General features: G+C 72.3%; 51 protein-coding genes and 2 pseudogenes (2 of these 53 only partly in view). 27 read left to right on the forward strand and 26 right to left on the reverse strand.

Annotation, left to right across the window (positions count from 1 at the left end; translation table 11 throughout):
- Positions 1–452: the beginning of an LLM class flavin-dependent oxidoreductase gene (locus ABGB21_RS16435; RefSeq protein ID WP_347678409.1), read on the reverse strand. It extends 1852 nt beyond the left edge of the window; only the first 452 of its 2304 coding nucleotides appear in the window; the start codon lies at positions 450–452; its stop codon lies off the left edge, out of view.
- Positions 453–738: 286 nt separating this feature from the next.
- Between ABGB21_RS16435 and ABGB21_RS16440 the strand changes: the two genes are divergently transcribed.
- Positions 739–1284, forward strand: coding sequence for a phospholipase (locus ABGB21_RS16440; RefSeq protein WP_347651800.1), 546 nt, complete (start codon positions 739–741; stop codon positions 1282–1284).
- Between the two features lie 156 nt (positions 1285–1440).
- Here ABGB21_RS16440 and ABGB21_RS16445 read toward each other — a convergent pair whose 3' ends face one another.
- Together ABGB21_RS16445 and ABGB21_RS16450 are read right to left on the reverse strand one after the other, a co-directional pair.
- On the reverse strand, positions 1441–4263 hold the full coding sequence (locus ABGB21_RS16445) for an adenylate/guanylate cyclase domain-containing protein (protein ID WP_347651801.1): 2823 nt from the start codon (positions 4261–4263) through the stop codon (positions 1441–1443).
- Positions 4264–4462: 199 nt separating this feature from the next.
- Positions 4463–4678 carry a zinc ribbon domain-containing protein gene (locus tag ABGB21_RS16450; protein WP_347651802.1) on the reverse strand — a complete coding sequence of 72 codons (216 nt, stop codon included), beginning with the start codon at positions 4676–4678 and terminating at the stop codon, positions 4463–4465.
- A 56-nt stretch (positions 4679–4734) separates the two neighbouring features.
- Between ABGB21_RS16450 and ABGB21_RS16455 the strand changes: the two genes are divergently transcribed.
- The 4 genes from ABGB21_RS16455 (at position 4735) to ABGB21_RS16470 (ending at position 9118) form a co-directional block, all read left to right on the forward strand.
- Positions 4735–6177 (forward strand): lytic murein transglycosylase, encoded by a 1443-nt coding sequence (locus ABGB21_RS16455; protein WP_347678411.1) that lies wholly within the window; start codon positions 4735–4737, stop codon positions 6175–6177.
- A gap of 72 nt (positions 6178–6249) precedes the next feature.
- Positions 6250–7287, forward strand: a complete 1038-nt coding sequence (locus ABGB21_RS16460) for a GNAT family N-acetyltransferase (protein WP_347651970.1) — start codon at positions 6250–6252, stop codon at positions 7285–7287.
- 85 nt (positions 7288–7372) lie between these two features.
- Positions 7373–7936: a sigma factor-like helix-turn-helix DNA-binding protein gene (locus tag ABGB21_RS16465; RefSeq protein ID WP_347651804.1), complete on the forward strand. Its 564-nt coding sequence runs from the start codon at positions 7373–7375 to the stop codon at positions 7934–7936.
- 6 nt (positions 7937–7942) lie between these two features.
- Positions 7943–9118 (forward strand): hypothetical protein, encoded by a 1176-nt coding sequence (locus ABGB21_RS16470; protein ID WP_347651805.1) that lies wholly within the window; start codon positions 7943–7945, stop codon positions 9116–9118.
- Positions 9119–9129: 11 nt separating this feature from the next.
- On the opposite strand, the gene hemB is transcribed toward ABGB21_RS16470, so the two are convergent.
- The 5 genes and pseudogenes from hemB to ABGB21_RS16495 all read right to left on the reverse strand — a co-directional run bounded on the left by hemB (position 9130) and on the right by ABGB21_RS16495 (position 15073).
- Positions 9130–10116 (reverse strand): porphobilinogen synthase, encoded by a 987-nt coding sequence (hemB, locus tag ABGB21_RS16475; RefSeq protein WP_347651806.1) that lies wholly within the window; start codon positions 10114–10116, stop codon positions 9130–9132.
- Between the two features lie 25 nt (positions 10117–10141).
- On the reverse strand, positions 10142–11722 hold the full coding sequence (locus tag ABGB21_RS16480) for a uroporphyrinogen-III synthase (RefSeq protein ID WP_347651807.1): 1581 nt from the start codon (positions 11720–11722) through the stop codon (positions 10142–10144).
- Entirely contained in the window at positions 11719–12705 is a 987-nt protein-coding gene (gene hemC, locus ABGB21_RS16485) for a hydroxymethylbilane synthase (RefSeq protein ID WP_347651808.1), read from the reverse strand. Before hemC ends, ABGB21_RS16480 begins: the two co-directional genes overlap by 4 nt.
- Before the next feature lie 203 nt (positions 12706–12908).
- Positions 12909–14213, reverse strand: a pseudogene (locus ABGB21_RS16490) (glutamyl-tRNA reductase); the annotation flags it as partial.
- Complete coding sequence (locus tag ABGB21_RS16495; protein WP_347651809.1) at positions 14210–15073, reverse strand: redox-sensing transcriptional repressor Rex; 864 nt, start codon at positions 15071–15073, stop codon at positions 14210–14212. The gene ABGB21_RS16495 and the pseudogene ABGB21_RS16490, both read right to left, overlap by 4 nt.
- Positions 15074–15731: 658 nt before the next feature.
- Between ABGB21_RS16495 and ABGB21_RS16500 the strand changes: the two genes are divergently transcribed.
- Entirely contained in the window at positions 15732–17036 is a 1305-nt protein-coding gene (locus tag ABGB21_RS16500; RefSeq protein ID WP_347651810.1) for a sensor domain-containing protein, read from the forward strand.
- Positions 17037–17110: 74 nt separating this feature from the next.
- Positions 17111–17776, forward strand: coding sequence for a response regulator transcription factor (locus tag ABGB21_RS16505; protein ID WP_347651811.1), 666 nt, complete (start codon positions 17111–17113; stop codon positions 17774–17776).
- A gap of 31 nt (positions 17777–17807) precedes the next feature.
- Here ABGB21_RS16505 and ABGB21_RS16510 read toward each other — a convergent pair whose 3' ends face one another.
- The 3 genes from ABGB21_RS16510 to ABGB21_RS16520 form a co-directional block, all read right to left on the reverse strand.
- The gene (locus ABGB21_RS16510) at positions 17808–18458 is read right to left on the reverse strand and encodes an HAD hydrolase-like protein (RefSeq protein ID WP_347651812.1); all 651 of its coding nucleotides are present in this window, start codon (positions 18456–18458) and stop codon (positions 17808–17810) included.
- 122 nt (positions 18459–18580) lie between these two features.
- Positions 18581–18838 (reverse strand): glutaredoxin family protein, encoded by a 258-nt coding sequence (locus ABGB21_RS16515; RefSeq protein ID WP_347651813.1) that lies wholly within the window; start codon positions 18836–18838, stop codon positions 18581–18583.
- Positions 18825–20540: an AMP-binding protein gene (locus ABGB21_RS16520; protein ID WP_347678413.1), complete on the reverse strand. Its 1716-nt coding sequence runs from the start codon at positions 20538–20540 to the stop codon at positions 18825–18827. The genes ABGB21_RS16515 and ABGB21_RS16520 overlap by 14 nt, the downstream gene beginning before the upstream one ends.
- 737 nt (positions 20541–21277) lie before the next feature.
- Here ABGB21_RS16520 and ABGB21_RS16525 point away from each other — a divergent pair.
- The 3 genes and pseudogenes from ABGB21_RS16525 to ABGB21_RS16535 all read left to right on the forward strand — a co-directional run bounded on the left by ABGB21_RS16525 (position 21278) and on the right by ABGB21_RS16535 (position 24553).
- Positions 21278–22201, forward strand: coding sequence for an ECF subfamily RNA polymerase sigma factor, BldN family (locus tag ABGB21_RS16525; RefSeq protein ID WP_347651971.1), 924 nt, complete (start codon positions 21278–21280; stop codon positions 22199–22201).
- 259 nt (positions 22202–22460) lie between these two features.
- Positions 22461–23333, forward strand: a pseudogene (locus tag ABGB21_RS16530) (DUF5667 domain-containing protein); the annotation flags it as partial.
- 365 nt (positions 23334–23698) lie between these two features.
- Positions 23699–24553 (forward strand): HAD-IB family hydrolase, encoded by an 855-nt coding sequence (locus ABGB21_RS16535; protein ID WP_347651815.1) that lies wholly within the window; start codon positions 23699–23701, stop codon positions 24551–24553.
- A 9-nt stretch (positions 24554–24562) separates the two neighbouring features.
- On the opposite strand, the gene ABGB21_RS16540 is transcribed toward ABGB21_RS16535, so the two are convergent.
- The 6 genes from ABGB21_RS16540 to ABGB21_RS16565 form a co-directional block, all read right to left on the reverse strand.
- Entirely contained in the window at positions 24563–25612 is a 1050-nt protein-coding gene (locus tag ABGB21_RS16540; protein ID WP_347678415.1) for a lysophospholipid acyltransferase family protein, read from the reverse strand.
- Positions 25605–26717 carry an NAD-dependent epimerase/dehydratase family protein gene (locus ABGB21_RS16545; RefSeq protein ID WP_347651972.1) on the reverse strand — a complete coding sequence of 371 codons (1113 nt, stop codon included), beginning with the start codon at positions 26715–26717 and terminating at the stop codon, positions 25605–25607. The genes ABGB21_RS16540 and ABGB21_RS16545 overlap by 8 nt, the downstream gene beginning before the upstream one ends.
- Positions 26718–26837: 120 nt before the next feature.
- Positions 26838–26939, reverse strand: coding sequence for an AURKAIP1/COX24 domain-containing protein (locus ABGB21_RS16550; protein WP_007465623.1), 102 nt, complete (start codon positions 26937–26939; stop codon positions 26838–26840).
- A 342-nt stretch (positions 26940–27281) separates the two neighbouring features.
- A complete protein-coding gene (locus ABGB21_RS16555) occupies positions 27282–27494 on the reverse strand; it encodes a helix-turn-helix domain-containing protein (RefSeq protein ID WP_331214529.1) in 213 nt (70 codons plus the stop codon).
- 511 nt (positions 27495–28005) lie between these two features.
- On the reverse strand, positions 28006–29547 hold the full coding sequence (locus tag ABGB21_RS16560) for a hypothetical protein (RefSeq protein ID WP_347678417.1): 1542 nt from the start codon (positions 29545–29547) through the stop codon (positions 28006–28008).
- Between the two features lie 73 nt (positions 29548–29620).
- Positions 29621–30355: a permease prefix domain 1-containing protein gene (locus tag ABGB21_RS16565; RefSeq protein ID WP_347678419.1), complete on the reverse strand. Its 735-nt coding sequence runs from the start codon at positions 30353–30355 to the stop codon at positions 29621–29623.
- A 415-nt stretch (positions 30356–30770) separates the two neighbouring features.
- Here ABGB21_RS16565 and ABGB21_RS16570 point away from each other — a divergent pair, with 415 nt between their 5' ends.
- Positions 30771–32990, forward strand: coding sequence for a right-handed parallel beta-helix repeat-containing protein (locus ABGB21_RS16570; protein WP_347678421.1), 2220 nt, complete (start codon positions 30771–30773; stop codon positions 32988–32990).
- Positions 32991–33180: 190 nt separating this feature from the next.
- Here the strand turns inward: ABGB21_RS16570 and ABGB21_RS16575 are convergent, their stop codons facing one another.
- Positions 33181–33717 carry a DUF1697 domain-containing protein gene (locus ABGB21_RS16575; protein WP_347678423.1) on the reverse strand — a complete coding sequence of 179 codons (537 nt, stop codon included), beginning with the start codon at positions 33715–33717 and terminating at the stop codon, positions 33181–33183.
- 33 nt (positions 33718–33750) lie between these two features.
- Entirely contained in the window at positions 33751–34671 is a 921-nt protein-coding gene (locus tag ABGB21_RS16580; RefSeq protein WP_347678425.1) for a proline dehydrogenase family protein, read from the reverse strand.
- Positions 34672–34862: 191 nt separating this feature from the next.
- On the opposite strand from ABGB21_RS16580, the gene ABGB21_RS16585 reads away from it, so the two are divergent.
- Genes ABGB21_RS16585 through ABGB21_RS16595 form a run of 3 tightly spaced genes read left to right on the forward strand, consistent with a single transcriptional unit; the run spans position 34863 to position 36929 of the window.
- Positions 34863–35126: a hypothetical protein gene (locus tag ABGB21_RS16585; protein ID WP_347651822.1), complete on the forward strand. Its 264-nt coding sequence runs from the start codon at positions 34863–34865 to the stop codon at positions 35124–35126.
- Positions 35127–35129: 3 nt separating this feature from the next.
- Positions 35130–36314, forward strand: coding sequence for a glutathionylspermidine synthase family protein (locus tag ABGB21_RS16590; RefSeq protein WP_347651823.1), 1185 nt, complete (start codon positions 35130–35132; stop codon positions 36312–36314).
- Between the two features lie 18 nt (positions 36315–36332).
- Entirely contained in the window at positions 36333–36929 is a 597-nt protein-coding gene (locus tag ABGB21_RS16595) for a CGNR zinc finger domain-containing protein (protein WP_347678427.1), read from the forward strand.
- A 340-nt stretch (positions 36930–37269) separates the two neighbouring features.
- Here ABGB21_RS16595 and ABGB21_RS16600 read toward each other — a convergent pair whose 3' ends face one another.
- A complete protein-coding gene (locus tag ABGB21_RS16600; protein ID WP_347651825.1) occupies positions 37270–38238 on the reverse strand; it encodes a LysR family transcriptional regulator in 969 nt (322 codons plus the stop codon).
- 59 nt (positions 38239–38297) lie between these two features.
- On the opposite strand from ABGB21_RS16600, the gene ABGB21_RS16605 reads away from it, so the two are divergent.
- The 10 genes from ABGB21_RS16605 to ABGB21_RS16650 all read left to right on the forward strand — a co-directional run bounded on the left by ABGB21_RS16605 (position 38298) and on the right by ABGB21_RS16650 (position 47973).
- Positions 38298–39179: a serine hydrolase gene (locus ABGB21_RS16605; RefSeq protein ID WP_347651826.1), complete on the forward strand. Its 882-nt coding sequence runs from the start codon at positions 38298–38300 to the stop codon at positions 39177–39179.
- Positions 39180–39519: 340 nt separating this feature from the next.
- Positions 39520–40533, forward strand: a complete 1014-nt coding sequence (locus tag ABGB21_RS16610; protein ID WP_347651827.1) for an MBL fold metallo-hydrolase — start codon at positions 39520–39522, stop codon at positions 40531–40533.
- Positions 40534–40568: 35 nt separating this feature from the next.
- On the forward strand, positions 40569–41132 hold the full coding sequence (locus tag ABGB21_RS16615; protein ID WP_347651828.1) for a DUF4232 domain-containing protein: 564 nt from the start codon (positions 40569–40571) through the stop codon (positions 41130–41132).
- A 111-nt stretch (positions 41133–41243) separates the two neighbouring features.
- Entirely contained in the window at positions 41244–42113 is an 870-nt protein-coding gene (locus ABGB21_RS16620; protein ID WP_347651829.1) for an alpha/beta hydrolase, read from the forward strand.
- Between the two features lie 57 nt (positions 42114–42170).
- Positions 42171–43505, forward strand: coding sequence for a DUF1800 domain-containing protein (locus tag ABGB21_RS16625; protein ID WP_347651830.1), 1335 nt, complete (start codon positions 42171–42173; stop codon positions 43503–43505).
- Positions 43506–43521: 16 nt separating this feature from the next.
- Complete coding sequence (locus tag ABGB21_RS16630; RefSeq protein ID WP_347651831.1) at positions 43522–44769, forward strand: DUF1501 domain-containing protein; 1248 nt, start codon at positions 43522–43524, stop codon at positions 44767–44769.
- Positions 44770–44830: 61 nt separating this feature from the next.
- Complete coding sequence (locus ABGB21_RS16635; RefSeq protein ID WP_347651832.1) at positions 44831–45346, forward strand: SigE family RNA polymerase sigma factor; 516 nt, start codon at positions 44831–44833, stop codon at positions 45344–45346.
- Positions 45343–46299 (forward strand): hypothetical protein, encoded by a 957-nt coding sequence (locus tag ABGB21_RS16640; protein ID WP_347678429.1) that lies wholly within the window; start codon positions 45343–45345, stop codon positions 46297–46299. Before ABGB21_RS16635 ends, ABGB21_RS16640 begins: the two co-directional genes overlap by 4 nt.
- 36 nt (positions 46300–46335) lie before the next feature.
- On the forward strand, positions 46336–46986 hold the full coding sequence (locus tag ABGB21_RS16645; protein ID WP_347651834.1) for a class I SAM-dependent methyltransferase: 651 nt from the start codon (positions 46336–46338) through the stop codon (positions 46984–46986).
- Positions 46987–47664: 678 nt separating this feature from the next.
- A complete protein-coding gene (locus tag ABGB21_RS16650) occupies positions 47665–47973 on the forward strand; it encodes a MerR family transcriptional regulator (RefSeq protein ID WP_347651835.1) in 309 nt (102 codons plus the stop codon).
- A gap of 162 nt (positions 47974–48135) precedes the next feature.
- Here the strand turns inward: ABGB21_RS16650 and ABGB21_RS16655 are convergent, their stop codons facing one another.
- Positions 48136–49215, reverse strand: coding sequence for a putative sulfate exporter family transporter (locus tag ABGB21_RS16655; protein WP_347651836.1), 1080 nt, complete (start codon positions 49213–49215; stop codon positions 48136–48138).
- A gap of 94 nt (positions 49216–49309) precedes the next feature.
- Between ABGB21_RS16655 and ABGB21_RS16660 the strand changes: the two genes are divergently transcribed.
- Positions 49310–50245, forward strand: coding sequence for a LysR substrate-binding domain-containing protein (locus ABGB21_RS16660; protein WP_347651837.1), 936 nt, complete (start codon positions 49310–49312; stop codon positions 50243–50245).
- A gap of 44 nt (positions 50246–50289) precedes the next feature.
- On the opposite strand, the gene ABGB21_RS16665 is transcribed toward ABGB21_RS16660, so the two are convergent.
- Together ABGB21_RS16665 and ABGB21_RS16670 are read right to left on the reverse strand one after the other, a co-directional pair.
- Positions 50290–51021, reverse strand: a complete 732-nt coding sequence (locus ABGB21_RS16665; RefSeq protein ID WP_347651838.1) for a response regulator transcription factor — start codon at positions 51019–51021, stop codon at positions 50290–50292.
- Positions 51018–52337 (reverse strand): histidine kinase, encoded by a 1320-nt coding sequence (locus ABGB21_RS16670; RefSeq protein ID WP_347651839.1) that lies wholly within the window; start codon positions 52335–52337, stop codon positions 51018–51020. Before ABGB21_RS16670 ends, ABGB21_RS16665 begins: the two co-directional genes overlap by 4 nt.
- A 276-nt stretch (positions 52338–52613) precedes the next feature.
- On the opposite strand from ABGB21_RS16670, the gene ABGB21_RS16675 reads away from it, so the two are divergent.
- Both ABGB21_RS16675 and ABGB21_RS16680 read left to right on the forward strand, forming a co-directional pair.
- Positions 52614–53501, forward strand: coding sequence for an ABC transporter ATP-binding protein (locus tag ABGB21_RS16675; protein WP_347651840.1), 888 nt, complete (start codon positions 52614–52616; stop codon positions 53499–53501).
- Positions 53501–54493, forward strand: coding sequence for a hypothetical protein (locus ABGB21_RS16680; RefSeq protein ID WP_347651841.1), 993 nt, complete (start codon positions 53501–53503; stop codon positions 54491–54493). The genes ABGB21_RS16675 and ABGB21_RS16680 overlap by 1 nt, the downstream gene beginning before the upstream one ends.
- On the opposite strand, the gene ABGB21_RS16685 is transcribed toward ABGB21_RS16680, so the two are convergent.
- The 3 genes from ABGB21_RS16685 to ABGB21_RS16695 all read right to left on the reverse strand — a co-directional run.
- Entirely contained in the window at positions 54490–55623 is a 1134-nt protein-coding gene (locus ABGB21_RS16685; protein ID WP_347678431.1) for a hypothetical protein, read from the reverse strand. The two genes, ABGB21_RS16680 and ABGB21_RS16685, sit on opposite strands and share 4 nt — an antisense overlap.
- Positions 55623–55943 carry a helix-turn-helix transcriptional regulator gene (locus tag ABGB21_RS16690; RefSeq protein WP_347651973.1) on the reverse strand — a complete coding sequence of 107 codons (321 nt, stop codon included), beginning with the start codon at positions 55941–55943 and terminating at the stop codon, positions 55623–55625. The genes ABGB21_RS16685 and ABGB21_RS16690 overlap by 1 nt, the downstream gene beginning before the upstream one ends.
- 101 nt (positions 55944–56044) lie before the next feature.
- Positions 56045–56730, reverse strand: the 3' portion of a protein-coding gene (locus tag ABGB21_RS16695; RefSeq protein WP_347651843.1) for a hypothetical protein. The gene runs 316 nt beyond the window's last position; 686 of the gene's 1002 nt are visible here — the last part of the coding sequence; its start codon lies beyond the right edge, outside the window; its stop codon occupies positions 56045–56047.

Consider the following 56730-nt stretch of genomic DNA (forward strand, 5'->3'; position numbering starts at 1 on the left):
TCCCGGCGCAGCGGTCCCGAGGCGGTCTCGTCCCAGACGCCGCGCAGGATGCCGATCGCCTCGCGCAGCGCCGCGACGCCCTGCCCCGCGGTCAGTCGACGTCCACCCATGCCCTCGACCCCGTCCCAGAACGCGCCGGCGCCGAGCCCGAGCTCGAACCGGCCGTGGGAGAGCCGGTCCAGGCTCGCCGCGGCCCGGGCCAGCACGGCCGGCGGGCGCAGTGGCAGGTTCAGCACGTTCGCGGAGACCCGCAGCCGCTCCGTACGGGCGGCGACCCAGCTCAGCAGCGTCCAGGTGTCGAGGAACCCGGAGTTGTACGGATGGTCCTGGAAGGTGGCGAGGTCCAGGCCCGCCGCCTCGGTCAGTTCAGCCAACGCCACCACCCGGTCGGGGTCGTGGGCGTCCGGCGTGAGGAATGTCCCGAACAGGAGCTCGTGGCCGTAATCGGGCATTTCTTGCACTCCACCTCGTGATCGTTGATCGAACAGCAAGTCTAGTTAGCAGAACTTTTGTAGGCCAACATATCTTCCCGCCGATCCACGGCGCCCGACGACGGCCATCGGCATCCCGGAGATTTCGCCTGTTTTCACGCCAGTCAACGAAAATAAAGGTCGGGTAGAGATCGCCGGGCGACGATTCCCCGAGACTGTTGCCACCTGGATCACCTGACCGGTGACAGCTCCGTCCCCCGCTCCAGGCACCCCCACGAGGGCTGCCCCTGCACCCGGAGGTACCCCCATGCCCCGTCGCCTGCTCACCACCCTGGCGGCCAGCGCGATCGCCGTACTCGCGGTGGTCGGCGTCTCCACACCCGCCGCCGCCGTCACCCAACAGCAGAAGCTCTCCGTCCTGTCCAGCTGGACCCAGACCAGCGCCAGCAGCTACAACGCCTGGAACGCGGCCCGCACCAACCAGGCACCCTGGGCCGAGTACGCCTTCAACTGGACCACCGACTACTGCTCGTCGAGCCCGGACAACCCCCTCGGCTTCACCTTCGAACTCTCCTGCTACCGGCACGACTTCGGCTACCGCAACTACAAGGCGATGAGCCAGTTCGAGGCCAACAAGAACCGGCTGGACGACGCCTTCTACGAGGACCTGAAGCGGGTCTGCGCGACGTACAACTCGTTCGTCCGACCGGCCTGCCTCGCCCTGGCCTGGACCTACTACCAGGCGGTCCGGCAGTTCGGCTCGGTGGTCATCAGCCAGGCGGACCTGGACCGGGCCGCGAAGCTCAAGGCCGACGGCGAGCGCCGGGCCGCGGCGGCGGCCGCCGCCCGCTGATCCGGCGCACACCCCACGCCCACCACGAAGCACCTCCGGCTCGGGGTCGACGTCGTCCGGCGTCGACCCCGAGCCGCCTGCCGGCGACGGAGACCGTCCAGCGGTCAGTGGACGAGATGGGTCAACCGGGGTGCCCCGGTCGCGGAACCGACCGTCCTACACCTCGTCGTCGACGCTCTCCCGGGGACGGAGCCGCTGTCGGGGCGGATCGACGGCGGAGAACCGGGTCGAGTTGGCGGAGAGATCCGGGTGCTCGACCTCCAGGGCGATCGCCGCCGCCTCCTCCAGGGACAGGTCGGCCCCGGCCGCGTACGCGGCGTCGAACGCCGCGTCCCCCATGATCGACCGCAGCGCGGCCTGCTCCTGCAGCCAGTACGCCCCGAAGGTGCCCGGCCCGCAGTGCATCACCGACCGGGTCAACTGGGCGGCGCCGAACAACCGGGCCGCGGCACGGTGTTCCCCGCCCCCGGCACAGCGGACCGCGATCGCGTTGACCGTGTCGCAGGCCCGCGCCAGATAGCCGTAGCTCATCCGGGACCGCAACGCGACCACCAGGTGGTCGTGCGCGGCGACCAGGTCACCCCGGGCCAACGCCACCATGCCGAGCAGCATGTCGACCTGACGTTTGCCGCGCTCGGTCGGCTGGGCCGCCTCGATCGGCCGGGCCGCCCCGAGCAGTTCGGCCGCCTCGTCCAGGGCCCGCCGACGCCAGAGCAGCTCGGCCAGGCTGTAGACGGCGAGCAGCGCGTCGCCGGGCACCCCCTCCGCCTCGGCCTGCGCGATCACCTCCCGGCAGACCCGTTCGGCCTCGGCGAGCTGCCCCATGTCGATCAGCGGGGCGGCCCGGCCGGCGAGTACCCGGACCAGCAGGCCGGCGTCGCCGGCCTGCCGGGCGGCCGACTCGGCCCGCTGGGAGAACCGCAGCTCCTCGGCGAACTCACCGTCCGCGCCGGCATGCTGCGAGTGCATGTGGTACGCCGCCGCCAGCTCCGCCTCCGGGAGCTGCTCACCGGTCTCGGCGATCCGGCCGTAGAGCCGGAACAGCCAGAGCCGACCCTCCCGGGCCAGCCCGCGTTCCCGCCACCACTCGTCCAGCCCACTGGCCAGTTGCAGCCCCTGCCCGGCGCTGCCGCCGGTGACCGTCCAGCGCAGTGCGGCCCGCAACTCGTCCGCGAGCGGGTCGAGCGCGTACAGCGAGAGGGTCACCGGTCGCTCGTCCGGGCCGAGGTACGCCCGCTGCAACGCGTGCAGCGACCACTCGACGTGCCGGTCCCGGGCGGTCTGCTCCTCCCCCGCGTCGACCAGCCGACGGGCGGCGTACGCCCGGATCGGGTCCAGCATCCGGTAGGTGCTGCCGGAGACGTTCGGCTCCGCCTGGATCATCGACTTGTCGACCAGGACCGAGAGCGGGTCGAGCGGGTCGTCGTCGAGCAGCCACTCCACGGTGGCCAGGTCGACCGGTCCGGCGAAGACCGCCAGCCACCGCAGCAGCCGGGCCGCCCGGGGCCCGAGCGTCCGGTACGACCAGGTGACCGTCGCCTGCATCGTGACGTGCCGCTGGGTCGCCGTACGCTGCGCGGCGCGGGCCGCCGCCGGTGGCGCGGCGCCGAGGGCGGCGGCGGCCAGGTCCACGGTGTCCGCCTGGTTGGCGACCCAGCGGCCGTTGCCGGCCGGTACCGCCTCCACGTCGTCCCGCCCGGCGTCCAGCGCCCCGAGTACGTCGTCCAGCCGTTCGGCGAGCTGGCTGGCGCTCAGCACCCGCAGTCGGGCGGCGGCGAGTTCGATCGCCAGCGGCAGGCCGTCCAGCCGGGTGACCACCCGTTGCAGGTCGGCCGACTCGGCGGGGCCGGCCCGCCGACCGCCCCGGGCCGCCGTGGTCCGGTCGAGCAGCAGGGTGACCGCCTCACTCGGGCCGCCGCCGGGGGCCGGGTCGACCGAGAGCGGCGGGATCCGCCAGACGACCTCGCCGGGCAGCCCCAGCGACTCGCGGCTGGTGGCGAGGACGCGTACCCCGCTGCCGCCGGCGAGCAGCCGTGAGATCACCTCGGCGCAGGCGCTGGGCTGGGCGTCGCAGGTGTCCAGAACGACCAGCATCCGTCGGGAGGCGGCGAACTCGACCAGGGTCTCCAGCATCGGCCGACCCGGTTCGGGGCGCAGCCCGAGCACGGCGGCGACCGCGAACGCGACCAGGCCCGGGTCGGTGACCGTGGCGATGTCGACGAACCAGACCCCGTCCGGGTGGGACTCGACCACGCCGGCGGCCAGTTCGACGGCGAGCCGGGTCTTGCCGGCGCCGCCCGCCCCGACCACGGTGACCAGCCGGTGGTCGCTGATCAGCCGGTCCAGTTCGGCCCGTTCCGCCTTCCGGCCGACAAACGAGGTGACCTGGGTCGGCAGGTTGTGCGGGATCGCGTCGGCGGTACGCGGGCGGGGGAACTGCCGTTCCAGCCCGGGGGCGACCAGTTGGAAGAGCCGCTCCCGGTCGTCGAAGCCCCGCAGCCGGTGCAGCCCGAGGTCGAGCAGGGAGGCGCCGGGCGGCAGCGGTGCGGCGTGCCGGGCGGTCGCTCCGGAGCAGAGCACCTGGCCGCCGTGGGCGGCGGCGGCGATCCGGGCCGCCCGGTGCACCTCGGCGCTGGCGTACTCACCGGCGAGAGGTTCGGCGTGTCCGGTGTGCAGTCCCATCCGTACCCGGGGGGTGGCCTCCGGGGTCGGCCAGTCGTGGCTGTTCAGGGCACGTTGGGCGGCGAGCGAGGCGTCGAGGGCGGCCGAGGCGTCGGCGAAGGCGACAAAAAACGAGTCGCCCTCGGTGAACAGTTCGGTCCCGTCGCTGGCCGCCAGCGTCGCCCGGAGCAGACGCCGGTGCTCGCTGAGCACGGGGCGATAGCCGGCGCCGAGCATCTGGGCCAGCCGGGTGGAGCCCTCGATGTCGGTGAACATGAACGTCACCAGCCCACTCGGCAGGTGGATCCGTGCTGACATGCCTGGAACCTCCCGCCCCCTGGAAGTCGCGTTCATGCTTCCGCATATTTACGCCTCGGCCCATCGTAGGAACGGACGGGCGACGCCGTACCAAGGTGCCAACCGCCAACTGCGCCACGAAACCGACATCACGGTCGCGAGGAACACTCATCGTCCGGTGGGGAGGGGGCCCGACCCGGACCGTCGGCGGCCGGCGCGCTCAGCAGCCGCAGGCTCCGCCGCAGCAGCCACCACCAGCGGGTACGGCCGGTGCCGCAGCCGAACCGCCACGGCCGGTGATCGCGACCGTCGACAGTAGCTTGACCGTGTCGTCGTGGCCCTGCGGACAGGACGCGGGTGCCGAGGACTCGACCATCGGCCGGTTCATCTCGAACGTGTCGCCGCAGGCGCGGCAGCGGAACTCGTACCGGGGCATGTCACCAGGGTACGACCAGAACTGACGTTCGTCGGTCGATGGGTAATACTCGACGGGTGGCGGACCCTGCGGAGACCTCGACCACCCGACCCCTACGCCCCGCCGCGCCCGCGATGGCCGGGCCGCTGGCCAGTTCGGGTGCCGCTCCGGACTCGGCGTTCGAGCTGGAGCCCCGGGTTCTGCCCCGCCCCCGGAGCGCGCCGGAGGAGACCACCGTCGTCGCTGCCCCGGGCGCCGCCGTGACCGACACCGAACCGGCGGCCGCCCCCGAACTCCCGGCCGACCCGGAGACGAAGGCCGACACCGAACCGGAAGCCGACCCGGAGACGAAGGCCGACACCGAACCGGAAACCGACCCGGAGACGAAGGCCGCGACCGAACCGGAAACCGACGGCGGCCCGACGGCCGCCCCGGAGGCGAAGCCCGAGACGGCCGCCACGGAGACGAAGCCCGAGACGGAGACGAAGGACGGCGACCGGGACGACAAGAGCGCTGGCGGGTCGAACGGAGGTGGCTCCGGATCGGCGACCACCCAGACCGTCATCGACCTCGACACCCCGGCGGTCGGCCGGGCCGGGGGCAACCGGCGGATCCGGGTGCCGTTCGCCCACGCCGTACGCCGGTGGCCGTCCCCGCGCGCGGCGGCGGTCGGCGGCGCACGGGCGGTACGGGCCTGGTCCCGGCGCCCCAGTGGCCGGCTGACCCTGCCCGCCCTGCTGCTGCTCGCCCTGGTCGCGGGAACCGGCACGGCGGGGGCGCTGCTGGTACCGGCCGCCGGAGGTGCTCCGCAGGCGGCGGACCCGACGGCCGAACCCGCGTCCGCCACGCCATCGGTCACCGCGACGACCGTCGCGCCCGGAGGCGGCCTGCCGGTGGCTCCGTCCACCCCACCGCCGACCCTGCAGGTCCCCTGGGTCGGTGACGGCGGCTCGACCCAGCTGTTGAGCGGGTGGGCCGCCCAGGTGGGCAGCCGGGTGGGCATTCCGGCCGTGGCGATGCAGGCGTACGGTGCCGCCGAACTGCGGCTCAACCAGTCGAACCCGGGTTGCCAGCTGCGCTGGACCACGCTGGCCGCGATCGGTTTCGTGGAGTCCGCGCACGGCCGGGTCAACGGGTCCGAACTCGACGCCAACGGCGTGGCCCAGCCGAAGATCATCGGACTTCCGCTGGACGGCGGCCCCGGTCGCCAACGGATCACGGACACCGACGACGGCGAGCTCGACGACGACAAGACCTACGACCGGGCGGTCGGCCCGATGCAGTTCATCCCGACCACCTGGGCCGAGGACGGGGCGGACGGCGACAACGACAACACCCGGAACCCTCAGGACATCGACGACGCGGCCCTGGCGGCCGGTAACTATCTGTGCAAGAACGGCCGCAACCTGTCCCTTCCGACGGACTGGTGGAACGCCATCCTTTCCTACAATGACGTGCGGCCATATGCCCAATCGGTGTTCGACAAAGCCAACGAGTACGGCCTGGCCAGCAAAACTTAGCGTAATGGCCCCCGTACATTGAAGAACTGGGCACTTTCGCCGGGCTGCGGTTGACGGCAAGCTAGACGGGTGATGGTGCGCGAGTGGGATCCCCGGACCGCTCCAACCGCGGAGATCGAGTCGTTCCTGGACGCGATCAACGCGGTTTTCGCGGCCGACCTACCAGACGACCCGCTGTGGGAAAACGGCATGCTCCGGGAGTACCTCAGCGAGGTGATGCCCGGTGAACGCCGGATCTCCTGGATCATTCAGGAGGATCCGACGGAGGACGGTCGCCCCGGCCGCATCATCGGTCACACCCACGTGCTGCTACTGGGTGACATCGGCGTGCTGGAGGTGCTGGTCCACCCGGCCGCCCGGCGCGGCGGCCTGGGCCGCAAACTGATCGCCACCGCGGCCCGCCGTACCTATCAGGAGGGTTTCCGCTTCATGGGGGTCGAGGTCGTCGGCGGCACCCCGGCGGTCGGCTTCTACGAGGCGCTCGGCTTCGGCCAGGAGTACGCCGAGACCCGCAGTGTGCTCCGACTCAACACGGTGGACTGGAACGCGCTGGCCCGGATGTCGCAGGGCATCGACCCCGGCTACCGCCTGGAGTTCTGCCCGGGCGGCCCACCGGAGGAGCTGATCGAGGCGTACGCGATGGCCAAGGCCGAGGCCCGGGTCGACGACGGTGACCTGGAGCTGCGGCCGAGCTCGTACGACCCGCAGCGGCTGCGGGACAGTCTGGGCTGCCTGCACCGGCGCGGCATGAAGCCGTACATCGTGCTGGCGATCGAGGAGAAGACCGGCGTGGTGGCCGGGTTGACCGAGGTGGTCGTGCCGGCCCAGCACCCGACCCGGGCCGACCAGTACGACACCATCGTCGGCCAGGCCCACCACGGTCGCGGCATCGACCGGGCGATGAAGGCCCGGATGCTCTTCGAGCTGCGGTCCGCCGAGCCGAAGCTCGCCGAGGTGCAGACCTGGAACGCGCAGAGCAACGAGACGATGCGGGCGGTCAACGCCGATCTGGGCTTCCAGGCCGACCGGCAGTGGCTCGAGTACGGCGTCGACGTGGCCGAGCTGGTGCACCGGCTGGACGCCGCCAACCAGGCGAGGTCGACCGACTGACCCGCACCCGGCCACACCGCGGCCCGTCCTCGGGTGCCCCGGACGGGTGATCGCGGCAGAGGTGCCGGAACCGTCGACCGGTCCGGTGCGTGTACCGGACATGGAGTCGACGGCCGCTCGGCGGCGTTTCACGGTGCCGGAGCCGGTGGAGGCCGATCCGGCCGGCGCCGGTCCGGACCCGGGCGACGGGTTCGAGACGTTCTACCCGGCGTACGTCGACCGCGTGCACCGGGCGTTGGCGCTCAGTCTCGGTGACGACGACCTGGCCCGGGAAGCCACCGACGAGGCGATGCTGCGGGCGTACGCCCGGTGGGGGCGGGTGCGGCGGCTGGACAATCCGGCCGGCTGGGTCTACCGGGTCGGGCTCAACTGGGCCACCTCCTGGTGGCGCAAACTTCGGCGGGAACGGCCGGCGATCACCGACGACCAGCACCCCGGCACACCCGGGGTGGATCCGAGCGCGCTGGCCGCCCGGACCGCGCTCGACCGGCTGCCGCTCGCCCAGCGGACCGTGGTGGTCTGCCGGGTGCTGCTCGACCTCTCCACCGCCGAGACCGCGGCCGTACTGGACCTGCCCACCGGAACCGTCAAGAGTCGGCTCGCCCGGGCTCTGGAGGCGCTCCGGGCCGATCTACGTGATGAGGGGTGAGGCGTGATGTCCGGCGTACCCACGTCCGGGTCCGTACCCGACGAACTGGCCTCGGCGGTGCGCCGGGCCGCGACGACCGTACCCGACCACGGGGGCGAACTGGCGACGGTGCGGCGCCGCTGGCGGACCCGGCGCCGCCGCCAGGCCGCGCTGACCGCCGGGTCGCTGGCCTGCCTGGTCGCGGCGACCGCGCTCGGCGTGCCGGCGCTGACCGCCCGTCCCGCCGGGGACCGGATCGTCGACGACACCGCGGTTCCGTTGGTCGTACCGCCCCAGCGGCTGCTGCTGCCGAGCATCACCGGCATCAACGAGGCGTACGGGAACGGCACGGTCGGGCTGGATCCGGGCGTCGGGGTGGCGGAGGTACGGCGGGACGGCAGCCTGGTCCGGCACCCGGTGCCGGCCGGCTGGTTCGACTCCGCCGCCCTGCCCGACGGCCGGCTCGTCGGTCTGCGCGCGGTCGCCCCCGAACCCGCCGGCACACCGGAGAGCGGGCCGGGCGCCGCAACGACGGACGGTCCGGACGGCGCGGGATTGCCGATCATGCTCGTGGTGCTCCGGCCGGACGGTGCCGTCGCGGTCAGCCGGGAGGTACGGACGTCCGGTGGGAGCCCCACCCTGCTCGGCGCGGACGACCGGGACGCCTACCTGTTCCGGGACGACCGGATCGTCCGGCACGAGCTGGCGACCGGGCGGGAGACGCCGGTGCTCTCCGTGGAGGGGGCCGGCGGTGACCTGTCCCGGGCCGCCGACGCCGACCTCTCCGGCCGGTTCCTCGCCCTTCCCTACGGCTCCCAAGAGTGCGGCGTACGGATCCTCGACCTCGACGACGGCCGGCTGGTCGGCACGGTGACCGGCGAGGGCATCTGTTACGGCCTCCTCCGGCTCTCCCCGGACGGGCAGTTCCTGGCCGTCGCCGCGCTGCCGCCGACCGGCCCGGCGATCAGGACGCGGCCCCCCCGGGTGACCGTCTACGAGACCTCGACCGGAACCGTGCGGGTGGACCAGCTGATCGAGCACGTCGGGTCGGGTCCGGTCAACGTCAGGAGCGGCGCCGGCGGCCTCGCCTGGCTCGGTGACAACGAGGTACGGGTCGCCCGGGTCGTCTTCCCGGCCGGCGCCGACCGGATCTACCGGCTCGACGAGGTGCTGCACGTGGTGACCGTGCCGGTGGGCCGGTAGGTGCCGCCGGGTCAGTAGCGTTCGCGGAGCATCCGGGCGGCCTCGACCGCCCAGTAGGTGAGGATGACCTGGGCGCCGGCCCGACGGATCGAGGTGAGCGTCTCCAGGATCGCCCGCTCCCGGTCGATCCAGCCGTTGGCGGCGGCGGCCTCGACCATCGAGTACTCGCCGGAGATCTGGTACGCCGCCACCGGCACGTCCACCTCGTCCCGGACCGCGGCGATCACGTCGAGGTAGGGCAGGCCCGGCTTGACCATCACCAGGTCGGCCCCCTCGGCGACGTCGAGGCGTACCTCCCGCAGCGAATCCCGGAGGTTCGCGGAATCCTGCTGGTAGGTACGCCGGTCGCCCTGCAGCGCCGACTCCACCGCCTCCCGGAACGGGCCGTAGAACGCCGAGGCGTACTTCACCGCGTACGCCAGGATGCCGGCGTCGGTGTGGCCGGCGGCGTCCAGCGCCCGTCGGATCACCCCGACCTGGCCGTCCATCATCCCGGACGGGCCGAGCAGGTGGGCACCGGCGTCGGCCTGGGCGACCGCCATCTCGGCGTACGCGGCCAGGGTGGCGTCGTTGTCGACGGTGCCGTCCGGGGCGAGCAGCCCGCAGTGCCCGTGCGAGGTGAACTCGTCCAGGCAGACGTCGCTCATCACCACGGTGGCGTCGCCGACCTCGGCAACCACGTCCCGGATCGCCACGTTGAGGATGCCGTCCGGGTCGAGCCCGCCGGAGCCGGTCTCGTCCTTGTGCTCCGGCACCCCGAAGAGCATGATCCCGCCGATGCCCGCGTGCACCGCCTCGGCCGCCGCCTTGCGCAGCGACTCCCGGGAGTGCTGCAGCACTCCCGGCATCGAGGCGATCGGACGCGGCTCCGTCAGCCCTTCCTTGACAAACATCGGCAGCACGAGTTCCGCCGGGGCGACCCGGGTCTCCTCGACAAGCCGACGGATCGCCGGGGAACGCCGCAGCCGGCGCGGACGGACGTCCGGGAAGGACGACATCACAGCTCCTGGTGAGAGGTCGGGGTCAGCGGAACCGCAGCGCCGTCGGGCCCTGGACCTTCGAGCCACGACGCTGCTTGGCCGGCATGGCGGCCAGTTTCTCCCGCAACTCCACAGCGTACGCCGCGAGCGCCTCCACGAGGTCCGGGACGGAGGCGTGCGCCGGCTGGGCGTCCACCCGCAGGCCGAACTCGGTCGCCGTCTCGGCCGTCTTCGGGCCGATCACCGCGACCACGGTCCGGGCGTGCGGCTTGCCGGCGATGCCGACCAGGTTCCGTACCGTCGAGGAGGAGGTGAAGAGCACCGCGTCGAAGCCGCCCGACTTGATCGCGTCGCGGATCTCGGCCGGCGGCGGCGCCGCCCGGACGGTCCGGTACGCGGTCACGTCGTCGACCTCCCAGCCGCGTTCGGTGAGCCCGGCGGCGAGCGTCTCGGTGGCGATGTCGGCGCGCGGCAGCAGCACCCGGCCGACCGGGTCGAGGATCTCGTCGTGCGGCGAGAACTCGGCCAGCAGCCCCTCCGAGGACTGCTCCCCGGACGGGATCAGTTCCGGCTGGATGCCGAAGGCGCGGACCGCCTCGGCGGTCGCCTCACCGATACACGCGATCTTGACGCCGCCGAAGTGCCGGGCGTCCAGCCCGTGCTCGGCGAACTTCTCCCAGACCGCCCGGACCGCGTTCACCGAGGTGAAGATCACCCAGGCGTAGCGGCCGTCGACAAGACCCTTGACCGCCCGCTCCATCTGGGCCGGGGTACGCGGCGGCTCGACCGCGATGGTCGGCACCTCGCACGGGATGGCGCCGTACTCGCGCAGCCGGGCGCTCATCACCCCGGCCTGCTCCTTGGTCCGCGGCACCAGCACCTTCCAGCCGTACAGCGGACGGTTCTCCCACCAGCTCAGCTTGTCCCGGTGGGTGACGCCGGCGCCGAGGGTGAGGACCACCCGGCCGGTGAAGCCGAGGGCGGCCGCGACGAAGCTGTCCACCGTCGAGGTGGTGGTGTACTGCGTCTCGCCGGTGCCGTCACCGGTCACCGCGACCGCGGTGGTGCCGTCGACCCCGACCGCGAGCAGCCCGTCCCGGACGGCCGCCAGGTCACCGGCGTCGACCGCCAGGGCCAGCGAGCCCCGGTTGACCGCCGCGGCGAGCGCCTCGAAGTCCATCGCGGTGACGTCGTCGACGTCGGCGGCGGTCCGGACCCCGTGCAGCGGGACGCCGGCGTAGGTGGCCACCCCCTCGGCCTGCCCGACGCCCGGCACCACCTCGAAATGCACGGCGTTACGGGCGACCGCCTGCACCTCCTTGACCACGGACTCGTGGCCGAACGGGTCGCCGGCCACCAGGTGCACCGCGTTCAGCCCGGAGCGGACCGCCGACAGCAGCACCTTCGCCACGTCGCCGGGGGCGCCCTCGGCCGGGCTGAACTGCGCGTCCTCCTTCGCTTCCGCCTTCACCGCGGTGAGCAGGGCCTCGGGGACGCTGCGGTCGTAGACCACCTGGTCGGCGTTGACCAACGCGTCGTGCGCCCGCCGGGTCAGCAGACCCGGGTCGCCGGGTCCAGCCCCGACGAACGCGATGCGGCCTGCGGGCTTACGGGTGCCGATCATGTCTGTGCTCCAAAATGCTGGGTCCCCGGCCCGGAATCGGTAGGCGTGCCGAGGATCGAGTCGGCGCCGAGGTCGAAGAGATCGGCGGCGAGTGCCTTACCGATCTCGGCCGCCTCGGCGGGCGTACCGGTGCGGGACAGCCGGAGGTCTCGGGTGCCGTCCGGGCTGATCACCGCCCCGCGCAGATAGATCTCGTCGCCGCTGGCACCGGACGCGTCCGGTTCGCCTTCGGCGACGACCGCGAACGCGGCGACCGGGGCGCTGCACCCGGCCTCCAGGGTGGCGAGCAGCGCCCGTTCCGCGGTCACCGCGGCCCGGGTCGGGGCATGGTCGAGCACGGCGAGCAGCTCGACCAGGTCCGGGTCGTCGGCCCGGCACTCCACCGCCAGCGCACCCTGGGCGGGGGCTGGCAGCATCAGCATCGGGTCGAGCGTCTCGGTGATCTCCTCGGTGCGACCGAGCCGGACGAGTCCGGCCCGGGCCAGCACCACGGCGTCCAGGTCCGCCTCGGGACCGAGGACCCGGCGCAGGCGGGTGTCGACGTTGCCCCGGATCGGCACCACGTTCAGCTGCAGGCCGAGCGCGTGCAGCTGGGCGATCCGGCGCAGTGCCCCGGTGCCGACGGTCGCACCCGGCGGCAGTTCGGCCAGGGTACGGCCGTCCCGGGCGACCAACGCGTCACGCGGATCCTCCCGGGTCGGTACGGCGGCGATGTGCAACCCGTCCGCTGGCGCGGTGGGCAGGTCCTTGTACGAGTGGACCGCGAAGTCGATCTCCTTGGCGGTCAACGCGTCCCGCAGCGCGGAGACGAAGACCCCGACGCCGAGCCGGTGTACCGGGGCGCTCGACCGGTCGCCGGCCGTCTCCACCTCGACCAGTTCGACCGGGCGTCCGGTGGCCGCCCGTAGCGCGTCGGCGACCTTCCGGGACTGGGCCATCGCCAGCGCGCTGCCCCGGGTGCCGAGCCGCAGTGGCTGGGTCATCGCACTCACCGTTCTCCTCCGGACGACTGGCGCGGCACGGTCGGCCGGGGACCGGCACCGGGCTCGGTGGCCGGTAGTCCTCGGCCGGGCAGGTCCGTGGCCGGGCCGCCCAGTCCGGCGCCGAGCCCGGGCAGACCGACCAACCCGGCGACCAGCTGCCCATCGGGAACGTCGGAGGAGCGCTGTCCTCCCGGCCCCCCGGTCAGGTCCGGCACGGTGTCCGCCTGCGAGGTGACCGGCACCTCGAGGTCGAAGAGCTCCCGCAGCAGCGCCGCGTACTGGTCACCGCCGGGTTCGGCGGCGAGCTGGCGGACCCGTACGGTCGGCGAGTGCAGCAGGCGCTGCACCACCCGGTGCACGGTGTGGCTCACCTCGGCACGCTGGTCGTCGGTCAGATCCGGGCGACGGTGGGCGAGCCGGCGCAGTTCGGCGGTGACCACCTCGTCGGCGCGGGCCCGCAGGGCGGCCACCGTCGGCGCCACGTCGGCGCCACGCAGCCAGGTGAGGAAGGACTCCACCTCGGTGGTGACGATCCGGGTGACGGCCGCGGTGTCGGCGGCGGCCGGGCCGATCGGCTGGGCCGCGGCCAGGGCGTCGATGTCGATCACCACCACGCCGGGCAGCTCGGCGATCCCCGGCTCGATGTCGCGGGGCACCGCGAGGTCGAGCAGGACCAGGGGGTCGGGCCGGTGGGCGGCACGTACGGCCAGCGCCCGGGCGACCGTCTCCTGGGTGAGGACCGGTTCGATCGACGCCGTGGCGGCCACTACTATGTCCACTGTGGAGAGGGCGTCGGCGAGTTCGGCGATCGGCACCGCCGTGGCGCCGTACGCCTCGGCGAGCCGGCGTGCCCGGTCGGCGCCCCGGTTGCTGACCGCCACCGGACCGGCTCCCCGCCGGGAGAGGGTGGCGACGGAGAGCGCCCCCATCGACCCCGCCCCGACGACCAGCGCCGGACGTCCCTCGATGCCGCCCGGGAGGTGGGTCGCGGCCAGGTCGAGCGCGGCGGTGACCACGCTCTGCCCGGCCCGGTCGATCTCGGTCTCGGCGTGTGCCCGCTTCCCCACCCGCAGGGCCTGCTGCATCAGCTCGTGCAGCAGTCGCCCGGGTGCGTCGGCCTCGCCCGCGACGTGGTAGGCGTCACGGAGTTGGCCGAGGATCTGCGCCTCGCCGACCACCATCGAGTCGAGCCCGGCGGCCACCCGGAAGACGTGCTCGACCGCGGCGCCGTCGTAGTGGACGTACAGGTGGTTGGCGAGCTCGGCCGGGGCGGAGCCGGCGTGCGCGCCGAGCACCGCGCAGATGTCGCCCAGGCCGCCGTGGAAGCCGGTGACCGCGGCGTAGACCTCGACCCGGTTGCAGGTCGAGACGACCACCGCCTCGCCGACGTACGGCAGCTGCAGCAGCCGGTCGAGGATCTCCGGCAGCTCGGTGGCGGCGACGGCCAGCTTCTCCAGGGTGGCGACCGGCGCGGTGCGGTGCGACGCTCCGACGACAAGCAGGTTCATGAGCCGATCGCCTCCGCGTTCGAGGACCGGAGCGGTCCGGTGGGCGTGGCCTCGGTGGTGCCGGTCGCGGCGAGTCCGCCGGGCAGTGCGGTGAGTCCGGCGGCGGGGCCGGTCAGCGCCGTACCGACACCCGACGCGCCCGGGCCGTTCGCCACCGCGTCGGCGGCCGGCAGCCCGGTCAGCGCCGACTTGCGGTGCTCGTGGAAGGAGAGGATCTGCAGCTCGATGGCAAGATCGACCTTGCGGACGTCGACTCCCTCGGGCACCGACAGCACACAGGGCGCGAAGTTCAGGATGCTGGTCACCCCGGCGGCGACGAGCTGGTCGGCGACGGTCTGCGCGGCGGCCGCGGGGGTGGCGATCACCCCGATCGCGATCGACTCCTCGGCGGCAATCCGGGGCAGGTCGTCGATGTGCTGGACGACCAGATCGTTGATCTCCTCACCGACCTGGGCCGGGTCCGCGTCGAAGAGCGCGGCGATCCGGAACCCACGGCTGGCGAACCCCGCGTAACCGGCCAGCGCGTGACCGAGATTACCGACTCCGACCAGGGCGACCGCCCGGCGCTGGGTCAGTCCGAGGACGAACTCGATCTGGTCGATCAGCAGCGCGACGTCGTAGCCGACGCCCCGGGTGCCGTACGAGCCGAGTTGAGAAAGATCCTTCCGGAGCTTCGCGGAATTCACTCCGGCCGCCGTCGCCAACTCCTCGCTGGACACCGTGTCGTTACCGGTTTCGGCGAGATTGTGCAGGGCACGGAGGTATTCGGGGAGCCGGGCGACCGTCGCCTCAGGGAGGTCCGGGAGTGCCGGCACCCCACCGGCGCGGCCGGGCGTGCCTGCTGGGCGGTGCTGACTCATGCGACTCCGTGCCATGCGATCTTCGACCGGCCGGAGCGACCGGTCGTTTCGGGGCACCCACTGGCGACCGCTGTGACCGGTTGTGCTAGCAGGGCTCGTCGGAGTAACAGAGTAGGCGCTTGTGAAGACACGCACAAATCGCGATCTTGATAGACCGCGATAACGCGTCACCTGGGCCTCCATTTACAAGATCAGGTCAGCGGTGCCAGCTGGCCCGCTCGGCGATTATTGCCTAAGTCCGACTTATCTGCCCAACTCGCCGCCACGCCCACGGCAACACGCCGTCACACCCACGCCCCCACACCGCCGCGCCGCCAGCGATCAGCCCCCGACATCTCCCGGATTCCATTCGACCGGAAAATCTCCGACCGCCGACACTGTCGTCGCTCCGGTTCACGCGATGTCCGATTCCGCGTCGACGGTTGATCGATTCCGCGTCCGCCGTCGTCCGATTTCCACCCGGGCCGTGTCCGGTTCCGGAGTGCGGCCGGCCGGTTCGCACCGCCGTCGTCCGATTTCCGGCAGGGCCCCGTCCGGTTCCGGAACGCACCGGAACGGCCCCCACCCCGTCGGCGGGCAGGTGGTGGGGGCAGCCCTACCGTGGATAGGCCAGCCGATGGGATGGGGGCCGAGCACGCCGATGCCTAGCGTCGACAACATGACCACTACCGCCGCCGTCGGCGCCGACGCCGAGCCGACCGCCGGGCGCGGCGTACTACGCCAACTCGCCGTGGACTCCGGATACGTACTGCTCGGCTTCCCACTCGCCCTGGCCAGCCTCATCGTGCTCGCCATCGGTACCGCTGTCGGTGCCGGGCTGGTGGTGACGGTGATCGGTCTGCCCATCCTCGCCGGCACCCTCTACGTCGCCCGAGGTCTCGCCGACATCGAGCGGCTCCGGATGCCGATGGTGCTCCGGCAGCCACGGGTACGGCCGCACTACCGCGTCGCCGAACCCGGCGGCGGCGCCTGGCGGCGGATCATGACGCCGATCACCGACGCCCAGTCCTGGCTCGACCTGGCACACGGCATCTTCAAGCTGCTCGTCGCCGGACCGGCGTTCGCGATCACGGTCGGCTGGTGGCTCGGCGCCGTCGGCGGCTCCCTCTACTGGGCGTACGACTGGGCGATCCCGCAGAGCCCCGACGACGAGGGACTCGCCTACCTGCTCGGGTTGGGCAACTCCGTCGCCTCCCGGGTCCTGATGAACACCGCACTCGGCCTCTTCTTCCTGATCACCCTGCCACTGGTGGTACGCGGCTGCGCGATGATGCAGGCGAGCTTCGGTCGGGCGATGCTCACCGGCGTCGCCGAGATGCGTAACCGGATCACCGTGCTGGAGGAGCAGAAACGGGCCGCCGCCTCCGCCGAGGCGACCGCCTTGCGCCGGCTGGAACGGGACATCCACGACGGGCCGCAACAGCGGCTGGTCCGGCTCGCGATGGACCTCAGCCGGGCCCGGCAACAGCTCGCCGCCGACCCGGAAGCGGCCCGGCAGACCCTCGACGAGGCGCTGGCCCAGACCCGGGACACCCTCGCCGAACTGCGGGCACTGTCCCGGGGCATCGCACCGCCGATCCTGGTCGACCGGGGTCTGCCCAGCGCACTCGCCGCCCTGGCCGGCCGGGGCGTCATCCCGATCGACCTCACCGTCGACCCCCAGCTCGGCACCCCGGCGGGCCGCCCCGACCCGGCGGTCGAGTCGACCGCGTACTTCGTGGTCGCGGAGGCGCTCGCCAACGTCGCGAAGCACAGTCGGGCCGCCGAGTGCTGGCTCACCGTCTCCCGGGTCGGCCAGACGCTACGGATCACCGTGATCGACGACGGCGAGGGTGGCGCGCACATGTCCAAGGGCCACGGCCTGGCCGGGCTCGCCGACCGGGTACACGCCAACGACGGCACGCTGACCGTGCTCAGCCCGGCCGGCGGGCCGACCGAGATCCGGGCCGAGCTGCCGTGCTGACCGCCCCGCAGCCAAACACCGGTGGAGCCGGGGCGCGGCCGGAGACCGACGACGACGTGGTGGTAGACAACAGTATGCGTGTGGTGATCGCCGACGACGCCGTCCTGCTCCGGGAAGGGCTGGTCCGACTGCTGACCGAGCACGGCCACCAGGTGGTCGCGGCGGTCGGTGACGGGGAGGCACTGGTCGAGGCGATCGTGACGCACCGCCCCGACGTCTCGATCGTCGACGTACGGATGCCGCCCTCCCACACCGACGAGGGCCTACGGGCGGCGGTGGAGGCCCGGCAGCGGGTGCCCCGTACCCCGATCCTGGTGCTGTCGCAGTACGTCGAGGTGTCGTACGCCGACGACCTGCTCGCCACGGTCCGCCCGTCCGGCGGGGCCAGCGGCGGCGGCATCGGGTACCTGCTGAAGGACCGGGTCGCCGCGATCGACGACTTCCTCGACGCGCTGCGGCGGGTCGCCACCGGCGGCACCGTGCTCGACCCCGAGGTCGTCGGCCAGCTGCTGGTCCGCCGCCGCCGTGACGACCCGCTACGCCAGTTGACCCCGCGCGAGCGGGAGGTGCTCGGGCTGATGGCCGAGGGCCGGTCCAACACCGCCATCGCCCGGACCCTGGTGGTCAGCGACGGCGCCGTCGAGAAGCACGTCCGGAACATCTTCACCAAGCTGCAGTTGCCGCCCGACGAGGAGCAGCACCGACGGGTCCTGGCGGTCCTCGCCTACCTGCGGGCCTGACCAACCCGCCGGGACCGGCCGGTCGGAGCGCTCAGTCCAGGTCGGCGGCGAGTTTGACGGCTTCGCTGAGCGAGTCCGCCACCGGTCGGCCGGAGGCACGCAACCGGGCCGGGTCGGTGACCCCGCCGGTGTAGAGCACACAGCGGGCGCCGACGTGGTCGGCCGCCTCGGCGTCGTCGATCGAGTCGCCGATCAGCACGGTCGACCGACCGTCGACCCCGAAGGCGGCCAGGTGCCGGGCCAGGTGTGCCGCCTTCCGCTCCCCGCCGACCCCGGCCCGCAGCCCGTCGACCCGGGCGAAGAGCATGGTCAGACCGTACCGGTCGATGGTCGGCACGAGCTCGTCGTGAAACCACATGGAGAGCAGGGACTGGGTGCCGTGCCAGGCGCGCAGCGCCGTGGTCGCGTCCGCCGCCAGGGCACATTCGAGCAGCCCCAGCCGGTACGTCTCGTGGAACAGCCTGTCCACCCGCTGGTACTCCTCGGCGTCGAGGATCCGACCGAGCACCTCGGCGTAGTAGTCCGGCACCGGGCGTCGGAACTGCGTCCGGTGCTCCTCGGCGGTAACCACCGGCCCCCCGACGGTGGCCAGCGCGGCGTTGGTGGCGGCGACGACCAGGTGCAGGTCGTCGAGGAGCGTACCGTTCCAGTCCCATACCAGATGGTCACGTCTGCGGGGCATCCGAGCACGATACGCGGCACGGGGCGGTCGGATCGACAGCCGAAGACCGCACTATGCGGCGGATCACGTCGCGCCGGCTCGGAGGTCCGATCCGGCCCGAAGAATCAGCGGCGGCCGGTCCCTCAGGCCCGACCCGCGCCGAGATCCCGCAGCAGCCGCTCCTCCTCGACCCGCCAGTAGCCGTGTTCCCGGCCGTCGAGCAGCACCACCGGAACCCGGTCGCCGTAGTCGCGCTCCAGCTCCAGGTCGCTGGTCACGTCCAGCTCGGTCCACCGGTCGCCGGTCACGGTCACCACCCGGGCCATCGCCTCCCGGGCCACCTCGCAGAGGTGACAGCCGGGTCGGGTGATCAGGGTCAGTCGTGGCTCAGCCGTCCCCACTGCCCGTCACCTCCCGGAATGTCGACCGACGTACCCTGCCGATCGCCGAGTACGGCAGGGACTCGACGAACTCTATCCTGCCCGGGCGTTTGAACCGGGCCAGGCTGCCGGCGCAGTGGGCGGCGAGCTCGGCGGCGGTGACCTCGCCCCGGGGCGCCGGTACGACGTACGCGACGACGGTCTCCCCGGCCAGCGGGTCCGGCGCCCCGAGCACCAGCGACCCCGACACTCCGGGGTGGGCGTTCAGCACCCGTTCGACCTCCTGCGGGTAGACGTTGAAGCCGTGCACCAGGATCAGCTCGCCGAGCCGGTCCACCAGGAAGAGATCCCCGTCGGCGTCGGCGTACGCGATGTCGCCGGTCCGCCACCAGCCGTCGGCGTCCGGGCCGTCGTGCCCGTCCGGCCAGTAGCCGGAGAAGAGGTTCGCGCCGCGTACGACGATCTCGCCGGGATCGGTTCCCGGCGACGGGAGTTCCAGGTCCGGGCCGTCGCTTCCGTCTTCTTCGGATCCCGGGTGGACGGTCGTACCGTCCTGCCAGAGCTGTTCGCCGTCGGGTCCGACCAGCCGCAGCTCGACGCCGGGCAGGGGGCGGCCAATGGAACCGCTCCTCCCGGCCGGTCCGACCAGGGTGGAGGTGAGCACCGGCGCCGTCTCGGTCAGCCCGTAGCCGACCCCGATCCGGTGTCCGGTCCGCTCGGTGAACCGGGCGGCGTCGTCGACACCCAGCGGGGCGGCCCCACAGACGACCACCCGTACCGAGGTGGTCGCCGTCTCCAGCGACCCGCCGGCACCGACCGACGTACCGCCCGCCGACGACGGCAGGGCGAGCCAGGCGACGAACATCGACGGTACGCCGACGAGCACGCTGACCCGGTGTCGCGCCAGCACGTCCAGGGTCTCGGCGGCGTCGAACCGGTCGACGAGCACGCCACAGGCACCGTGGTACGCCACCGCGCCGAGCCCGGCGTTCAACCCGTACGCGTGGAACATCGGCAGTGCCAGCAGGACCCGGTCCCCGGGTCCCACCACCGGTGGCGAGATCCGGTCGATCTGCCGGTGGTTGGCGAGCAGTGCCCGGTGCGACAGCATCGCGCCCTTGGGGTGCCCGGTGGTCCCCGAGGTGTAGAGCAGCACGGTGAGCGCCTCGGGATCGGTCACCACCGGAGCGTCCGGGGCGTCCGGGTCGGCGTCCGGCGCCGGTGCGTCCGGGGTGCCGGGCAGCGCGGTGTACACCTCGGACAGCGCCGGCAACTCGCCGGCCATTGCCGCCACGGTGGCCCGCACCGGCTCGGTGCCGATCAGGACCGCCGCTGCCGAGTCCGTCAGGATGTGTCGCAGTTCCGGCCCGGTCAACGCCGGATTCACCGGTACCGCCACCAGGCCGGCACGCTGCACGGCGAAGAAGGCGATGGCGAACTCCGGGGTGTTGCCCAGGGCGATCGCGACCCGGCCCGGATGCGGGTCGCCGTGCCCGGGGAGGCGTCGGCGGAGCGCGTCGGCGACCCGGTCCACGGCCCGGTCGAGTTGTGTCCAGGTCAGCGTGCCGTCGGGCCAGACCAGGGCGGGCTGGTCGCCACGGGTGGCGGCGGCCAGGCGTACCCGATCGGCCAGGGTGACCGCGGCCGATTCCGGACCGGGCGGGCCGGCGTCGGACGGCGGGGCGGTGGGCGACTCGGCGGGGGTGGGCGCTCCATCCTGCACGGTCGCCGAGTCTGACACAGCCCGGCCGCTGTCCGCTCGCTCGTACGCCGGCGACGCTCTTTGTCCACTGTCAGTCCCGACGCGACGGCAGTCACCGGTGGTGGTGGAACTTGCCGTCAACGAGTGCTCGTTCGTGGAAGTTGCTCGACTTTCCGATCGGGACGAGGTACGTTCCACCAGACCGTAGCGGTCCTCGCGATCTTCCGGGTCTGACCTGCCACCGTCCATCCGACACCGGCACAGCTGTCCACTAGCACATCATCCAGCGGCACGCCAAGGGCGCGCCGCCTGGTGGCGTTTCTCAGCGTTGTGCCTGGTCAAGGCCACTGTCCCCACACTGTCCAGGATCCGACAACGCACAACTGGTGCGGCCCGAACGGGTGGCTTTCGGAAATACTTCGGCTCTGTGTAACGGACTTGCCGCACATGGGTGACGTTGGCCCTATCATCACTCGGGTCGGCTCACCCCTTTTGCCGTGAGTCGACACCCCTCAGCCCGAGGAGGCCGCCGTGCCTGTGAGAGCACAGCACCAGCAGCTGTGGGGCGTGTGCCGTCGTACGGCGCACCCCGGATCTGCCGTGCCGGATCGCGCCGTCCACGGCGCACGTACGGCCACCGCCGTCGCCCGGCCCGGGCGACCGGCCAGACGGTCGCGGGCGGCCGGGGAGGTCCAGTGAGCACCTACGGACATGCCGACAGCACCACCGGCGGTCAGCTGCGGAACACCCGACAGGCCCTGAACGAGGGACTGTCCCGGCTCCGCCTGTCCATGGACGACATGCTGAGCCTCGCGGTGCGGGGCGACGGGGGCTCGAAACGGATCCGGAACCGGCCGCACCATCCGAACGAGACCCCGACCCGGCAGGGTTCACCGGGCGGCAACAGTCGGCAGGTCAACGGCGGTCGGGTGGCCAGCCCGACCCGGCCGGCGATGCCGGTCCAGCCGAATGTCGGGCCGCCGGCGGGCGGCGACACCGAGCTGGACAATCCGAACACCGAGACGGCCGTGCTGCCGGTGGTTCCGGCCACCGAGTCGACAACCGGCTCCGGCGGCGGGTCGGGGACCGGTTATCCGGACCGGCCGGATCCGTCCGATCCGGCCCGGGAGGTCTGGGCGCTCGTCGAGCGGGCCCAGGCCGGCGAGCCCGAGGCGTTCGGGCTGATCTACGACCGGTACGTGGACACCGTCTTCCGGTTCGTCTACTTCCGGGTCGGCAACCGGCAGCTCGCCGAGGATCTCACCTCGGACACCTTCCTGCGGGCACTGAAGCGGATCGGCAGCTTCACCTGGCAGGGCCGCGACCTGGGTGCCTGGCTGGTGACCATCGCCCGGAACCTGGTCGCGGACCACTTCAAGTCGGGGCGCTACCGACTCGAAGTTACTACAGGTGACGTCTTGGATGCGGACCGCGAGGATCGGGGTCCGGAGGGAAGTCCCGAAGCGGCCGTCGTCGAACACATCACGAATGTCGCGTTGCTGACGGCGGTCAAGCAACTCAACCCCGAACAGCAGGAATGCATCGTGCTCCGCTTCCTGCAGGGGTTCTCCGTCGCGGAGACCGCACAGGCGATGGGCAAGAACGAGGGCGCGATCAAGGCACTGCAGTACCGCGCGGTCCGGGCCCTGGCCCGGTTGCTGCCCGACGGGTTCCAGCCGTGAGGCGCTCCCCGCAGCCGACCGGACGCCCGGTGACCCCGCTCACTCTTCGTAATTTCTCCTCGGAGCCGCCCGTAACCGGTCCGCCCCGCCGAACGTTTGTCCCGGTGCGACCGGTGGTTACCCGGGGCTCGCCCCGGCTGGCCGGTCGGACAGCTGGTCCGACCGCCGCCGCGGTCAGGCTCTGACGTTCAGCCACCGTCGCACCGGACGGCGACGACGCCGACCGAAGCGTCGCGACCAGCGAAGGGAGGTGTCGGCCGTGGGTTGGAACGCGTTCTACCGGCAGCGCGCGGAGCGATTCGCGCAACTGCTCGAGGAAGCCAACGGTGGCCGCCGCCACCACATCCGGTCCCGCGTCGACGCCGACCTCGCCCAACCGTTGGCGGTCGGGCAACGGCTCCGGACCGTCCAGTCCCCCGTCGAGGTCGACCCCGACTTCCGGGCCAGCCTGCGCGCCATGCTGGTCGCGACCGCCGAACGGGAAGGGATCGGTGCCACCGCCGACGACCCGCTCGGCGAGGACGCGGTCAGACCCGCCGCACCGGTCCGGGGCGCACGCTCCGCGCCCCGGGCGCCCCGGACCCGGCTCCGCGCCCGGGGCGCCATCGTCGTCGGTGTCGCCGTCGGCGCGATCGCGGTCTCCGGCATGTCCGCCGCCAGCGAGAACGCCGTCCCCGGCGACGCGTTGTACGGCATGAAGCGGCACACCGAACGCGCCCAGCTCGCGTTGGCCAGTTCCGACCTCAGCCGGGGACAGCTCTTCCTCGACTTCGCCCGGACCCGGCTCGCCGAGGCGAGCGCCCTGGGTGGGCAGAACGTCGGGTTCGAGGCCGTCCTGCGGGACATGGACAACGACACCCGGCAGGGCATCCGGCTCCTCACCACCGCCACGGTGCAGCGTCGGGATCCGGCCGCGCTCGACGCCGTCGACCGTTTCCTCAACGAGCAGGGTCAGCGGCTCGACGACCTGCTCGACCGGACCGGTCGGGCCAACCGGGAACCGGCCCAGCGGTCGGTCAACCTGCTCGCCAACGTGCAGCGCCGGACCGACGGGCTACGGGCCGCGCTGACCTGCGGCGCCGGGGCGACCGGTCGGGACGACTCGCTCGGCCCGGTCCCCCGGAACTGCCCCGGCGGTCGAGGTCCGGTGCTCACCACCCCGCCGAACCCGTCGGCCTCCGAGGGAACCGGCGGCCGGACTCCAAACACTCCGTCGGTCCCCGAGCGAACCGCTTCACCTCGGGATCCGGCACCAACCCCCAGCGAGGAGCAGCCGGCGGTCCGGGAGAAGAGCCCGTCCCCGGCCGCCCACGACAGCGGCGGCTGACCGCCCGGCGACGGCGGCTGACCGGCCGGCGACCCGGCCCGGCCGGGTCCCGGTCAGGTCACTCCCACGACCACGGGTGCGGCAGCGCAGATCTTCGTTACCCTCGCTGGTGTACGTGTGAGCGAGGAGGTCCGCGCGTGGCCCGTACCCGCAGGGCGACCGTCAGCAAGATGACGATCAGCACCGACCCGGACGGCCACACCGCGGGCTGGGCACCCACCGGGCTGGCGGACGCCCCACCGGCGCCCGCCGACCCCTGTGCCGCCGCCTTCTTCGACGTCGACAACACGATGATGCAGGGCGCCTCGATCTACTGGCTCGCCCGTGGCCTGGCCGCCCGCAACTACCTCACCACCCGGGACCTGACCCGGTTCGCCTGGCAGCAACTGCGGTTTCGGGTGCTCGCCACCGAGCACGCCGGCAGCATGTCGCAGGTGAAGGAGGCCGCGCTCGCCTTCGTCGCCGGCTGGCGGATCGAGGAGATCGAACGGCTCACCGAGGAGATCTTCGACGAGCTGATGGCGCCACGGATCTGGCGCGGCACCCGGGCCCTGGCCGAGCAGCATCTGGCCGACGGCCAACGGGTCTGGCTGGTCACCGCCGCCCCGGTGGAGATCGGCCGGGTCATCGCGGCCCGCCTCGGGCTGACCGGCGCGATCGGTACGGTCGCCGAGGTCCACGACGGCGCGTACACCGGACGGCTGGTCGGGGACCTGATGCACGGCGCGGCCAAGGCCGACGCGGTGACCCAGCTCGCCGCCGTCGAAGGACTCGACCTGTCCCGCTGTGCCGCGTACAGCGACTCCAGCAACGACCTGCCGATGCTCTGCACGGTCGGGCGGGCGGTGGCGATCAACCCGGACAGCGCACTGCGTCGGACCGCCCGGGACAACAACTGGACGGTGTACGACTTCCGCACCGGCCGGAAGGCGGCCCGGATCGCCGTACCGTCGACCGCCGCCGCCGGCCTGGTCGCCGGGGTGGTCACCGCCGGCCTGGCGATGCGTCGCCGCCGACACCTGTGAGCGGGACGCTCAGGGGCCGAACGGATCGGGCCGCCGCCCCAGCAACTGGTGCAGGGTCTGCTGGATGGTCTCCCGTACCTGGTCGGCGAGGTTGAAGACGACCAGCGGATCGTCGGCCGAGTCGACCAGGTGCGCGGTCGGGATCGGCGGACAGAACTCGATCAGCCACTTGCTCGGCAGCGGGACCACGCCGAGCGGCCCCAGCCACGGGAACGTCGGGGTCACCGGGAAGTACGGCAGTTTCAGCAGCCGGGCCAGCGGCTTGATGTCGGCGAGCATCGGGTACGTCTCCTCGGCCCCGACGATCGCCACCGGGACGATCGGGGCCCCGGTGCGCAGCGCCGCCGAGACGAATCCGCCCCGGCCGAACCGCTGCAGTTTGTAGCGCTCGGCATAGAGCTTGCCGATCCCCTTGAAACCCTCGGGAAAGACCCCGACCAGCTCGCCCCGGCCGAGCAGCCGCTCCGCGTCCGGGTTGCAGGCCACCGTACCGCCGGTCTTGCGGGCCAGCTCGGAGACGATCGGCATCCGGAACACCAGGTCCGCGCCGAGCAGTCGCAGGTGCCGGCGGGTCGGATGCCGGTCACGCAGCACCGCCGCCAGGACCAGCGCGTCCAACGCCACCGTGCCGGAGTGGTTGCCGACCACCAGACCGGACCCGTCGACCGGCAGGTGCTCCAGCCCGGTCACCTCGGTACGGAACCAGTCGCGGTAGAGGCGGCGCAGCAACGGCAGGAAGACCTGGTCGGTCAGCTCCGGGTCGAAGCCGAACTCGTCGACCTCGTACCGGCCGGAGAGGCGCCGCCGGAGAAACGCCAGGCCGGCGGCGACCCGCCGGTCCCAGACGTCGCCCGGCTGGTCGGCGACGGCCGGGGCGATCGGCGCGGGCCGGTGCCCGTTGCGCCGCGCCGGCCGGTCCAGGTCCGCCGGATCCGCCACCGGCGCCTCGTCGAACCGCCGGACGGAGTCGTCCACGTCGTGCCGCCGGGCGGATTCCTCCGCCGGCGCGTCGTCGTGCCGTCGCTCCGGACCGCTGGGATCGGCCGGTTCGTCAGTCATCGGTCCGCCCGCCCCGCACCTCGCTGAGCTGGCCGATCCGGTCCCGGACCGCGGCCCGGGTGTGGCGGATGCCGTCGAGGATCATCCGTTCGGCGCGGTGCAACTGGTCCGGACCGAGCGGGGCCGGGGCACGGTGGCCCTGGATGAAGTCGTCGAACGCGGCGGCGGTGGAGCGCGGGGTGAAGCCGTACTCGCTGATCAGCCTGGTGGTGTCGACGACCCGGCCGTGCACGAAGAGGTCGACCTGGTCGAGGCTGTAGCGGCCGAAGCCGAGGGTACGGGCGAGCCCGGCCGCCCCGGAGAGTCCCGGTTCCAGCACCGGTACGGCTACCCGGCCGGCCCGCCGGATCGCCTGGGAGAGGGAGAGCACACCCGGCCCGGCGACGTTGTACGTCCCGGGGTGATCCTCGACCACCGACCGGTGCAGGACCTCCAGGGCGTCGTCGAAGTGCACGAACTGCAGCCGGGGGTCACGCCCGAGCACGGTCGGTACGACCGGTTGGGCGAAGTAGCGGGTCAGGGTGGTGTTCGCCCGCGAGCCGATGAACGGGGCGAACCGCAGCACGGTGGCGGTGACGTCCGGGCGACGGCGCCGGAAGCCGCGGACGTACCCCTCGATGTCGAGGATGTCCCGGGCGAACCCGCCGCGCGGCACCGCTCGCGGCTCGGTGTCCTCGGTGAAGACGGCCGGGTCCCGGAACGAGGCGCCGTAGGCGGCGGTCGACGACCGGACGACCAGCTTGCGCAGCCGGGATGCCCGCTGTCCGGCGGCGAGCAGTTGCATCGTGCCGATGACGTTCTGTTCCTTCATCGCCGCCCGGCCGCCCTGCTGCTGGTCCGGCGCGGTGAGCAGGGCGAGGTGTACGACAGCGTCGGCGCCCAGGTCGTCGACGACGCTGCTCACCGCGCCGGCGTCGGCACGGACGCGTTCCACCCCGTCGAGCAGGGGGGCGAGTTCGGGTGCCGGGTCGAGCACGTCGAGCCCGATGACCCGGTTGATCCGGTCGTCCGCGACGAGCCGGGCCGCGACGTGCGCGCCGAGGAAACGGCTCACGCCGGTCACCACGACCACCCCCGGCGCACCTGGGGTGCTTCCGGGGGTCACCTCGTGCCCCGCACGGGTCGCCCCGGGCCGGGTCCGGACCACCGCGACATCGTCACGTGGGCCTCCAGAGGTCGACAGCTGACCGGCGTCACCGCTGGCCGGGCCGAGGCCCGGCCAGGGTCACTTGCCGAGACGGCGACGCTGGACGCGGGTCTTGCGCAGCAGCTTGCGGTGCTTCTTCTTCGCCATGCGCTTGCGGCGCTTCTTGACCACCGAGCCCATACGACAGCCCTTCTGATGCATCTGCGGGTCGGACCGGAGTCACCCCCAGCGGGGTGATCGGTAACCGAGCTGGACAACGGACCGGACCGGCACGGTCTGGCTCTCGCCCACACCGGCACGTGGCCACGGTCGCGCTCCAGCGTAGCCCTCGGTCGTCGACCGGACGAACGCGCCCCCGGTCTCATCGTCGTCCGGACCGCCTGGGCACCTGGGTGCCGTGTCGATCGCCCGGTGCCGTGGTCACGTCGACGGCGGTGTACGCCGTCGGGAGGCTCCCCGCTCGGCACGGTCGACGGGTCTGCCCGGCGCTCGGACCCCGGACCCGGACCGACCCGACCGTCGTCAGGCGGTTTCCTGGAAGGCACCGCGCAGGTACTCGTGTACGGCGTGCTCGGGCACCCGGAACGACCGCCCGACCCGGACCGCGGTCAGCTCACCCGAGTGCACGAGCCGGTAGACGGTCATCTTCGACACCCGCATGAGCGTCGCCACCTCGGCGACGGTCAGGAACCTGACCTCCGGCAGCCGGCCGTCGGACTGTGGTGATCCTGCCATGGCTCACCGATCCATCCCATTCCCCGGCGCGGGCCGACCGGCCGGAGGTTCCGCACCGGGGCGACCACGCGCGTGTTACCAGTACGGTAGCGGGACGGCTGTGACCGGCGCGATCCCTTCGGACATTTGATCATCCTTGCCGACAGGTCCGGGCCGGTCGCCCGGGTGGTCGGGCCGGATTCTCCGGTCGGCTTGTCGGGCCGGATTCTCTCGTCGCGCGGCGGCTGGCACGCACGGCGCGGGCGCGGCACGGGATGCGGCGCGGCACGGGATGCGGCGCCCGGTGGCTCCGGCGGCGCCACCGGAGCCACCGGACGGGTGCCCCGAGTCGCTTCCGGACGCGAGTCGGGGCTCCGCGCTGGGAGCGAGATCTACTATCTCAGGCCCCGGCACGGCGCCCGCACGACCGTCGACGAAGCCGGACCGTCGGCCGGTGGTATGACCCTCCCCGGACACCATCTGCCGGGCACGCGTCACGTCGCGGCCTGGTCGGAGGACCGACCAGCCCGGGTCAGTCGGCCGTCTTCCGGATGTAGTCGACGCACTCGTCGTGTAGGTCCGACCAGTCCGCGTCGAACACCTGGCGGGCGGCCTCCTCCTCCGAGTCGCCGTCGTGTACCACGAGCTTGAAGAACCGGAGCAGCCGCTCATCGCCGAAACGGTCGCCGAGATGCCGGACAGCCAGGTAGCCACCGCCGTACGCGGCCGAGACCCGCCAGTCCGGGGCGTCCTCGTCCGGCAGCAGGTCGTCCAACTCACCACTCCAGTCGGAGTCGGTCAGCCGCCTGACGTCGGCGAGGGTCGGGTACCGGCTCACCGGGCGCCCCACCGCTGCGGCGTACTCCGCGAGACCCTCGACCAGCCACCAGGCACCGTTCTCCAGTCGGGGCGTGCCGGAGAGCGAGGCGGTGTGGGTCAGCTCGTGCCGGAGCAGCTCGGCGTACTCGCCGTCGCGCAGGCTCTCGGAGTTGAGCACCACGTCGTACTGGCCGGAACCGATCGAGACGGCGTACCCGGCGGTCCACTCCGCGCGGTCTCCGCCGTACCACCGCTTCCACTCGTTCGGGCCGGCGTAGAAGATCCGGTAGCGGTCGGGCGGGGTGCCGTCAGCGGCGTAGCGGTCGGCGATCCGGGCGGCCCGGTCCGCCTCGCGCAGCAGTTTCGGCAGCCGGTCCCGGAAGGCCCGGGGCGCGGCAACCAGCACCCGCTCGCTGGTCGAGGCGACGAGCTCGTCCACCTCCCAGGGGCGGGGTCGGTCACCCTGCGACTCCGGCTCCTCGACGCCGATCATCCGGGGCTGGCCGGCGACGTCCTGCCAGGTGGTGCGGACCACGATCTCGATCGGCTCGCAGGCCGGCACCACGAAGCAGTGCCTGATCCTCAGGTCGGCGCGCCACTGCCCCGGCTCGAACGTCTGGACCAGCTTGCCGCGCAGCTCCGGCTTCCACTGGGTGACCTGCATCGCGCGCAGGGTACGGAACTGGCGGCGCAGGTCGCGGGAGACCGGAGAGCCCGGCTCAGCCACCGCCAGGTAGCCGCCCTCGTCACCGCCGAGCAGCGCGGTCGCCTGCTTGTCGAGCAGTTCGACCACCCGTTCGCCGAGCCACTCCTGGGTGACCGTCGGCGGATCGCCGGCCTTCGGGCTGGGTGCGCCGGCACCGGCCGCCGTGCCCTCCGCGTCGTCGAACCGGTCGAGGGCGAGGACCCCGCCGACGGCCGGTACCGCGCAGCAGAGCAGCGCCGCGACCATGCCGAGGGTCACCCACAGCCACAGCCGGGGACGGCGGGGCGGTCGCTGGCCGAACTCCGGCGGGAGGCCCCCGGGTGGCAGGTAGCCGTACGGCGGTGGCGGGCCGGCGGGTGACGACACCGGATATCCGCCCGGCCCGGGATGTCCCGGAGGCGGTCCGTAGCCACCCACGGCCGGATAGCCGGAGACGGGCGCGGTGCCGCCGAGCGGCGGATGATCCGACGAGGGGTGCGCGGTGGGCGGGTGGCCGCTGTACGTGTCGTCACCGCCGCTCGGGCGGGTCCCGGTGTCCCCGTCAGTCACGGCCGGAGAGTACGACCTCGTGTCCAGTCCTGCCCACTCCGGCCGGGCCGGCCGACGAATCGGAACCGAACCGTCACCTTTGCCGCGCCCGCCGGGCCGAAATCCAGTCAGGATCAGGTTTCCCGCGTTGTCCACTGTAGATCAGAGCCCGCCCCGGACCGACCGCCGCGAGCCAGCTGCGCCGGGCGCAGACGAGCACCGGCACCGCCGACAGGACGGCGCCGGTCACGCCGGTCACCGTCACCGCCGCGCCGGCCGACGACGGCAGTACGGTGAGCAGCACGCCACACCCCACGGTCAGCACGATCATGGTCGCGGCGAGTGCGGCGGTGAGGCGCACCAGCCCGAGTCGAATCCCGACATGCCGCAGTCCCCGACCCAGCAGGAGGACCGCAGCCACGGCGGCGACCAGGGCGCCCCCGGCGAGCAGGTCGGTCGTCCGGGCCAGCCAGAGGTAAGCCGCACCGGGCTGCTCGTCGCCCCACATCATCCGCCAGCCGCCGAGGTGACCGAGCAGCTCGGCGCCGAGGGCCTGGACGCCGACGACGGCGAGGAAGACCAGCGCGGTACGCCGACCGTGCGCCACGGCCAGCACCTCCTGCAGTCCGGCCGCGATCCGGCGCGCCGACCCGAACTCCCGTACGGCCTGCTCTTCGGCTTCCTGGCCGGCGAGACCGGCAGCCTGGTGGCTCTCGGAGGCGTCGACCAGGGCGTCGCGGATCTCGGCGAGCATGTCGGCCCGGAGGCGGGCCGATCCCCTCAGTTCGGCTCCCACCGTCGAGACGTAGTCGTCGATCGCATCGGTCACCAGGTCAGTCTTCCGGAGGACCGCCGGAAACCACATCCGGAGGTTCCCGGAGGCATCGGAGCGGTTTCGACCCGGTGGCGTCGCCTGCGCCTGATGTCGTAATTGCGGAGCAACGAGCGGTCTGGGAAATAACAAGTGGTAACAGCTGTCGACTGACGGTCTGCAGTTTCCTGCCCGAACCACGATTGCTCCTTGTCTGGTCCTCATAGACACCGGTTCACCCCGTTCGGGCGCCGACAGTCTTATTTCCGCTGAGTCGTGGGTTTTCTTCGCGTAGGCCCGTGATGCACCTGATGGTCGCCGTACGGTGACCATCAGTGGTGACAAACCATTTGTCGCCATCCGCGCCCCGTGGTGCGGGCGTGTCTTGTATCCGAAAGGCAGGGAGCTCATGTCTGAACTCCATGGGAACCAGGTGGATCCCGGTCAGCCCAGAACGCGCCCAACAAGGCGACGGTCCCGGTGGTTCTTAGCCGGCGGGATCGTCGCGGGCAGCCTCGTGGCCGGTGCCGCCGGCATCACGGGCGTGGCCAGCATGGCTGGCGCGCAGGGTCTGCCGAACCTGGACCTGGGGAAGCTGTCGGTTGTCGCCTCGGACAACGGCAAGGACAAACAGGACAAGGACGACCAGAACAAAGACGGCAAGAAAGAAGACGGCAAGGACGAGCAGGGCCGGCACGAAGAGGGCAAGGACGGCAAGGATTCCGAGGGCGGCTGGCAGGGCCGGAGCGACCACTGCGAGTCGGGTTCCGAGAGCGGCTCGAACGGTTCGGGCTGGCACGGCGAGGAGTCCGGCTCGAACAGCTCCGGCTCGAACAGCTCAGGGTCGAACGGCTCCGGCTGGCACGGCGAGGAGTCCGGCTCGAACAGCTCCGGCTCGAACAGCTCAGGGTCGAACGGCTCCGGCTGGCACGGCGAGGAGTCCGGCTCGAACAGCTCGGGGTCGAACAGCTCGGGGTCGAACAGCTCGGGGTCGAACAGCTCGGGGTCGAACAGCTCGGGCTGGCACGGCGAGCAGGGGCAGGACTCGGGGCAGCGGTCGGGCGAGAGCTCAGGCCGCGGCGGGTCGGGTGAGCCGTCGCCCAAGCCGACGCAGTCCAAGGACCCGGCGCCCAAGCCGACCGAGTCCAAGGACCCGAAGGCGAAGCCGGAGGAGTCCAAGGACCCGAAGGACAACAAGGACAACAAGGACGACAAGGGCTCCAAGGACCCCAAGGGCTCCGAGGACGACAAGGGATCCAAGGACTCCAAGGACGACAAGGACTCCAAGGGCTCCGAGGGTTCCGGCTGGCACGGCGAGAACTCCGGCTCGTCCGGCGACCGCTCCGGGTCGTACGGCGAGCGTTGCGGTGACGAGAAGAAGGAGGAGGAGCGGCACGACGAAGAGTCGGTGCCCTGCGACCCCGACAAGCTCATCGCCGCACTGGTGCACGCCAACGCGCAGGGTGGGGGTCACCTCCGGCTCGCGCCGAAGTGCACCTACGTTCTCACCGCGTACGACGACCGGGACAAGCACGACAAGAAGCACGACAAGAAGCACGACCGGAAGAAGTACGACGACCACGGCACGACGAACGGCGTGAACAACGTCAACGGCGGCAAGCACGACAAGAAGCACGACGACAAGAAGCACGACGACAAGTCGGGCCTGCCGGTGATCCACGAGCGGATCACGATCAAGGGTGAGGGTGCCACGATCACCCGGGCCGCGAACGCCAAGGACTTCCGCATCCTGACCGTCGGCGACGGCGGCGAGCTGGTCCTCAGCGACGTCACCATCAAGAACGGTCGCGGCAAGGGCGGCGGTGGCCTCCTCGTCGAGGACGGCGGTAGCGCCAAGGTCAAGGACAGCAAGTTCACCCGCAACTCCGCGATTCACGGCGGCGCGGGTGGCGCGATCCTCAACAAGGGCGAGACCGAGATCACCTACAGCCAGATCAACGACAACAACACCGACGACAAGGGTGCTGGCGGCGGTATCGCCAACACGGGTGACCTGAAGCTCGAACGGGTCCAGGTCAGCAACAACAACACCCACGGCTTCGGTGGCGGCATCGTGAACGCCTTCGGGGTCGCCCGGATCCACAAGGCCGAGATCCACGGCAACCGGGCCGGCGTCGGTGGCGGCATCGCCAGCGTCTTCGCCCGGACCACGGTCGAGGACAGCAAGATCACCTTCAACACCGCCAAGGTGGGTGGCGGTATCGCCGCCGCCAAGAGCACGGTGACCGTACGCAAGTCCGAGGTCAGCCGGAACACGTCAAACTCGGACGGCGGCGGCCTCCTCAGCCTGGACGGCTCGCTCCTGGTCGAGAAGACCAAGGTCGAGGCGAACACGGCGCGGGGCGACGGTGGCGGCATCTTCGGCAAGGACTCGGACGTCACGGTCCGGGACAGCGAGGTCGTCTACAACGACGCCATCGGCAACAAGTCCCAGGGCGGTGGCATCTTCGTCAAGGACGGCAAGCTCCGCCTGGTGGACAGCAAGGTGGCGGAGAACAACTCCACCAAGAAGCCTGGCGGTGTCTTCGCCAAGGACGCCAAGGTGGATGTGGACGACGACACCACCATCATCAAGAACCGGCCCACCAACTGCGACGGCAGCCCGGAGCACATCGACAACTGCTTCGGCTGACCACCGCCGCTGAACACCGCCGGTGGTCGGTACCGGTAGCCGGTGACGGAGACCAGCACCGACAACGCCAACGGGGCGCATCCGCTCCCCCGGGGAGAAGGTCCGACAGGACCCGACCTCCGAGGGACCGGGTGCGCCCCCGTCGTACGTACGACCACCGGGGAACCGGGCTCGGCCCCGCCCGTTCGGCTCAGCCGGCGGTCAGCTCGGCCAGGGCGCGGACGGTACGCCAGTTCCGGATCGTCATCGCGACGGCGAGTCGCCGTTCCAGCAACGCGTTGCTGAACCTGCTCCTGCCGAAGCCGTCGGGATAGTGCAGGTACAGCTCCCGGCCGGCGAAGGTGAACTCGGCGGTCTCCCCCTCGGGCACGGTCAGCGCGGCGACCCGCGCCGGGTCGGGCGGCTCGGCCAGAAACCCGACCAGCAGCTTCACCTCGTCGCTCTGCACGCCGAGGTACGGGTTGCCGTCCAGCAGGGCCGCCAGCTCCGCACCGGACCGGACCAGCACCGGCACGTCCCGGGCCAGTTCGTCGGCGAGGGATCGGCGGATCCGCCCGGCCAACCGGTCCGGATCCGCCTCACTGGCGAAAACCACGTTCCCGCTCCGCAGGTACGTCCGGACGTCCGTGCCACCGAGTCCGGTGACGATCCGGCTCAGCTCCGGCATGGCGAGTTCGGTACCCGCGCCGACGTTGACGCCGCGCAGCAGTGCCACGTACCGGGTCATCGTGGTCCCCTCGTCTACCCGGGTGGGCGCGACCTACCCCCGGCTGACCAGTGCCCGGGCGAAGAACGCGACGTTCGCCGGCCGCTCGGCGAGGCGGCGCATCAGGTAGCCGTACCAGTCGGTGCCGTACGGCAGGTAGACCCGCAGCGTGTGCCCGGCCTCGGCGAGCCGGGCCTGCTCCTCCGGACGCACGCCGTAGAGCATCTGGAACTCGAACTCGTCCGGTCCCCGGTCGAACCACCGGGAGCGGTCCTCGGCGATCGCGATCAGCCGGGGGTCGTGCGTCGCCAGCATCGGGTATCCCGCGCCGGAGAGCAGGATGTTCATGCATCGGACGTACGACTTGTCCACTTCCTGCGTGGACTGGTACGCCACCGACTCCGGCTCCTTGTACGCACCCTTGCAGAGGCGTACCCGGCTGCCGGCGGTGGCCAGGTCCCGACAGTCCGCCTCGGTCCGCCGCAGGTACGCCTGGAGCACCGCGCCCGTACCCGGGAAGTCCTTCCGCAGCTCGGTCAGGATGTCGAGGGTCGAGTCGGTGGTGGTGTGGTCCTCCATGTCCAGGGTGACCGTGGTCCCGGCGGCCTCGGCGGCGGCGCAGATCGCCCGGACGTTGTCCCGGGCCAGCCGCTCGTCGAAGCGCTGCCCGAGCGCCGAGAGCTTCACGCTGACCTCGGTCGCCGGGGTCAGCCCCGCCTCGGCCAGCCGGCCGAGCAGCGCCAGGTACGCGTCCCGGACGGCAATCGCCTGTTCCCCGGTCACGGTGTCCTCGCCGAGGTGGTCGATGGAGACCGCGAGACCGTCGGCGACCAGCTGGCGGGTGGCGCGCAGCGCGTCGTCGGTGGCGGTGCCGGCGACAAACCGGCGGACGACGTCCCGGGTGAACGGGGCCGTCTCGACGAGCCGCTCGATCCGGGATGACCGGGAGGCGGCGAGGATGACCGATCGGAGCATGTGCCGAGCGTAACGCCAGCCGATCGGCGGCACGCGGGGACCGGACCGGGACTGGGGACGCCCGGCGAACAGCCCGGGGACGCCCGGCGAACAGCCCTGGAGACGCCCGGAGGTCTCCGGAGACGCCCGGTGAGCGGCCCGGGCGGACGCCCGGGGTGTCCGGGGTGGCGCCGATCCGCTACAACGATCTCGTGGAAACAGTGTCGCGACGCCGCCTCCGGTCCACGAGCGTGCAACTGGGCGCGCTCACCGCCCTCGCGCTCACCCTCACCGCCTGCAATCAGGTGGGCGACGACGATGACGACTGCGACCGGTCGACCCGTCCCCGGTCGCTCAGCAGCGCCAACCCCGTACCCACCGTCCAGGCACGGCTCGGACGGCCCGGCACCGAGCCGACCGCCGCCGTACCGGACCAGGGCGGATTCGGCACCCACCTCGCCTCCTGCGGCGGTTGATCGATGCGGCGGGAGAGCTCGACCCCCCGACCGGACTGGCACGACCTGGTCCGGGGCCAGGGACTGGTCTACGCCGAGACCGAACTGCCGGACGGCGGTTTCATGTCGTACTGGGACGAGACCGCCTGTTACGCCCTCGACCTCGACGAGGTCCTCCGGCTGGAGGAGGCGACCGAGGAACTGCACCGGATGTCGGTGGCCGCCGCCGAACATGTGGTGACGAAGAACCGGTTCGCCGAGTTCGGCATCCCGGCCTGGGCCGCCGAGGCGGTCCGCCGTTCCCTGCACGAACAGCCGCCGACGCTCTACGGCCGTTTCGACCTCTGGTACGACGGTAGCTGGCCGCCGAAGATGCTGGAATACAACGCGGACACCCCGACCGCGCTGGTCGAGGCGTCGGTGATCCAGTGGTACTGGCTGGAGGACGTCCACCCCACCCTCGACCAGTGGAACAGCCTCCACGAGCGACTCGTCGAGGCATGGCGGCGGATCGGTGCCGGCCTGCACGACCCGCTGGTGCACGTGGCCTGGTCGGACGAGGAGGAGTCCGGCGAGGACCAGATGACCGCCGGCTACCTCGCCGAGACCGCCCGGCAGGCGGGGTTGAAGAGCGAACTGCTGCCGATGCTCGGCATCGGCTGGGACGGGCGGCGGTTCGTCGCCCGGACCGACCCGTCCGACACCGCCGGCACCCCGATCCTCACCTGCTTCAAGCTCTATCCCTGGGAGTGGATGGTCGCCGAGCCGTACGGACGGTTGGCGCTGGACCCGGGAACGCCGACAACCTGGATCGAGCCGGCCTGGAAGATGCTGCTCTCCAACAAGGCGCTGTTGGCGGTGCTCTGGGAACTCCATCCCGGTCACCCGTACCTGCTGCCCGCCTACCTCGACTCGCCCCACGGCATGCCGGAATACGTGGCGAAGCCCTTGTTGGGCCGGGAGGGCGGATCGGTGCGGATCATCACCGGCGCCGGAGAGATCAATAATCCGGGCATTTACGGTGCCGAGGGTTGGTGTTACCAGGAATTCCGTGCACTCCCGTCGTTCGACGGCAATCGGATGGTCATGGGCAGTTGGATCGTCGACGGAGAGTCCGCCGGAGCGGGCATCCGGGAGAGCCAGAGCTTGATCACGGATGGCTTCGCACGGTTCCTTCCGCACTACGTGGACGCGCCACGGGAGCCCTGAGTCGTCTACGGTTGTCGGGTGAACTTCGACGCGTACGCCCGGACCGGGGTTGATCTCGTTAACGCGCGACTCGACAACCTCGACGATCTGCGGGCCGTTTTCACCGACGAGCACGGCTGGATGCGCGATGAGGTGACCGATCGGGATGTCGCCGCCTTCCGCCGGGCCCAACGGCGGTTGCGGGACGTCTTCGAATTCGGCTCCTCCGGGCGGGATGCCGACGCGGTGGCCGAACTGAATTCGCTATTGGAGAGCTATCCGGTACAGCCCCGCATTTCCGGGCATGACGCCAAGGACTGGCACATGCACGTGACCAGCCGGGGGGCCTCGGTCAGCGCCGAGTTCCTGGCCGGCGCGGTCTGGGGTCTGGCGGTCTGGCTCTGTGAGTACGGCAGCGCCCGGTTCGGGGTCTGCGCGGACGACCGCTGCGGCAACGTCTATCTGGACACCTCGTCCAACTGCTGCCGCCGGTTCTGTTCGGAGCGGTGCGCGACCCGTTCGCACGTCGCCGCGCACCGGGCCCGGAAGCGGGCCGCCGTGGAGGCGAAGGCGGACCTGGAGGCAAAGGCGGACGTGGGCACCGCCGCGGAGAAGACCCCGGCTCCGGTTGGCTGAGCGGTACGGGCCTCGTCGCGTCGTTTCTGGATGGTCCCGGGGCCCGTCCGCATCCTCCGTTCCGCGTCCGGCCGGCCAACGGGTTGGCCGGCTGGCCGATCGACCGGCCCTGCCGCCCGGCCGGCCCGGACGGCGGCCCGGTCCCGGGAAGGGCCGCCAGGTACCGGCTTCCTTGACCATGGGCAGGCCGTGCGTCCGGACCTCACCGCTGTCGTAGCCGACCCGGTACGGCACAGCGCCGCCGGCGGCGCTACCAGCGAACATACCGACCAGCGAGGCGGGAATCCGCAGTCCACAACGGACTCGGTCGTCCCCGGTGGGCGCCGGTACCGCGCGGACCTCACGTCTCGGGCGGGCGGTAGACGATCGTCCAGGGACGGAGCGCCTCCGGTATGGTGCCCAGCACGCTGGGCACCGGGGCGGGACCGGTCAGGATCTCGACGGCGACCCCGGCGAACGCCGAGGCGGCCGGGTGTGGCGACCGTTCCGGCCAGACCGCCGAGGTCCGCCGGTTCAGCACCGGCTCGGCCAGCGGACGCCAGGCGACCCGCGGCTCGCGCCGGGCCGTCGACTCCGGCTCGAACGCCACACACTGCCGGCCGAGCACCAGCCCCAGGAGGAACTCCGGGTTGCCGGCGTGCCGGACCCGGCGGGGCGTGTACCCGTACCGGCGGCACACGTCGAGGACCTCGTCGTGCCAGCCGGGTGCGGTGGCGCGCGGGAACAGGACCAGGTCGTGCCCGGCCAAATCGGCCAGGTTGAGCTCGCGGAGCTGGGCCAGGGGCGAGTCGCGTGGCAGCACCGCCCCGAGGCGGACCGTCACCGCCGGACCGGTCCGGAGTCCGTCGGCCGCCTCCAGCGGATGGTGGACCAACCCGACGTCGAGCCGCGCCTCGGCGAGCATCCGGAGCTGTTCGGCGCTGCTCAGCTCCTGAAGGTCGACGTCGAGTCCGGGCGCCCGCTCCGCCATCCGGGTCAGCAGCGCCCGCAGGGTGGGAGCCGGGGTCTCCGGTGGTACGCCTGCCCGCAACACACCGAGTTGTCCCTCGGCGGCCTTGCGCATCACGACCCGGATCCGCTCCTCGGCCGAAAGCAGCGCGGGCGCCTCGGCGAGGAGCAGTTGCCCGGCGGGGGTCAGGCCGACCTGGCGACGGGACCGGTCGAACAGCTCCACCCCGAGTTCGCGTTCGAGCCGCTGGATCGCCTGGCTGAGGGGTGGCTGGGCGATGCCCAGGATCTCGGCGGCCCGGCCGAAGTGCAGTTCTTCCGCGACGACGAGAAACTGTCGCAGGTGCCGGGCGAGGTCCACCAGTCGAGGATATGCGTCCGAATATGAGACGGTTCCGGCCGGCCGCTACTGTCGGCTCCGTGCCGGTTCTGGAACGTATCGAGCGGATTTTCGACGAGGTGGGGGTCGACGCGCAGCTGCACGTGGCCGAGATCGACGGCGGGGCCGAGGTCGCGATCCGGGCCGACGAACAGGTGGTCCTCGCCTCCATCTTCAAGATCCTGCTGGTGCTGGAGTTCGCCCGACAGGCCGCGGCCGGTCAACTCGACCCGACCGAGCGGGTGCTGGTCCGGGCCGAGGACCGGCTGGGCGGCTGGGGTACGGCGGGCTGCGCCGACGACATCGAGGTGTCGCTGCGGGACCTGGCGTACTTCGCCATGTCGGTCACCGACAACAGCGCCGCCGACCTGCTGCTGCGCCGGGTCGGGCCGGACGTACTGTCACTGCTCGCCGCCGAGCTGGGGTTGGCCCGTACCCGGATCGTCGGCGGGCCACGGCAGCTGCTGGAGTCGATGTACGCCGACGTCGGGGCCCGGGACGACGCCGAGTTCGCCCGGATCTTCCCGACCCTGTCCGAGCGGCGGATCCGCGCCCTGCGGGTGTTCGACCCGGCGTCGACCACGTCCGGCACCCCCCGGGAGATGACCCGGCTGCTCGGCCTGGTCTGGCGGGACGAGGCCGGCCCGCCGCCGGCCTGTGCCCTGGTCCGCAACCTGATGGCCCGGCAGCTCTTCTGGACCCGGATCGCGTCCGGCTTTCCGCCCCAGGTACGGGTGTCGGCGAAGACCGGGACTCTGCCCGGGCTGCACATGGAGGCCGGCGTCGCCGAGTACCCCGACGGTGGCCGGTACGCGATCGCGGTCTTCGCCCGGGCCCGCCGGCTGGACGCCCGTCGGATCGACGTCGACCTGGCGATGGGCGAGGCCGCCCGGACCGCCGTCGAGGCACTCCGCGAACCGTGAACGGCCGCCGGGCGTGGACGGGTGCACGGCCGCCGGGCGTGGACGGGTGCACGGCCGCCGGGCGTGGACGGGTGCACGGCCGCCGGGCGTGGACGGGTGCACGGCCGCGAGGCGGCGCGGAGCGGGGTCTCCGGGGAGTCGACCGGTGGCCGGCAGCGGGTGATTCCGACCGACCCAACCGTCGGTTCAGTGCCGTGAGCAGGGCTGATATCCGTACCGATATCGGTGTTGCCGGCGGATGGTCTTGGACGGCGGCGGCCGGCCGGTGGTTGGGTTTCGGCACTCGACCCGCTCGGCCCGACAGTCCGCTGCCGGCCGAGCCTGATCGGAAGGACCCGTCATGTCCGAATCCCGCCTCGACCGCCGGAATCTGCTCCGGACCGCCACCGTCGGCGCCGCCGCGCTGACCTCGGCCAGCCTCGCGGCCAGTGCGACACCCGGGCTGGCCGCGCCCGTCACTCCAGCAGCCCGGGGCACCGCGCCGACCGCCGGCCGGACCACCGGCCGGACCACCGGCCGGGGCACCGCGACGTTCCGCTGGTTCGGTACGGCCGGCTGGCGGATCGACATCGGCGCGAAGACCGTGCTGGTCGACCCGTACCTCAGCCGCTACCGGACCGGCCTGTTCGACGGCGGGATGAACATGGCGACGCCGCTGACCGTGGCCGCCGACGTCGTCGCCGCGCACGTGGGCCGGCCGGAGACGGTGCTGGTCACCCACTCGCACTGGGACCACTTCAACGACGTACCGCACATCGCGACGACAACCGGGGCGCGGGTGATCGGCACGATGACGACGTACCAGCTCGGGCTGGCCTCCGGCGTCCCGTCGGGTCAGCTGGGCCTGGTGAAGGGCGGGGAGGTGCTCGAGTTCGGCGACTACTCCGTCGAGGTGGTCTCGTCGCTGCACAGCCGGAACGCGGCGTACTCGGTCGGCATCCCGGGGCTGCGGCTGAGCCAGCCGCCGAAGCCGGCGACCGTCGCCGACCTGCCCGAGGGCGACACCCTCGCCTACCTGCTGTCCGTACGGAACGGGCCGAGGGTCTTCTTCATGGGCGCCAGCGACTTCGTGGAGCGCAACGTGACCGGGCTGGCCCCCGACATCGCCATGATCGCGATGGCGTCCAGTGACGCGACCCACGAGTACGTACCCCGGCTGCTCGAGGCCCTGGACCACCCGTCGATCGTCGTACCGGTGCACTGGGACAACTTCGAGACCGAGCTGCGGAATCCGCCTCCGGTCCTGCCGGCCGACCGCCAGCGTCTCGAAGCGATGATCGCGACGATCCGCCGGGTGGCCCCGGGGACCCGGGTCGTCGTACCGGAGTACCTGACCGGCTACACGTTCTCCTGATCGACGGGGTTCGGCAGGAAGAGGAGGAATTCCAGGTGACGCACAGCCGCCCACCGCGCCGGCTCGGCGCACTGCTCGGCGCGACCGCACTGCTGGCCGGCTGTGGCGGGCCGAGCCGACCGCCGGTGCCGGAACCGACGGTGACCGTCGCACCGACTCCGACCGCCAGCTGCGCCGACGGCTTCCAGATCAGCGCCGGCCAGGTGAGCGCGGCGATGGGGTTGCGGGCACTCGGCATCGAGCTGCGCAACTGCGGCACCGCCCCCTACCGGGTACAGGGCTTCCCGGTCGTCCGGTTGCTGGACGACCGGCGGCAGCCGCTCGACGTCACGGTCGGCAACGGGTCGTCGCCGGTCAGCGCACCGGACAGCTACGACGGACCACCCCGGGAGGTGGTCCTGGCGCCGGGCGAGGTGGCCCGGGCCCGGGTGCTGTGGCGCAACACGGTCACCGAGGCGACCACGCCCGCGACCAACGGCAGCTTTCTGGAGATCGCCCCGGCGCCGGGAACGCCCGCGCAGCTGGTCGCCCCGGACGGCGGGATAGACCTCGGCACCACCGGCCGGCTCGCGGTCAACGCCTGGCAGCCCGCCGAGTAGCGGTCAACGCCTGGCAGCCCGCCGAGTAGCGGTCAACGCCTGGCAGCCCGCCCGCGTAACGGCGGCACGGTCGGTCGATCGGTCGACCACCGAACGGAGTACCGTGACGCGATGCCAACCTACCTGGGTGTCGACGGTACGTCCCTGTACTACGACGAGCTGGGCCGGCCGGAGAGCGCCGGCGGACCGCCGCTGATCCTCCTCGGCGGCGGCCCCGCCCGGCATCCCCGCTACCTCGGTGACCTGGCCGGACTCGGCGACCGGCACCGGCTGGTCGTACCGCACCTGCGCGGGGTGGGTCGGTCGCCGGAGCCGGCCGCGGTGGAACTCGGCTCCTGGTGGTGCCAGGCCGAGGACGTGGACCGGCTGCGTGGGCAGCTCGGGCTGGAACAGGTGCTGCTCGTCGCGCACTCGGCCGGCACCCCGCTGGCGATCGGCTACGCGACCCGGTTCCCGAGCCGGGTCGCCGCGATGGTGCTGATCACCCCGCCGGCCGGGCTGCTGGTCGACGTACCGTCGGACAGCCCGGAGCTGATGGCGGACCGGCGGGGCGAGCCGGCCCTGGAGGCCGCGATCGAGGCGTGGGGCGTCGGGCTGACGATCGACGACGAACACTTCGACGAGTGGCAGCGACGGGCCGCCCCGATCGGGTACGCCGCCTGGGGCGAGACCGAGCGGGCGCACGCCGCCGACGCCGAGTACGGGCTGGCGGCCCGCCGGGCGTACTTCAGCGTCGACCCCCCGGAGGACCTCACCGACCGGTTGACCGGGATCGAGGCGCCGGTGCTGGTGGTCGCCGGGGCGCGGGACTACGTCACCGGGCTCGCCCCGGTGCTGGCGTTGGCGGAGCTGTTCCCGGCCGGCGAGCTGGCCACCATCGAGCACTGTGGACACTTTCCGTGGGTCGAACAGCCGACCGCGTTCCGTCGGGCGGTCGACGGCTTCCTCGACACGGTGGCGCCCCCGGCCGCCGCCGGCTGACAATCTGCCTGCACCCGGAAATTGCCGGTTTGGGGCAGAGGTGCCTATGGTCGGACAATGGCCCGGGACCTGACAGCCCACCTGCTGCGCCGCGCGACGTTCGGCCCGACCGCCGACGAGGTCGACGCCGCCGTACGAGCCGGATTCGACGCCACCCTCGACCGGCTGCTCAACCCGGCCGGTGACGATCATGGTGCGGCGGCGACCCCGGCTCCCCAACTCGGTCCCGACCCGCGCGCGACCCTCGACCGGTCGGCGGGCCGGGAACAGCGTCAGCAGGCGAACCGGCGGCGTACCGAACAGGTGCGACAGTTGACGTACTGGTGGCTGGACCGGATGGTCGCCGCCGAGCACCAGCTCGTCGAGAAACTCGTCTTCTTCTGGCACGGGCACTGGGCGACCAGTGTGCAGAAGGTCAGGTCCGCCCAGCTCATGCTGGGCCAGCTCGACACCCTGCGCCGGCACGGTCGGGGCGGGTTCGACAGCCTGGTCGCCGCGATGGTGCGGGATCCCGCGCTGATCCTCTGGCTCGACGGGGAGAAGAACACCCGCCGGGCGCCGAACGAGAACCTGGCCCGCGAGCTGATGGAACTCTTCACCCTCGGCATCGGCCACTACACCGAGGACGACGTGAAGGCCGGCGCCCGGGCGTTGACCGGCTGGACCGTGGCCCGGGACACCGGCGTGGCCGGGTTCAACCCGAAACGGCACGACCGGGGGCCGAAGACGATCCTCGGCCGGACCGACCGATTCGACGCCGACTCGTACGCCCGGCTGCTCGCCGCCCGGCCGGAGACGGCCGGGTACGTCCACGGCCGCCTGTGGCTCCGGTTCGCCGGCACCGAGCCGGTGCCCGCCGCCCCGGCAGGCGACACCGGCGCCCCGCTCGACGCCACCGGCACCGCCAAGCCGGTCGACGTCACCGCCGCGCTGCGGGCGATCTTCACCGATCCGGCGTTCGGGCAGAGCCGGGGGCACCTGGTCAAACAGCCGGTCGAGTGGGCGGTCGGCGCGATGCGCCAGCTCGGCGTACGGCCGTCCGCGTTCTCCGACCAGCAACGCCGGCAGCTCCTGTCGGGACTGTCCGGAATGGACCAGTTGCCGTTGCGGCCGCCGAGCGTCGGCGGCTGGCCGGCCGGCCCCGCCTGGCTGACCACCTCGGCGCTCCAGGCCCGGATGCGGCTGGCCGAACTGTTCGCGGCGGCGGCGTCGCCGGCGGCGGTCCAGCGACTCGACTCGACACCGGAGGCGGACCGGCTCGACGCGCTGGCCCGGCTCCTGGTCGTGGACACCTGGACCGACCGCAGCCGGGCGGCGCTGACACCGCTGGCCGGCCGGACGCAGCGCCTGATCGCGGCCGGCCTGGTGAGTCCCGAGTACACCGTCAGCTGACAACCGGAGGCCAGACGTGGACACCCTGACCCGACGTAGGTTCCTGATCGCCAGCGGCGTGGTGGGCGCGGGCGCGCTGGCCGCCGGCGCCGCCACGCTCACCCTCACCGACCTGCTGGCCACGGCGGGCGACCGGGACCCGAACGGACGCACGCTCGTGCTGGTCACCCTCTACGGCGGCAACGACGGCCTGAACACCGTCGTCCCGTACGCCGACCCGGCGTACCACGACGCCCGGGGCGAGCTGGCCTACCCGGCGGACGAGGTGCTCCGGCTCGACGACGCGGTCGGGCTGAACCCGGCGTTGACCGGTCTGCACGGTCTGCACGGTCAGCGGCGGCTGGCAATCGTCCGTGGGGTCGGCTACCCGAAGCCGGACCGCAGCCACTTCCGCTCGATGGACATCTGGCAGACCGCCGCTCCCGAGCGGCCCGGGACGACCGGCTGGGTCGGACGCTGGCTGGACGGGGTCGGCGGGGACCCCCGGCTCGCGGTCTCGTTCGAGTCGGCGGTGCCGCCGCTGCTGGCCGGGGAGCGGAGCGCCGGTGCCTCGGTACCGGTGGGCGGGCGGGCCCGGCGGGGTGGCCTGCCGGACGAGACCCTGGCCGGGTTCGCCGCCGGCAGCCCGGGCGAGTCACCGGCCCAGGCCCGGGCGGCGGCGTGCTTCGCCGACCTGCGCTCCGTCGACCAGATGATCGCCGCGGTACGGGACGCGGCCGAGGACGCCGGGGAGGCCGACGACGCGGAGGACCGGCCGGCGGCGACCGCGACCGGCGGTGCCCGTACGTCGTTGCAGGCGCAACTGGACCTGGTCGCGCAGTGTGTCGAGGCCGGGGTGTCGACCCGGGTCTTCTCCGTCTCGCTCGGCGGCTTCGACAGCCACGCCGACGAGAAGCAACTGCACGCGGTGCTGCTGGGTCAGTTGGACCGGGCGCTGACCGGATTCGTCGAACGGATGGCGCGTACCGAGGCGGGCCGCAGGGTGGTGGTCGCGGTCTACTCCGAGTTCGGCCGACGGGTCCGGGCCAACGCCTCGGACGGTACCGACCACGGCACCGCGTCCAACGTCCTCCTGCTCGGCGCCGGGGTACGTGGCGGACTGCACGGCGAACAACCGAGCCTGACCGACCTGGACGACGGCGACCTGAAGTTCACCGTCGACTTCCGGGACGTGTACGCGACGCTGCTGACGGAGGTGCTGGACGCCGACCCGGAGCGGGTTCTGGACGGTTGGCAGGGCCGGCAGGAAAAGCTCTTCGGATAGATTCCCGGCCCCGGGTGGCAACCATCCGCGTCCGTCGCCCTGTTGACGGTGCGGAGGCGTGGTGGACGATTCGGATGCGGTACGTGACTTCGAGGCGTACGTGGCGGTGGCCTGGCCCCGGCTGCTGCGCTCGGCGTGGTTGCTGACCGGTGACTGGCACCGGGCCGAGGACCTGCTGCAGACCGTGCTCGCGCGGGTCTACAGCAGATGGCCCCGGGTCCGGGACGGTGTACCGGACGCCTACCTGCGGGCGATGCTGGCCACCACCTATCTGAACTGGTGGCGGCGCCGCTGGCGGGCCGAGGTGCCGACGGACCGGATCCCCGAGCGATCCGGCGCCGACCCGCACGCGGACGCCGACGTCCGGGACGTGGTCCGGGTGGCGCTGCGCGGGCTGCCGCGTCAGCAGCGGGCGGTGCTCATGCTCCGGTTCCACGCCGACCTGACCGAGGCGGCGACCGCCCGCACCCTCGGCATCAGCCTGGGCACGGTCAAGTCCTACACCGCCAGGGCGCTCGCCGCGCTCCGGTCCGATCCCGCGCTGCGGGCCCTGTTGACCGAGGAGGCGCAGCGATGAGAGCCGAGGAGCCGCTGGCGCGCCTGCTCGACCAGGCCGTTCCCGATATTCCGGACGACCTGCGCCGGCCTCCGCTGGCAGGGCTTCGGTCCCGGGTCCGGCGCCGCCGTACCCGCCGCACCGTGGTGGCGGCCGGTGTGACGCTGGCGCTGGTGGCCGGCCCGACCCTGTGGTACGCCTCCACGTCGGACCGGTCGGACCGGTCGGACCGGTCGGACCGGTCGGACCGGTCGGACCGGTCGGGGCGGACCGGGTCGGAGACGGCGGGTGGGCCGGCCGTGGCCGTGGACGACCGGCTCACCTGGTGGATGGCGCGGGTGGGCCGCGACGACCGGACGCTCACCGTCTACGTGTCGCGGCCCGCCGACGGCACGCCCTGCCAGGGGACCTGGCAGCCCGGGGCGACCGTCTCACCCGGCACGGGCGCGGTCACCATCGCGGTCACCGACGACTCCCCGACCGGCACCGGCTGCGGCGACGACAAACTGACCCCGCTCCGGGTGACTCTGCCGGAGCCGCTCGCCCGCCGCGACCTGGTGGACGCGTACGACAACGGTGACCGGCCGGTGTACCGGGAGGCGGACCTGCCGGAGGTGCCCGGTGGGACGGACGGCTGGTGGGAAGTGTCGACGACGTTCAGCTCGCCCAGGCCGGCAGATTTCGGGCCGCCCGGCGCCTGGGCGGTGTCGTACACCCGCCCCGGTGGGCCGGACATCAAGATCCGGGGCTATCCGGCCGGCCACGACCTGGCTGCGGTACCGGAGGGCGATCCGGTGGACACCGTCGAGGTGACCGGCATGCGTGGCAGGATCGATCCGTATGGCGGAGACCGTTTTCTGCTGCGCTGGCAGGTGGCGGACACGGTCTACCTGCTCGACGTCGTGCCGTCCGAGGGTGCCACGATGTCGTTGGCGACGTTCCGTGACGTGCTGAGCCGGATCGGCATCTCCTGACGGCTCCGGGCCGCCGGGCGACTAGGCTGCACCGCCATGTCTGAGCCACCGTTTCTCACCGCCACCCGGGAGTCGTACGACAACACCGTGCAGGAGTACGTCGACATGTTCGGTAACCACCTGGCCGACAGCCCGGTGGACCGGGCCCTGCTGGGCCTCTTCGCCGACCTGGTCCGCGCCGACGGCGCCGACCGTCCGGTCGCCGATGTCGGGTGCGGGCCGGGCCGGGTGACCATCGTGCTGCAGGAGTTGGGACTGAACGCGTTTGGCGTCGACCTCTCCCCCGGGATGGTCGACTACGCCCGCCGCACCTATCCGGAGCTGCGGTTCGAGGTCGGCTCGATGCTCGCCCTCGACCTGCCGGACGCCTCGCTCGGCGGGCTGCTGGCGTACTACGCGATCATCCACGTGCCGTGGGAGCGGCGGCCAGAGGTGTTCGCCGAGTTCCACCGGGTGCTCGCCCCGGGCGGGCAGCTGATGCTGGCCTTCCAGGTCGGTGACGACGTGATGCACCGGGACGAGGCGTTCGGCAAGCCGATCAACTGCGACTGGTACCGGCAGCGGCCGGACGACATCTGCCAGCTGCTCCGGGAAGCCGGCTTCGAGCCCCGGTCGACAACCGTCCGGGAGCCGGCCGGCGAGGAGAAGACCGTGCAGGGTTACGTGCTGGCCCGCAAGCCCGACTGAGATCGCGGAAGGCCTGTCCTTCCGGCCCGTCGCCTCCTGCCGTCCGGGCGAACCTACCTACGCCCTCCGACAAAATCTATGCTCGAAGCACTAGACATGCTCGGCGCGGGCAACTAATGTTCCTGACGTCGAGAGAGAACAACAAAGACGCGGACGAGACCGCCCCGCACGAGGGCGAGGGAGCCGGGGCCGAGGAAACGATCAGCGCCCCGCCAGGCAACAGAAACACCGCAGTACAGCACGACGCACCTTGCAGTGACGCAAGACCGAAGTACCGCAGTACCCCGGTCATGATTTTGCAGGCCGGGCGATCAGGGTGGTGGGGCCAATGTCAGGTTCAGGGCTCCACCTGGAGGTAACACCGTTCCGTCGCACGTGCCGGGGCCATGAAGTCGCGTGGGGCTCCGACGCCGGCGGACAGCACGAAGGAAGTCAGAGGAAAGGGAGGTCCGTACACCGTTGGATCGCCCGCCGCCGGCCGCACGTTGACGGGCCGGGCGCGGACACCGTTGTTGCCATCGAACGAAAGGTGGTCTCCGGTCACGCTTATGCGATCCTCGCACCCAAAACCCTCACGCAGGGTGGGTGTGGATATGACAAGCCGACGTTCTCGTCGGTAGATGGTGTCTTCGACCTGTAACCCTTGGGCCCCGGCGCTTCGGCACCGGGGCCCTCGTCATGGAGGTATATGTGGCTCAACCCGACGACGTGCTCGACGACGAGAACTACCCCGCCTACACCATGGGCCGCGCCGCGGAGATCATCGGCTGCTCGCCGGACTTCCTACGCCGGCTCGGCGACGCGAAGCTGATCGCTCCGTACCGCTCCAGCGGCGGGCACCGCCGCTACTCCCGCTACCAACTACGCCTTGCCGCCCGAGCCCGGGAGATGTGCGACCAGGGCACCGACGTAGCCGCTGCCTGCCGCATCATCATCCTCGAAGACCAGCTTGAGGAAGCCCTCCGGCACAACCAGACCAGTCAGTGACCACACCTCGGCCCAGGCAGTAGAGACCGGGCCTACGCGACCACACGCGGTCCCTCCCGTCAGGGCAGGGGCCGTTCGTCGTCACCGGCAGCGGCGTCATCCCCCCGCCAGGTCGACCCGCCAATCGCCCGTCTCCGCACGCCAATGGGACCCCGTGGCCGGTCAGGATCCGGCGCCGACCAGCAGCAGGCCGGCGAGGGACGTGCCCGCCAGCACCAGGGTGCCGGCCGCACCGGTGGCCAGCGCCCGGCCGCCGCCCCGGGCGACCGTACGCAGGTCGACCGAGGTGCCGACGGCGAACATCGCGGCGGCCAGCAGCATGCCGGCGACCGCCGAGACCACGGTGACCAGCGCGGGTGGCAGGACTCCGGTCGAGCGCAGCGCCATCGCGGCGAGGAACCCGGTCACGAACCAGGGCAGCACCGGCGGCCGGCCCCGTCCGCGCCGACCCGCCGCGGTCGGGTCCGCGTCGGCCGGATCCGGGATGGCTGCCGTGTGGCGCCGGACGGTCGCGACGAGGGCAACCAACGGGGCCAGTAGCGCGACCCGGCAGAGTTTCACCACGACGGCGGTGGCGAGCGCGGCAGCGCCGACCGCCCCACCGACCGCGACGACCTGGCCGACCTCGTGGATGCTCGCCCCGGCCCAGAGGCCGATCAGGGTGTCGTCGAGGCCGAGGAGCAGGCCGAGGCCGGGGATCAGCAGCAGGCAGAGGGTGCCGAGTACGGTCACCACGCCGATCGCGGTGACCACGTCCTCCTCCTCGCCGTCGGCGACCTCGTTCATGCCGATCACGGCGGAGGCACCGCAGATGGAGACGCCGGTCGCGACCAGCAGCGCGGTCGCCGGGCGCAGCCCGAGTCGCCGCCCGACCCAGCGGGTGACGAGCCAGGCCGCCGCCACGCTGGCCACCACGACGCTGAGCGGGCCGAACCCGAGAGCGAGGATGTCGGCGGCGACGAGTTGCAGGCCGAGCAGCACGATGCCCGCCCGGAGCAGGCCCTTGGCGGCGAAGGTCAGGCCGGGACGCATCCAGTCCCGGTAACCGCCGAGGCTGCGTACGGCGATGCCGAGCAGGATCGCCACGATCATCGGGCTGACCGGGCTGGCGAGCCGGTTGACCGCGTACCCGAGCAGCGCGGCGACGGCGGCGACCGCGAGGCCCGGCAGGGTGGCGGCCGGTCGGGGCCGGGTCGGGGCCACTGCCCGTACGTCGACCCGTGTCTGTTCCGCTACCGCCACCCCGTCACCCCCTCGTGGTACCGCCCTCCCAGGTAACGCCGGTTGTCGCCGAGTTGGTAGACCGTGATCAGGTTCGACGCCATAGCCTGTGGCTATGACCGACCTGCCCGATCTGGCGTCCCTGCGGCTGCTGGCCGACGTCGCCGAACTGGGCAGCATCGGCCAGGCGGCCCGGGCGGCCGGCATCGCCCAGCCGTCGGCGACCAAGCGACTCGCCGCCCTGGAACGCTGGGCCGGGGTGCCGCTGCTGCTCCGTACCCATCGTGGGTCACCGCTGACCGACGACGGCCGGGTGGTGGTCGGCTGGGCGGTACGCCTGCTCGACGCGGCGGACGAGTTCCGGCACAGCCTCGTCGCGCTCCGCGAGGCCCGGGCCGCCCAGTTGCGGGTCGCCGCGAGCATGACCGTCGCGGAGGCGCTGCTGCCCCGGTGGCTGCACCACCTGCGGATGACGTACCCGGACATCCGGGTCGGCCTGACGGTGATCAACTCGACCGAGGTGTCCCGGCTGGTCCTCGCCGACGAGGGGATCGACATCGGCTTTGTCGAGGGGCCGACGGTGCCCGAAGGGCTCGACACCCTGGTCGTCGGGCACGACCAGTTGATCGTGGTGGTGGCACCGGGACACCGCTGGGCGCGGCGACGCCAGCCGCTGGAGCCGGCCGAACTGGCCGGGACCCGGCTGGTGGTCCGCGAGGTCGGCTCCGGCACCCGGGAGACCCTCGAACGGGCGCTCGCCGACCTCGACCCGCTGCCACCGGAGCTGGCCCTCGGCTCCAACGCGGCGGTCAAGGGCGCCGCCATGGCCGGCACCGCCCCGGCGGTACTCAGCCGCTACGCGGTGGAGACCGAACTGGCCGCGAAACTGCTGGTCGCCGTCCCGGTACGCGGGCTGGCGTTGCGCCGTACCCTGCGGGCGGTCTGGCCGCGCGGGCGGCGCCTCACCGGCTCGGCCACCGCGCTGCTCCAGGCGATCGCCCGCGCCGCCGAGGCCGAGCGGGGCCGGTCCGGTGCGGTGGCCGGACCCTGAAGACCGTCAACGTCGCAGCCTGAACGCGGTCGGCCAGGGGCGGATCAGGACCCCGCAGGCGACGTCGCGGGTTCGGTGCCACCGCCCGGCGTGATCAGCCCGGTCTCGTAGGCGACGATGATGGCCTGCGCGCGGTCGCGGAGCCCGAGCTTCGACAGGATCCGGGTGACGTGCGTCTTCACCGTCGTCTCGCTCAGATGCAGCCGTCCGGCGAGTTCCGCGTTGGTCAGTCCCCGGGCGAGGTGGTGCAGCACCTCCAACTCCCGCGGGGTGAGCGCGGAGAGGTCCCGGTGCAGCGCGCCACGGTCGTCCTGCCGGGCGAAACGCTCGACGAGCCGCCGCGTGATCGTCGGGGCAAGCAAGGCGTCCCCGGCCCGGACCATGTGCACCGCAGCGACCAGCCGTTCGGGTGAGACGTCCTTGAGCAGGAAGCCGCTCGCCCCGGCGGCCAGCGCGGCGTACACGTAGCGGTCGAGGTCGAACGTGGTCAGGATGATGATGCGCGGGGCGGGGACCGCCTCCCGTACGATCCGCCGGGTCGCCTCCAGCCCGTCCATCTCCGGCATCCGGATGTCCATCAGCACCACGTCCGGGCGGGTACGCCGGACCGCGGCGACCGCCTCGGCGCCGTCGGCGGCCTCGGCCACCACCTCGATCCTGCCGTCGGCGCCGAGGATCATCGCGAACCCGGTCCGGAGCAGGGCCTGGTCGTCGGCGATGACCACCCGGAGCGGGGCCTGCCCGTCGGCGACCACGTCGCGCGGCGGCCCGGTCACGACGGCCCCACCGGGATGGTCGCCCGCACCTGGTACCCGCCGGAGCGCAGCGGACCGACGTCGAGGGTGCCGCCGTAGATCGCGAGCCGCTCCCGCAGGCCGATCAACCCTCGGCCGTTGCCGAACCGGGCCGATACCGCCGCCGTACCCCCGGTGTCGGAGACCTCGATCCGCAGCACGTCCGGCCCGTGCGCGATCCGGACCGTCACGGACGCCCCGGCGGCGTGTTTCACCACGTTCGTCAGCGCCTCCTGCAGCACCCGGTAGGCGGCGAGGTCGACACCGACCGGCAGCGGCTCCGGGGTGCCGGTCACGGTCAGTGCGACGGGAACCCCGGCGGACCGGACCCGGGCCACCAGCGTCGGCACCTGGCCGAGGCCCGGCGGCGGGGTGAGTTCGTCCGCCCCGGGCTGGTCGTCCGGGTCACCGTCCAGACTGAGCAGGCCCATCACGTGCCGCAGCTCGCTCATCGCGGCGCGCCCGCCGGACTCGATGGCCAGCAGTGCCTGGTGCGCCTTCTCCGGCGCGACGGCGAGCACCGTACGGGCGGCACCGGCCTGCACCACCATCACGCTGACATTGTGGGTGACCACGTCGTGCAGCTCCTGGGCGATCCGGGCCCGTTCGCGCTGCACGGCCAGCCGGGTCTCGGTCTCCCGCTGCGCCTCCACCGCCTGCACCCGCTGTCGCAGGGTGTGCACGGCGTTCGCCGCGAGCGCGACCGGCACCAGGAGGAAGAGGAAGACCAGCTCGGGTTGGGTCTGCGGCAGGTTGCCCCGGTGACCGCTGACCACCAGGACGGCGCCGACCAGCACGCTCACCACCGCCGCCGCCCGGTACGGGCTGTACATCACCGCGCCGTAGGCGACGACCACGCAGGCGGCGAAGGTGAACGTGGCGTCGAGGCCGCCGCGTCCGTGGTACAGCTCGCTGGCGGCGAGGACCACCCAGAAGACCGCCAGGGGGTAGCGCCGACGCAGCGCGACCGGTAACGCGGTGGCCAGAGCGAGCAGTATCCAGAGAGCGAGCTCGGAACCGGAGATCGGCTCGGGTCTCGGCGGCATGATGATCCACTCGGGGGGCACCACCGGTGCCGTCGAAGGCATGCCCGGCAGCGGCCCCGGCATGTCCTGACGCTCCGCCCGCACCTCGTCGCCGACCAGGCCGTTGAGGATGCCGACGGCGAGCGCCACGGCGAGCAGCACGTCGGCGCCCCAGGCCCAGCGCGACGATCGCGGCGGCGGAACGGCCGTACGACGCCACAGCCTGGCCAGGCCGGTCCGCCAACGCTCCATCACCACCGCCCTGTCCGTCACCACTGCCCCGTCCACCGGCCAGTGTGGCAGTTCCGGCCGGCCCGCCACATCGTCCGCGACGCGGTCGGGGTCGTCCCCGGTACGTACACCGCGCGGAGGATCCGGTGGGCGAATCGTCCCCGCGACGGGGTCAGGTTCGTCGCCGCGACCGACGTGCCCCGGCATCGGCCGCCCCTAGCGTTCCCGCTGGTAACGGCCGGCCACAGGGTCGGCGCAGCCTCCGGACCAACCTCCCTGCCAGCCGAGGCTCACCTCCGGACCAACCGAGGAGTCCACATGACCAGCCCTGTGCTCCGTGCCGAGGGCCTGACCAAGCGGTACGGGCGACGCGTGGCGTTGTCCGACTGCACCCTCTCCGTCCCGCCCGGCAAGGTCGTCGGGCTGGTCGGCCCGAACGGCGCCGGAAAGACCACACTTCTCCACCTGGCGGTCGGTATGCTCGCCCCCACCGCCGGCACCATCGAGGTGGTCGGCGGCAGACCCGCCTCGGGCGCCGCGCAGCTCGCCCGGGTCGGCTTCGTCGCCCAGGACACGCCGGTTTACGCCGGCCTCACCATCGCCGACCACCTGCGCCTCGGCGCCCGGACGAACCTGCGCTGGGACCAGCGGACAGCCGAGGAGCGGATCACCCAGCTCGGCCTCGACCCGAAGCAGAAGGCGGGCCGGCTCTCCGGCGGTCAACGCGCCCAGCTCGCGTTGACCCTGGCCATCGCGAAACGGCCGGAGCTGCTCATCCTCGACGAACCGGTGGCCGCGCTCGACCCGATCGCCCGGCGGGAGTTCATGCGGAGCCTCACCGCCCACACCACCGAGCACGGCAGCAGCGTGATCCTCTCCTCGCACCTGGTCTCCGACCTGGAACGGGTCTGCGACCACGTGATCGTCCTGGTCGCCTCCCAGGTCCGGGTCGCCGGCGGCGTCGACGAACTGACCGCCGACCACCACCGGCTCACCGGCGCCCGGCGCGACGCGGCAAAGCTGCCCGCCGGGGTCCAGGTGGTCGAAGAGTCCCACGCCCCGGAGCGGTCCACCTTCGTCGTACGCGGCACGCCCCCGCTCGACGACCCGTCGCTGACCGTCGAACCCGTCGACCTCGAAGACGTGGTCCTGGCCCACATGTCGCAGGCCGCCACGTCGACCCGGCCCGTTCTGGAGGACGCCTGATGTTCTGGTTCACCTGGCGCCAGTTCCGTACCCCGGCGGTGGTCACCGCCGCCGCCCTGGCCGTGTTCGGCGTCCTGCTGCTCGTCACCGTCCCGACCATCACCGAGCTGTACGCCGAGGTCGCCGCCTGTTCCGGTGACTGCGCCACCGTCACCCGGGACTTCCTCACCCGGGTCAACGACAGCGCCGCCGGGACCCTCTACTTCTCGGGTCTCGCGGTCATGTACCTCACGCCCGCCCTGGTCGGCATCTTCTGGGGTGCTCCGCTGGTCGCCCGCGAACTGGAGGCCGGCACCCACCGTCTGATCTGGAACCAGGCGGTCAGCCGTACCCGCTGGCTGGCCAGCAAGCTCGTGTTCCTCGGCGCTACCACGGTGGCGGTCACCGGCCTGCTCAGTGTGCTGGTCACCGGCTGGGCCGACCGGATCGACGGCGCCGCCGGGGACCGGATCACCCCGCTGGTCTACGGCGCCCGGGGCGTCGTACCGGTCGGCTACGCCGTCTTCGCGTTCACCCTCGGCGTGACCTGCGGCATGCTGATCCGCCGGACGATGCCGGCGATGGCCGCCACCCTGGCCGGCTACACCGCCGCCGCGGTGGCGATGCCGCTGTGGCTCCGGACCCGGCTGGTGGCCCCGCGCCACGAGACACCGCTTCTGGACCTCGAGAAACTGGCCATGGTCGGGATCCGGCAGAACGGCTCCATGGAGATCTTCGGCGCCGGGGTGCCGAACGCCTGGACGGTGTCGAACCAGACGATCACCCCCGGCGGCGAGGTCTTCCGCGGCCCGGCCAACCTGGACGTCTGCGGCCGGAGCGGGTCACCGGACAAGTGCGACGCCTGGATCGGCACCCTCGGCCTCCGCCAGGACGTTGTCTACCACCCGGACAGTCAGTTCTGGGCACTGCAGTGGACCGAGACCGGGATCCTCCTCGCCCTCGCCGCGCTGCTGGTCGTCTGCTGCTTCTGGCGGATCCGCCGACTCAGCTAGACCGGCGTCGGCCGGTCGGCGGCGGCGCTGCCCGGCTCGCGGTCGCCACCGGGTACGGCGGCGATCGCCAGGCCGAGCAGCGCCGATCCGCAGCCGACCAGGAACGGCAGGGAGAACGTCGGTTGGCCGAGCCACTCCCACATCGGGTGCCACGACGGGTGTGGCTCGGCACGGTGGTGTCGGGCCATCCACTGGACGGAGGCAACCGTCGGCACCCACCAGAGGAAGAGCGTGACACCCAACAGCAGTTTCAGCCCGGCACCGGCCAGCCGGCGTCGCTCGGTCCGCCGGCTGGCCCAGCCGAACAGCAGGAACACGGCCGCCCCGCCGAGGAGACCGCCGCCGATCCCGTACGGGTACACAGCCGACGGGGTGGCCCGCCGGAACCCCGCCGAGATGAACGCGGAGTTTCCCGGGTACGCCGGGTTCACCTGCATGGTGAACGTGGTGTCCCCGCGCCCCGCCACAATAGTGGTGGACTTCGGGATCGTGGTGGGGTCGCAGGGCGGGCCGACACAGCCGTACATGTCGTTGGTCGTCGTCGGATGGACCGTCCAGCCGTCGGCGCGCAGGTTGCGCTGGACCAGCTCGATGGTCTGCTGCGGCGGGTACGCCAGCGTGCCGTCGACCACGCCGCCGATCCCCGCCTGGGCGTACTCGCCGCCGTCCCAGAACAGCAGGTTGTGGACGGCGCCCCAGCTCAGCGGCTGTCCGTAGAAGACGAAGAGGGCGGGCGCGTCCTCGATGCCGGTAAACTCCTGCCCGGGCAGGATCTGTGCGAGCATCTCCCGCGCCTCGGCGGTCCGGGGCAGTGGCTCGGCGGTCTGCCAGGCGACCCGGGTCGCGAGCGCGGCGGTGAAGAGACCGCCGATGACCGAGGCGAGCAGGGCCCAGGCGACGACGGTACGACTGGCCGGCCGACCGAGGCGGGCCCGCAGACCGTGCCGGACCAGGTCGGCGGTTTCCCGTACGGTCGGCCGGGTCCGGCCGGGTGGGGCGGCGTCGAGCAGGGCGCCGAGCAGTTCGTCGCCCCGGAAGCGGCGGTACGTCCGCGGGTAGACGAGCAGCAGTCGGCCGTACCGGCGGGCGAGCCGGTCGACCGTCACCCGCTCCCCGGATGGGCGGCCCATCACACGGTCCTCGGCCGGACGGTGCGGAGCCGGGCCTCGGCCGCGGCGGCGAGTTGGCGGAGCCGGGCGGTTTGTGCGGTGAGCGCGGCGAGCCCTTCGGTGGTGATCCGGTAGTACCGCCGGGTCCGCCCGTCGACCTCCTCCTCGCGGTCGGGCTCGATGAGCCCCTCGGCGGTGAGTCGGTCGAGCGCGGTGTAGAGGGTGCCGGTCAGCAGGCTGACCCGGCCCTCGGACAGGGTCCGGACCTCACGCACGATGCCGTAGCCGTGCCGGGGCCCGTCGGCCAGCGCGGTGAGGATGAGGAACGTCGGCTCGCGCATGTTCTTCACGGCGCACACCATACGTAAGTGATCAAGCTATGGTCAACGTTCCCACACCCAACGCCGCCTGCCCGGCACCCCCGTCCGTCGTACGGTGACGGTCAGGCCAGTCGGCGGCGGATCCACCAGAGGCAGAAGGCGCCGAGACCGACGGCGACCACGAACAGCAGCGTCGTCTCGATCAGCTGTAGGGGCCAGTAGCGGTTCGCCGGCTGGTAGTACACCTCCTGCCGCAGATCGAGCGTGCCGATCCACTCCAGGCAGGGCCGGGGACCGTTCTCCCGGTTGCAGACCTCCGGGTTGGTCGCGGCGAACGGCTCGCCGGCCGGGGTCAGGGTGCGGTTGGAGATGATCCAGGCACCGGGCTCTTCCATCTTGCCGAGCAGCCACACCTCCCCGGCGGCGTTCATCCCGAACATCTCGAGTCGCTCGGTGTCGATCGCCCGGACCTGGTGGACGGGGGCGATGAGGTATGGGCGGACCAGGAAGGGCATGGCGATCTGGACAACGGCGACCACCAGCAGGGTGACCGCCATCGCCGGCACGGTACGCCGGATGAGCAGCCCTGCGGTGACCCCGACGGCAAAGGCAAGCGCGGCGTAGCCGACCGGGACGAGCCCTCGGTTGGCGAAGAGGTGGGGAAGCATCCGGTCCATGCCGACGGTATCGATCGGGGCGGCCCACCAGCTCACCGCCAGGGTGATCAGCCCGGCGGCGACCATGCTGGCCACGCCGCCGAGCAGGAGCTTGACCACCAGCCAGCGGGCGCGGGTGACGCTCTGGTTCC

The organism is Plantactinospora sp. B24E8 (assembly GCF_039871735.1).
Classification (GTDB): domain Bacteria; phylum Actinomycetota; class Actinomycetes; order Mycobacteriales; family Micromonosporaceae; genus Plantactinospora.

Excerpts from the sequence above, each read along its gene's own strand:
- ABGB21_RS16640 (WP_347678429.1), top strand. The coding sequence starts at position 45,343 with ATGAGAGCCGAGGAGCCGCTGGCGCGCCTGCTCGACCAGGCCGTTCCC.
- ABGB21_RS16675 (WP_347651840.1), top strand. The coding sequence starts at position 52,614 with ATGACCAGCCCTGTGCTCCGTGCCGAGGGCCTGACCAAGCGGTACGGG.
- hemC (WP_347651808.1), bottom strand. The coding sequence starts at position 12,705 with ATGACCCAGCCACTGCGGCTCGGCACCCGGGGCAGCGCGCTGGCGATG.
- ABGB21_RS16590 (WP_347651823.1), top strand. The coding sequence starts at position 35,130 with ATGCGGCGGGAGAGCTCGACCCCCCGACCGGACTGGCACGACCTGGTC.
- ABGB21_RS16555 (WP_331214529.1), bottom strand. The coding sequence starts at position 27,494 with ATGGCAGGATCACCACAGTCCGACGGCCGGCTGCCGGAGGTCAGGTTC.
- ABGB21_RS16505 (WP_347651811.1), top strand. The coding sequence starts at position 17,111 with ATGCGTGTGGTGATCGCCGACGACGCCGTCCTGCTCCGGGAAGGGCTG.
- ABGB21_RS16470 (WP_347651805.1), top strand. The coding sequence starts at position 7,943 with ATGTCCGGCGTACCCACGTCCGGGTCCGTACCCGACGAACTGGCCTCG.
- ABGB21_RS16460 (WP_347651970.1), top strand. The coding sequence starts at position 6,250 with ATGGTGCGCGAGTGGGATCCCCGGACCGCTCCAACCGCGGAGATCGAG.
- ABGB21_RS16575 (WP_347678423.1), bottom strand. The coding sequence starts at position 33,717 with ATGACCCGGTACGTGGCACTGCTGCGCGGCGTCAACGTCGGCGCGGGT.
- ABGB21_RS16625 (WP_347651830.1), top strand. The coding sequence starts at position 42,171 with ATGGCCCGGGACCTGACAGCCCACCTGCTGCGCCGCGCGACGTTCGGC.
- ABGB21_RS16500 (WP_347651810.1), top strand. The coding sequence starts at position 15,732 with ATGACCACTACCGCCGCCGTCGGCGCCGACGCCGAGCCGACCGCCGGG.
- ABGB21_RS16445 (WP_347651801.1), bottom strand. The coding sequence starts at position 4,263 with ATGTCAGCACGGATCCACCTGCCGAGTGGGCTGGTGACGTTCATGTTC.
- ABGB21_RS16440 (WP_347651800.1), top strand. The coding sequence starts at position 739 with ATGCCCCGTCGCCTGCTCACCACCCTGGCGGCCAGCGCGATCGCCGTA.
- ABGB21_RS16480 (WP_347651807.1), bottom strand. The coding sequence starts at position 11,722 with ATGATCGGCACCCGTAAGCCCGCAGGCCGCATCGCGTTCGTCGGGGCT.
- ABGB21_RS16550 (WP_007465623.1), bottom strand. The coding sequence starts at position 26,939 with ATGGGCTCGGTGGTCAAGAAGCGCCGCAAGCGCATGGCGAAGAAGAAG.
- ABGB21_RS16620 (WP_347651829.1), top strand. The coding sequence starts at position 41,244 with ATGCCAACCTACCTGGGTGTCGACGGTACGTCCCTGTACTACGACGAG.
- hemB (WP_347651806.1), bottom strand. The coding sequence starts at position 10,116 with ATGTCGTCCTTCCCGGACGTCCGTCCGCGCCGGCTGCGGCGTTCCCCG.
- ABGB21_RS16495 (WP_347651809.1), bottom strand. The coding sequence starts at position 15,073 with ATGAGTCAGCACCGCCCAGCAGGCACGCCCGGCCGCGCCGGTGGGGTG.
- ABGB21_RS16690 (WP_347651973.1), bottom strand. The coding sequence starts at position 55,943 with ATGCGCGAGCCGACGTTCCTCATCCTCACCGCGCTGGCCGACGGGCCC.
- ABGB21_RS16535 (WP_347651815.1), top strand. The coding sequence starts at position 23,699 with ATGACGATCAGCACCGACCCGGACGGCCACACCGCGGGCTGGGCACCC.
- ABGB21_RS16540 (WP_347678415.1), bottom strand. The coding sequence starts at position 25,612 with ATGACTGACGAACCGGCCGATCCCAGCGGTCCGGAGCGACGGCACGAC.
- ABGB21_RS16650 (WP_347651835.1), top strand. The coding sequence starts at position 47,665 with ATGGAGGTATATGTGGCTCAACCCGACGACGTGCTCGACGACGAGAAC.
- ABGB21_RS16645 (WP_347651834.1), top strand. The coding sequence starts at position 46,336 with ATGTCTGAGCCACCGTTTCTCACCGCCACCCGGGAGTCGTACGACAAC.
- ABGB21_RS16660 (WP_347651837.1), top strand. The coding sequence starts at position 49,310 with ATGACCGACCTGCCCGATCTGGCGTCCCTGCGGCTGCTGGCCGACGTC.
- ABGB21_RS16450 (WP_347651802.1), bottom strand. The coding sequence starts at position 4,678 with ATGCCCCGGTACGAGTTCCGCTGCCGCGCCTGCGGCGACACGTTCGAG.
- ABGB21_RS16680 (WP_347651841.1), top strand. The coding sequence starts at position 53,501 with ATGTTCTGGTTCACCTGGCGCCAGTTCCGTACCCCGGCGGTGGTCACC.
- ABGB21_RS16610 (WP_347651827.1), top strand. The coding sequence starts at position 39,520 with ATGTCCGAATCCCGCCTCGACCGCCGGAATCTGCTCCGGACCGCCACC.
- ABGB21_RS16580 (WP_347678425.1), bottom strand. The coding sequence starts at position 34,671 with ATGCTCCGATCGGTCATCCTCGCCGCCTCCCGGTCATCCCGGATCGAG.
- ABGB21_RS16685 (WP_347678431.1), bottom strand. The coding sequence starts at position 55,623 with ATGGGCCGCCCATCCGGGGAGCGGGTGACGGTCGACCGGCTCGCCCGC.
- ABGB21_RS16510 (WP_347651812.1), bottom strand. The coding sequence starts at position 18,458 with ATGCCCCGCAGACGTGACCATCTGGTATGGGACTGGAACGGTACGCTC.